Origin of the sequence: Rhizobium sp. L43, assembly GCF_002531725.1 — a bacterium.
In the GTDB taxonomy this organism is placed as follows: Bacteria; Pseudomonadota; Alphaproteobacteria; order Rhizobiales; family Rhizobiaceae; genus Rhizobium.
In genome coordinates, this window is the sequence record NZ_NWSQ01000017.1 from 57,268 (window position 1) to 114,938 (window position 57,671).

The 57,671-nt window shown below is 56.8% G+C and carries 43 protein-coding genes and 4 pseudogenes (2 of these 47 only partly in view); 22 read left to right on the forward strand and 25 right to left on the reverse strand.

Annotated features, from left to right (window positions below; translation table 11 throughout):
• The 3 genes in view from CO667_RS22210 to ugpC are tightly spaced (each overlapping or abutting the next) and all read left to right on the forward strand, a layout consistent with a single transcriptional unit that may run on beyond the window.
• On the forward strand, positions 1-185 hold the 3' end of the coding sequence (locus tag CO667_RS22210; protein ID WP_097620412.1) for an SIS domain-containing protein. 838 nt of this gene lie to the left of the window's left edge; only the last 185 of its 1,023 coding nucleotides appear in the window; its start codon lies beyond the left edge, outside the window; its stop codon occupies positions 183-185.
• The gene (locus tag CO667_RS22215; RefSeq protein ID WP_097620413.1) at positions 186-1,115 is read left to right on the forward strand and encodes a PfkB family carbohydrate kinase; all 930 of its coding nucleotides are present in this window, start codon (positions 186-188) and stop codon (positions 1,113-1,115) included.
• Complete coding sequence (gene ugpC, locus CO667_RS22220; RefSeq protein ID WP_097620414.1) at positions 1,112-2,185, forward strand: sn-glycerol-3-phosphate ABC transporter ATP-binding protein UgpC; 1,074 nt, start codon at positions 1,112-1,114, stop codon at positions 2,183-2,185. Before CO667_RS22215 ends, ugpC begins: the two co-directional genes overlap by 4 nt.
• Positions 2,186-2,206: 21 nt before the next feature.
• Here the strand turns inward: ugpC and CO667_RS22225 are convergent, their stop codons facing one another.
• The 5 genes from CO667_RS22225 to CO667_RS22245 form a co-directional block, all read right to left on the reverse strand.
• Complete coding sequence (locus CO667_RS22225; RefSeq protein ID WP_097620415.1) at positions 2,207-3,034, reverse strand: glycoside hydrolase family 16 protein; 828 nt, start codon at positions 3,032-3,034, stop codon at positions 2,207-2,209.
• 50 nt (positions 3,035-3,084) lie between these two features.
• Entirely contained in the window at positions 3,085-4,566 is a 1,482-nt protein-coding gene (locus tag CO667_RS22230) for a lipopolysaccharide biosynthesis protein (RefSeq protein ID WP_097620416.1), read from the reverse strand.
• A gap of 80 nt (positions 4,567-4,646) precedes the next feature.
• Positions 4,647-5,891, reverse strand: coding sequence for a glycosyltransferase family 4 protein (locus CO667_RS22235; protein WP_097620417.1), 1,245 nt, complete (start codon positions 5,889-5,891; stop codon positions 4,647-4,649).
• Positions 5,888-7,234 (reverse strand): glycosyltransferase family 4 protein, encoded by a 1,347-nt coding sequence (locus CO667_RS22240; protein ID WP_097620418.1) that lies wholly within the window; start codon positions 7,232-7,234, stop codon positions 5,888-5,890. The genes CO667_RS22235 and CO667_RS22240 overlap by 4 nt, the downstream gene beginning before the upstream one ends.
• The gene (locus CO667_RS22245; protein WP_097620419.1) at positions 7,234-7,971 is read right to left on the reverse strand and encodes a Crp/Fnr family transcriptional regulator; all 738 of its coding nucleotides are present in this window, start codon (positions 7,969-7,971) and stop codon (positions 7,234-7,236) included. Before CO667_RS22245 ends, CO667_RS22240 begins: the two co-directional genes overlap by 1 nt.
• Positions 7,972-8,446: 475 nt before the next feature.
• Between CO667_RS22245 and CO667_RS22250 the strand changes: the two genes are divergently transcribed.
• From CO667_RS22250 to CO667_RS22270, 5 genes are all read left to right on the forward strand, one after another.
• Positions 8,447-9,148, forward strand: a complete 702-nt coding sequence (locus tag CO667_RS22250; RefSeq protein ID WP_097620420.1) for a sugar transferase — start codon at positions 8,447-8,449, stop codon at positions 9,146-9,148.
• A 134-nt stretch (positions 9,149-9,282) separates the two neighbouring features.
• A complete protein-coding gene (locus tag CO667_RS22255) occupies positions 9,283-11,040 on the forward strand; it encodes a tyrosine-protein kinase domain-containing protein (RefSeq protein WP_097620421.1) in 1,758 nt (585 codons plus the stop codon).
• The gene (locus CO667_RS22260) at positions 11,037-12,059 is read left to right on the forward strand and encodes a glycosyltransferase (RefSeq protein ID WP_179874194.1); all 1,023 of its coding nucleotides are present in this window, start codon (positions 11,037-11,039) and stop codon (positions 12,057-12,059) included. The genes CO667_RS22255 and CO667_RS22260 overlap by 4 nt, the downstream gene beginning before the upstream one ends.
• Positions 12,060-12,063: 4 nt before the next feature.
• Positions 12,064-13,443, forward strand: coding sequence for a polysaccharide biosynthesis/export family protein (locus CO667_RS22265; RefSeq protein WP_097620423.1), 1,380 nt, complete (start codon positions 12,064-12,066; stop codon positions 13,441-13,443).
• A 74-nt stretch (positions 13,444-13,517) separates the two neighbouring features.
• Positions 13,518-14,987 (forward strand): hypothetical protein, encoded by a 1,470-nt coding sequence (locus CO667_RS22270; protein ID WP_097620424.1) that lies wholly within the window; start codon positions 13,518-13,520, stop codon positions 14,985-14,987.
• A gap of 146 nt (positions 14,988-15,133) precedes the next feature.
• On the opposite strand, the gene CO667_RS22275 is transcribed toward CO667_RS22270, so the two are convergent.
• Positions 15,134-15,433, reverse strand: coding sequence for a hypothetical protein (locus CO667_RS22275; RefSeq protein WP_097620425.1), 300 nt, complete (start codon positions 15,431-15,433; stop codon positions 15,134-15,136).
• Positions 15,434-15,737: 304 nt separating this feature from the next.
• Here CO667_RS22275 and CO667_RS22280 point away from each other — a divergent pair, with 304 nt between their 5' ends.
• Positions 15,738-16,652 carry a glycosyltransferase gene (locus tag CO667_RS22280; protein ID WP_097620426.1) on the forward strand — a complete coding sequence of 305 codons (915 nt, stop codon included), beginning with the start codon at positions 15,738-15,740 and terminating at the stop codon, positions 16,650-16,652.
• Between the two features lie 132 nt (positions 16,653-16,784).
• Complete coding sequence (locus CO667_RS22285; RefSeq protein WP_097620427.1) at positions 16,785-17,807, forward strand: glycosyltransferase family 2 protein; 1,023 nt, start codon at positions 16,785-16,787, stop codon at positions 17,805-17,807.
• 74 nt (positions 17,808-17,881) lie between these two features.
• Here CO667_RS22285 and CO667_RS22290 read toward each other — a convergent pair whose 3' ends face one another.
• Entirely contained in the window at positions 17,882-18,634 is a 753-nt protein-coding gene (locus CO667_RS22290) for a Crp/Fnr family transcriptional regulator (RefSeq protein ID WP_097620428.1), read from the reverse strand.
• 453 nt (positions 18,635-19,087) lie between these two features.
• Here CO667_RS22290 and CO667_RS22295 point away from each other — a divergent pair, with 453 nt between their 5' ends.
• Positions 19,088-19,744 (forward strand): sugar transferase, encoded by a 657-nt coding sequence (locus CO667_RS22295; RefSeq protein WP_097620429.1) that lies wholly within the window; start codon positions 19,088-19,090, stop codon positions 19,742-19,744.
• A gap of 65 nt (positions 19,745-19,809) precedes the next feature.
• On the opposite strand, the gene CO667_RS22300 is transcribed toward CO667_RS22295, so the two are convergent.
• Together CO667_RS22300 and CO667_RS22305 are read right to left on the reverse strand one after the other, a co-directional pair.
• Positions 19,810-20,109: a hypothetical protein gene (locus tag CO667_RS22300; RefSeq protein WP_097620430.1), complete on the reverse strand. Its 300-nt coding sequence runs from the start codon at positions 20,107-20,109 to the stop codon at positions 19,810-19,812.
• A gap of 562 nt (positions 20,110-20,671) precedes the next feature.
• Positions 20,672-21,781 (reverse strand): acyltransferase, encoded by a 1,110-nt coding sequence (locus CO667_RS22305; RefSeq protein ID WP_097620515.1) that lies wholly within the window; start codon positions 21,779-21,781, stop codon positions 20,672-20,674.
• A gap of 255 nt (positions 21,782-22,036) precedes the next feature.
• Here CO667_RS22305 and CO667_RS22310 point away from each other — a divergent pair, with 255 nt between their 5' ends.
• From CO667_RS22310 to CO667_RS22320, 3 genes are all read left to right on the forward strand, one after another.
• Positions 22,037-24,355, forward strand: a complete 2,319-nt coding sequence (locus CO667_RS22310) for a membrane-bound PQQ-dependent dehydrogenase, glucose/quinate/shikimate family (RefSeq protein ID WP_097620431.1) — start codon at positions 22,037-22,039, stop codon at positions 24,353-24,355.
• A 100-nt stretch (positions 24,356-24,455) separates the two neighbouring features.
• Complete coding sequence (locus CO667_RS22315) at positions 24,456-26,252, forward strand: adenylate/guanylate cyclase domain-containing protein (RefSeq protein ID WP_097620432.1); 1,797 nt, start codon at positions 24,456-24,458, stop codon at positions 26,250-26,252.
• A 118-nt stretch (positions 26,253-26,370) separates the two neighbouring features.
• Positions 26,371-28,542 carry a tetratricopeptide repeat protein gene (locus CO667_RS22320; protein ID WP_179874196.1) on the forward strand — a complete coding sequence of 724 codons (2,172 nt, stop codon included), beginning with the start codon at positions 26,371-26,373 and terminating at the stop codon, positions 28,540-28,542.
• A gap of 102 nt (positions 28,543-28,644) precedes the next feature.
• Here CO667_RS22320 and CO667_RS22325 read toward each other — a convergent pair whose 3' ends face one another.
• The 5 genes from CO667_RS22325 to CO667_RS22345 form a co-directional block, all read right to left on the reverse strand.
• Complete coding sequence (locus CO667_RS22325) at positions 28,645-29,151, reverse strand: YHS domain-containing (seleno)protein (RefSeq protein ID WP_097620434.1); 507 nt, start codon at positions 29,149-29,151, stop codon at positions 28,645-28,647.
• A 13-nt stretch (positions 29,152-29,164) separates the two neighbouring features.
• Complete coding sequence (locus CO667_RS22330; RefSeq protein ID WP_097620436.1) at positions 29,165-29,758, reverse strand: ankyrin repeat domain-containing protein; 594 nt, start codon at positions 29,756-29,758, stop codon at positions 29,165-29,167.
• A gap of 139 nt (positions 29,759-29,897) precedes the next feature.
• On the reverse strand, positions 29,898-30,680 hold the full coding sequence (locus CO667_RS22335) for a FadR/GntR family transcriptional regulator (protein ID WP_097620438.1): 783 nt from the start codon (positions 30,678-30,680) through the stop codon (positions 29,898-29,900).
• Between the two features lie 196 nt (positions 30,681-30,876).
• A complete protein-coding gene (locus tag CO667_RS22340) occupies positions 30,877-31,863 on the reverse strand; it encodes a substrate-binding domain-containing protein (RefSeq protein WP_097620440.1) in 987 nt (328 codons plus the stop codon).
• A 48-nt stretch (positions 31,864-31,911) separates the two neighbouring features.
• The gene (locus CO667_RS22345; RefSeq protein ID WP_097620442.1) at positions 31,912-32,892 is read right to left on the reverse strand and encodes an NAD(P)-dependent oxidoreductase; all 981 of its coding nucleotides are present in this window, start codon (positions 32,890-32,892) and stop codon (positions 31,912-31,914) included.
• A 244-nt stretch (positions 32,893-33,136) separates the two neighbouring features.
• Between CO667_RS22345 and CO667_RS22350 the strand changes: the two genes are divergently transcribed.
• Positions 33,137-33,877, forward strand: a complete 741-nt coding sequence (locus CO667_RS22350) for an ATP-binding cassette domain-containing protein (protein WP_097620444.1) — start codon at positions 33,137-33,139, stop codon at positions 33,875-33,877.
• A 37-nt stretch (positions 33,878-33,914) separates the two neighbouring features.
• Positions 33,915-34,913, forward strand: coding sequence for an ABC transporter permease (locus CO667_RS22355; RefSeq protein ID WP_097620446.1), 999 nt, complete (start codon positions 33,915-33,917; stop codon positions 34,911-34,913).
• Between the two features lie 99 nt (positions 34,914-35,012).
• On the opposite strand, the gene CO667_RS22360 is transcribed toward CO667_RS22355, so the two are convergent.
• Entirely contained in the window at positions 35,013-36,035 is a 1,023-nt protein-coding gene (locus CO667_RS22360) for a DUF808 domain-containing protein (RefSeq protein ID WP_097620448.1), read from the reverse strand.
• A gap of 752 nt (positions 36,036-36,787) precedes the next feature.
• Complete coding sequence (locus tag CO667_RS22365) at positions 36,788-37,096, reverse strand: sensor histidine kinase (protein ID WP_179874197.1); 309 nt, start codon at positions 37,094-37,096, stop codon at positions 36,788-36,790.
• 1,108 nt (positions 37,097-38,204) lie between these two features.
• Between CO667_RS22365 and tnpB the strand changes: the two genes are divergently transcribed.
• The gene (tnpB, locus tag CO667_RS22370; protein WP_280953237.1) at positions 38,205-38,420 is read left to right on the forward strand and encodes an IS66 family insertion sequence element accessory protein TnpB; all 216 of its coding nucleotides are present in this window, start codon (positions 38,205-38,207) and stop codon (positions 38,418-38,420) included.
• A 234-nt stretch (positions 38,421-38,654) separates the two neighbouring features.
• A pseudogene (locus tag CO667_RS22375) lies at positions 38,655-38,882 on the forward strand (IS66 family transposase zinc-finger binding domain-containing protein); the annotation flags it as partial.
• A gap of 1,518 nt (positions 38,883-40,400) precedes the next feature.
• Here the strand turns inward: CO667_RS22375 and CO667_RS22385 are convergent.
• Both CO667_RS22385 and CO667_RS22390 read right to left on the reverse strand, forming a co-directional pair.
• Positions 40,401-40,808 (reverse strand): hypothetical protein, encoded by a 408-nt coding sequence (locus tag CO667_RS22385; protein WP_097620452.1) that lies wholly within the window; start codon positions 40,806-40,808, stop codon positions 40,401-40,403.
• A gap of 706 nt (positions 40,809-41,514) precedes the next feature.
• A complete protein-coding gene (locus tag CO667_RS22390) occupies positions 41,515-42,243 on the reverse strand; it encodes a sugar transferase (RefSeq protein ID WP_097620454.1) in 729 nt (242 codons plus the stop codon).
• A 395-nt stretch (positions 42,244-42,638) separates the two neighbouring features.
• Here CO667_RS22390 and CO667_RS36380 point away from each other — a divergent pair.
• Positions 42,639-42,803 (forward strand): annotated as a pseudogene (locus tag CO667_RS36380) (IS66 family insertion sequence element accessory protein TnpB); the annotation flags it as partial.
• A 115-nt stretch (positions 42,804-42,918) separates the two neighbouring features.
• Positions 42,919-43,172, forward strand: a pseudogene (locus tag CO667_RS22400) (transposase domain-containing protein); the annotation flags it as partial.
• A 110-nt stretch (positions 43,173-43,282) separates the two neighbouring features.
• Here the strand turns inward: CO667_RS22400 and CO667_RS22410 are convergent.
• From CO667_RS22410 to CO667_RS22425, 4 genes are all read right to left on the reverse strand, one after another.
• Positions 43,283-45,532 carry a polysaccharide biosynthesis tyrosine autokinase gene (locus CO667_RS22410; RefSeq protein WP_245433218.1) on the reverse strand — a complete coding sequence of 750 codons (2,250 nt, stop codon included), beginning with the start codon at positions 45,530-45,532 and terminating at the stop codon, positions 43,283-43,285.
• A gap of 298 nt (positions 45,533-45,830) precedes the next feature.
• Complete coding sequence (locus CO667_RS22415) at positions 45,831-46,952, reverse strand: glycosyltransferase family 4 protein (RefSeq protein WP_097620458.1); 1,122 nt, start codon at positions 46,950-46,952, stop codon at positions 45,831-45,833.
• A 24-nt stretch (positions 46,953-46,976) separates the two neighbouring features.
• Complete coding sequence (locus tag CO667_RS22420) at positions 46,977-48,155, reverse strand: glycosyltransferase (protein ID WP_097620459.1); 1,179 nt, start codon at positions 48,153-48,155, stop codon at positions 46,977-46,979.
• A gap of 163 nt (positions 48,156-48,318) precedes the next feature.
• Complete coding sequence (locus CO667_RS22425) at positions 48,319-49,335, reverse strand: NAD-dependent epimerase/dehydratase family protein (RefSeq protein ID WP_097620460.1); 1,017 nt, start codon at positions 49,333-49,335, stop codon at positions 48,319-48,321.
• 205 nt (positions 49,336-49,540) lie between these two features.
• Here CO667_RS22425 and CO667_RS22430 point away from each other — a divergent pair, with 205 nt between their 5' ends.
• Both CO667_RS22430 and CO667_RS35950 read left to right on the forward strand, forming a co-directional pair.
• Positions 49,541-51,130, forward strand: a complete 1,590-nt coding sequence (locus tag CO667_RS22430; RefSeq protein ID WP_143540736.1) for an O-antigen ligase family protein — start codon at positions 49,541-49,543, stop codon at positions 51,128-51,130.
• Between the two features lie 591 nt (positions 51,131-51,721).
• A pseudogene (locus tag CO667_RS35950) lies at positions 51,722-51,873 on the forward strand (transposase); the annotation flags it as partial.
• A gap of 571 nt (positions 51,874-52,444) precedes the next feature.
• Here the strand turns inward: CO667_RS35950 and CO667_RS22440 are convergent.
• The 3 genes from CO667_RS22440 to CO667_RS22455 form a co-directional block, all read right to left on the reverse strand.
• Positions 52,445-53,623, reverse strand: coding sequence for a glycosyltransferase family 4 protein (locus CO667_RS22440; RefSeq protein WP_097620463.1), 1,179 nt, complete (start codon positions 53,621-53,623; stop codon positions 52,445-52,447).
• Positions 53,624-55,187: 1,564 nt separating this feature from the next.
• Positions 55,188-56,261: a calcium-binding protein gene (locus CO667_RS22450; RefSeq protein ID WP_097620466.1), complete on the reverse strand. Its 1,074-nt coding sequence runs from the start codon at positions 56,259-56,261 to the stop codon at positions 55,188-55,190.
• 443 nt (positions 56,262-56,704) lie between these two features.
• Positions 56,705-57,671, reverse strand: partial view of a mannose-1-phosphate guanylyltransferase/mannose-6-phosphate isomerase gene (locus CO667_RS22455; protein WP_097620467.1) — the 3' portion only. 458 nt of this gene lie beyond the right edge of the window; the window shows 967 of its 1,425 coding nt (coding positions 459-1,425); the start codon falls outside the window, past its right edge; its stop codon occupies positions 56,705-56,707.

A 57,671-nucleotide genomic window follows, 5' to 3' on the forward strand; every position in this document is an offset into this window, starting at 1 on the left:
TCGACGCCTCGGGCGAAGTGCCGGTCGCCAGCGCGGTGACGATCCACTTTGTCCCGGCAACGGGCCTTGCCGCGATCTTCGCCATGCTGCCGATCGCCCAGCGGCTGATGATCGCCTTTGCCGATGCCCGCGTGGAGAATGCCGGAACGCCGGTTCGATCCACCAAGATCACCCGGAGCGAATGAATGCGGCCGCTTGCAGTCATCGGCAACGTCAATGTCGACCTGATCCTTGGACCGGCCGCCCCCTGGCCGAAAGCCGGGACGGAAATCATCGTCGACCATGACGAGTTGCGCGTCGGCGGGGCCGCCGGCAACAGCGCGCTCGCCTGGCAAGCGCTCGGTGTCGAATTCGAGATCGCCGCCAATATCGGCAGTGATCAGTTCGGCCGGTGGCTGAGTGAAGCCTTCGGCCACCGTTCCGACAAGTGGCCGGTACGTCCTGAGAAAACGACGCTCTCCGTCGGCATCACCCATCCGGACGGCGAGCGCACCTTCTTCACGACGAGAGGCCACCTGCCGCGCTTCAGCCTGGCAGACGTCTTTGCCGTCATCGAGGGCGCACGACTGCAGGGCGGCTACGCGCTTCTCTGCGGCTCGTTCCTGACCAACGATCTGACAGAAGAATACGGCAAGTTCTTTGACTGGGCCGACAGCCATGGCATCACCGTCGCGCTCGATACCGGCTGGCCGCTCGACGGCTGGACGGACGAGAATTGCGCAGCGACACGCGCGTGGCTCTCCCGCAGCGGTGTCGCGCTGCTGAATGAGGTCGAATCGACGACACTTGCCGGCATCGCCGATCCGATCGAGGCCGCGCGTCACATCAGGTCGCATATGCCGGCGGGTGCGATCGTCGTCGTCAAACGCGGCCCGGACGGCGCTCTCGCGATCGGGCCGGACGGCAGCTTGGTTTCGGTGGCAGCACCCGTTGTCGAGGTCGTCGATACGATCGGCGCCGGCGATGTCTTCAACGCCGTCTTTCTCGCCGCGCTCGCAAGCGGTGAGCCGCTGGTTTCCTGCCTGAAGGCTGGAACCGAGGTTGCCTCGCGCGCCATCTCCACGCTTCCCCGCACCTATGGCGGCCCCACATCTCTTCAGGAGCCCGTGCGATGAGCGCGCTCGAAATTCAAAACATCCGCAAGACCTATGGCGACGTCGAGACGCTGAAAGGCATCGACATCTCGTTGGAAAGCGGCGAATTCCTGGTGCTGCTCGGTTCCTCCGGCTGCGGCAAGTCCACGCTGCTGAACATCATCGCCGGCCTTGCCGAGGCAACCAGCGGCGACGTCAGTATCGGCGGGCGTTCCGTGCTCGGCGTTCATCCGAAGGACCGCGATATCGCCATGGTCTTCCAGTCCTACGCGCTCTATCCCAATCTGACGGTGCACAGAAACATCGGGTTCGGCCTGGAAATGCGTAAAGTTCCGGCACCGGAGCGCGACAAGGCCGTGCGTGATGCGGCAAAACTTCTGCAGATCGAAAACCTCCTCGACCGCAAGCCGAGCCAGCTCTCCGGCGGCCAGCGCCAGCGTGTCGCGATCGGCCGCGCGCTGGTACGCAAGCCGGAGGTGTTCCTCTTCGACGAACCGCTCTCCAATCTCGACGCCAAGCTGCGGATGGAGATGCGCACCGAGATCAAGCGGCTGCACCAGATGCTGAAGACCACCGTCGTCTATGTCACCCACGACCAGATCGAGGCGATGACGCTGGCAAGCCGCATCGCCGTCATGCGCGACGGCCGCATCGAGCAGCTCGGCACGCCGGAGGAGATCTACAACCATCCGGCAACGCTTTATGTCGCGACCTTCGTCGGCGCGCCGCCGATGAACCTGCTGAAGGCGACGGTGCGTGACGGCCGCCTGGCGCTTTCGGGCTCCGATGCCAGCCTGCCCCTGCCCGCCCGTTTTCACGAGGCCGCCGGCCATGGCCGCGACTTCATCCTCGGCATCCGTCCCGAGGCGCTTCGCACCGATGGCGCCGGTCCGTCGATCGAGGCAACCCTGGAGGTCGCGGAGCTGACCGGCCCGGAACTCGTCGTCACCGCCCTTGCCCGCAATCAGCGGCTGACGGCCTGCCTGCCGCCGCGCACGCCGATCCGCGACGGTGAGAAACTCACCCTTTTCTTCGACGAGGAGGAGATGCACCTCTTCGATCCGAAGACTGGTCTCAGCTACCTTCGTTAGCGATGCCGATCCGCCATCTGTTCAATTCGCCGCGTCGACGGGCTTCCGTTTGTAAACGTGAATATAGTCGACGAGCAGGATCGAAGGGTTCGGCGTTTCATCGATCGGCCAACCCGAGCCGAGCGCCAGATTCACCAGCGGATAAAACGGCATGTGGAACTCCTTCGGCGTGTCGAAGCTCCAAATGAACTGACGGTCGAAGTAGAAGCTCGTCTTGTCAGCCTGAATATCGACGCCGTAGGTGTGATAGTCGCTGTTCAAAATTCCGTCCTGGACCTTGTTCCAATAGCCGCCGGTGGAGTTCTGGCCACCCTGGCTCTGACGCCAGATATGGAAGCCCATGCTGAATTCGTAGGGCGCGCGTCCATAATATTCCAGGACGTCGATTTCGGCGGTGTATTTCGTCCGGTCGAGCCCGATGAGCCAGAATGCCGGCCACACGCCCTTGCCCGGCGGCAGCTTCATTCTGGCTTCGAAGTAGCCGAACTGCTGCGAGAACCCTTCGCCTTTCGGGTTCACCGACGACAGCAGACCCGAGCGCCATGTGCCATCGGCCTCTTTGCGCGCCTCGATCTTCAGAATTCCCTGATCTGTCGTAAACGGAAAGCCGGGGACCGGATCGGTGAAACGGGCATCACCGAAGTCGCCGTTCCAGGGCGTATGGGCGATCCAGCGGGAGCTTTTCTCTCCCCAGGCCGAAACGTCGAGACTGTCGAAACTCTCCTCGAACGTCAGCTGGTATGCATTGATATTGAGCGGTTCCTGGGCCACACTCGGTCGGCCCGGCAACGCCCCCAGACCGAGAACGACGAGCAAACCCAGAGCCTTAGAAGATATTCCGTATCGCATTCCGCTCCTCCGAAAACGCCAAACCAATCGTTGGACTGCACTTGTCTCGATCATGAAGTGAGAACCCCGTTTCGTCGCGGCATGAGCCTTTGGACGATAATGGTCTCGATGCCGTCAGCTCTTCCCAGAATCTGCCACACGAGCAGCGCGAAAGCCCAGAAGATCGCCGCTGCCGCCCCGCCGCAAAGCGCCAGGCCGACGACAAGGTTGAGGCCGACAGGTATGGCGGCGAGCATCGGCTCCACCCAGAGCAGGAAAGCGATCATCGGTACGCTCGCGGCCAGCGGCCGGCAAAACGAATTCAGCTGTGCGGCAAAACTCGCGCCGATCAGCCGCCGCGTGATGACCAGCGATGCGCCATAGGCGACGAGAACTGCCACGATCCGCGCGCCGAGCGCGCCCGCCACCTGAAAATAGGCGATGCCAAGGACGGTGACCGGAGCCCTGACCGCGAACTCGACAAACATCCTGAGAGCGACATAACGGGTATTGTTCATCACCATGGCCAATGGCGGCATCATGTTCGTGGGAAGGCCGAGCAGGCTGACAAGGCACAGCCATTGCAGGATCGGCGCGGACGATGCCCATTTCTCGCCGACGAGGATCCGCACGGTCGGCTCGGCAAGAAGAGCAAGCGCAATGAGAATCGGCGCCGCCACGAAGGTGATCGCATTCGTCGCCTTGAGATAGGCGGCAACCAGGTTGCGGCGGTCTTCGACAGTGGAGAATGCCGCCATCAGCGGACGCAGCAAGGGGCCGACGAAGGTCTGATATGGAATACCGGCGATATTGTCGGCGACGCTGAAGGCGCCAAAGGTCGACAGGCCGGTAAAACGCGGCAGCAGCAGCCGGTCCAGCTGCCAATTGATCGAGTTCAGCACCTGCGACACGGTATTCCAGCTGATCATGTCCTGAAAATGCTTCCATTCGGAAAGGCTGAATGTCGGCCGCATCGGCGCAAAGACGTAGGACGTGATCATCGCCGCGGTCGGGCCGGCGACCGCTCCGATCGCCAGCCCCCAATAGCTGCCTGTTGCCACAGCTACCCCTACCCCGAACAGCAATGTCGATCCCTTGGCGATGAGATCGAGCGCGAATTCACGTTTAAAATCGAACCGCTGCATGAAAAGAACCATGCGCGGACTGATCGTGCTGCGCATGGCAGGCGCGATCGAGAGAACGGCGACAAGGGCGAAAAGCCGGGAATCGTCGTAGATCAGCGCCATCGGCCAGGAGATGATCATCATCAGCAGGCTGATGGCGAGCCCCCTCAGCAGGCTGAGGGTGAAGGCCGTGGCAAACATCTCGTTCGAAGGCGACGGCTGGCGCATCAGGGCCTGCGTCAACGGCAGGTCCAGGATCGCCTCGACGATGACCAGCACCGAGGTCGCGATGGCGACCAGGCCGAAATCCGCCGGGCTCAACAGCCTTGCCAGCACGAGCAGGCTGACGAAATCGAGCATCCGCGCCAGGAACTTTCCGCTGATGGTCCAGATGCTCGCCGTCGCCGTCCTCTCAGATACGCTTGACATGATTTATTTATCTATTCCTCGTCGAGGGTTTGAGATGGCTTCGGTCGCGGCGGCGGGGCAGAGAACTCCGCTCCTTCCCGTCAACCCGCCCGTCTTCTGAAGACGTCTGCGGATCGGTCGCCGTGGCTGGACAATTGTTGCTCGATGAGGCCGGAGAGACGATCGCGGAATACGGCGGAGGAGAATTTCAGCGAGTGCGCGCGGATTGCATGCGGATCGATATCGTCCTCGACCTCCTCGAATGCTGCCATCGTTTCCAAAAGAGCTTCCGTCGTCTGCTCGGCGAAGCGAAAGCCGACCTGCGGCGAGGACACGGTTTCCCTGGCGCCGCCGGCGTCGAAAGCCAGGACCGGCCGCCCGGATGCCATGGCTTCCACCGGCAGGATGCCGAAATCCTCCGTGCCTGGAAACAACAGGGCGCGGCATCGCGACAGGTGGTCGCGCAGCACGTTGAAAGGCTGATGACCGAGAAACTCGACGGTCGGTCCGGCGATCGATTTCAGATAGGGTAGTTGTTCGCCCTCGCCGATCACGACCAGCTTCCGCCCGGCCTCGGTGCAGGCGCGCACCGCAATATCCGGCCGCTTGTAGGTGGTCAGCTGTCCTGCATAGAGGTAGAATTCGCCTTTGCCCTTCCCCAGCGCAAAATCGTCGGTGGCAACGGGCGGATGGATGACGATGGATTCCCGGTCGTAGAAGCGGCGAATGCGGCTTGCGACATAATCGGAGTTGGCAACGAACACATCGACGCGCGAGGCGGTCGTCACGTCCCAGGCGCGCAGCATCGGCGCGGTGATCGACATCAGCGTGCGACCCACCCAGGGAAGGCCGTGGCGATAGACATGGAACTGATCCCAGATATAGCGCATCGGCGAATGGCAGTAGCAGACATGGAGAGCGTCGGCCCGCGTGATGATGCCCTTGGCAGGCCCGGATTCGCTCGACAGCACCAGATCGTAATCCTGCAGGTCGAATTGCTCGAGCGCGAAGGGCATCAGCGGCAGCATCTTGGTGTAATGCCGCTGCGCACCGGGGATCTTCTGCAGGAAGGAGGTGCGGATGTTCCGCGTCTTCAGAAAATCGCTGATGCGATCCGGGTTGCAGACCAGGGTGAAGATATCGGCCTGCGGAAACATGCGGCACAGTTCTTCGACGACCTTCTCGCCGCCGCGCATCGAAACGAGCCAATAATGCACGATAGCGACGCGAAGCTGCTTGGCGTCGCCTGCGCTTCCGGCCGCGGCGACGCGTCTTTTCGCCACCACAGGCGCATCGCCGAGAAAGGCTCGCGCGTCGGGAAGAGAGGTTGTTGCTTTAAGGGTCAACTGAATACTCCTTGTCTCGTCGCACCGTCTGTCAGTTCGGCAACCAAATTCGTCGAAATCAGGCTGTGATATTCGGCAAGAAGCGCGTCGCGCCATTCCTCGTGTGCCGAGGCGAGATCCGGCGACTTCAGGAAAGCCCGCTCGCTCATGGCGCGGATCTCTTGCCTCGACATCCGGCTAAATCGTGCCAAAGTCTCGGCGAAGGCGCTTTCGTCGGCCGTATCGCAGGCAAGCGCCATGCCGGCTCTTTCCATTTCCTCGGCGAGAAAGGCGCTGCGCGACATGATGACCGGCAGACCGCTTCTCGCCGCTTCGATAGCGACGAGGCCGAACGGCTCGGGATAGCGCGAGGGCATCAACAGCGCCCGCGCCTGGCGGATGGTCGGGCCGATCTCCGCATGCGACTGCCAGCCGAGGGCCCTGACGTGATCTCCCGACGCTCTGACCAGCGGCATCAGCGGCCCATCGCCGATCACGCAGAGCCTGGCGCCGGCTCTGCGCACGGCAGCTATGGCGTCCTCCACGCCCTTCTCTTCGTCCAGCCGCCCGATGAAGACGAACTCGTCATTGGCCTCCGCCTCGATGCGTTTGATCGAGAGGGGCGCGACGGGATTGCGGATCGTCGTCAGCCGTTCGGGCCGATAACCGGCGCCGACGAGAAAGCTCGCCATCTTCTCGTGCAGCAGGATTATCCGGCCGAAATCGGCCTGATCCTTCAAGAGCCGGAGGATATTGGAGCCGCGGGCGACCCGCCACAATTTGTGCGAATAACTTCTCTTGTCGCAGGCCGTCGCAATGCAGCTTCCGCCGAGCGGCCGGCGCAGGCAGATCTCCTGCGCCTGGTAGTCGAAGAAGGCGCCGTTGGGGCAGGCCGTGAAGAAATCATGCGCGTGAACCACGCATCGTCCGGCGACCGGCGCCAGCGCTCTGAAAATCGCGGGAGACAGGATCTGGTGCCAGCCATGCACGTGGTAGACGGTGTTGGCGGTATCCTTCGCAGCAATCCAGTTCGCGACCATGCGGACGGCGGCGCCGTTGTGAATGCCGGTGACAAAAGCCTTCGCACGCTCGGCGCTCAGCAGGTCACGGCTGTTCAGTCCGACCATCGAGACCCCGAGCGCGACAAGCTCCGCATTGGCGGCGTCGTCCCCGCAAATATAGGTCACGGGGATGTCGAGCCCGCGGAAAAGCTTGGCAGACAGCACCGCCAGGCCTGTCGCACCGCCTCTCGCCACCGAATAGTCGTCGATGATGACCACGCGATCGATCTTTGTCGTGCCGGGGCCGGGCAAGCGGCCGGCGTTTGCGGTGGATCGCATGGCTTGGGAAAGCGACGGGCGCATCACTTCACCGAAACCGCGCCGTTGGCACAGGCTTCCAGCGCCTTGCGGTTGAGAATGCGGATCTTGCCCTGCCCTCCGTCGATGATCTTGCCTTCCCGCAGGCGCCGCAGGCATTGATTGACCTTCTCGCGCGACGCCGGCAGCGTTGCGGCCAGATCATTTTGCGAGATGATCAGCTCGTCCCCGCTGTTTGCCGCGTCTTTTCCATAAACAGCAGACAGCCGCAGCAGCGTGCTGGCCAGCCTCGACTGCAGGCTCGACGCCGCATTCGCAATGATCCGGAGCTCAAGCTCCGAAATACGCGCCAGCGCCCTGGAGAAGACCTTTTCGCGAAAGCAGGGATCGCTGGCATACATGTCGCGCAGCAGGCGCCCCTCGAAGAAATGCAACTCGCAATTGGAGGCAGCCCGGTATTCGAGGCTCAATGTCTGCCTGCGCAGAACCTCGAGCTCGCCGATCAGACCTGATTTCGGGATGATCTCGACGATGAATTCTCTGCCGTCGGGCAGCATCGTGCTGGCGCTGACCACCCCCGCATGCACGCGAGCGAACATATCGATCAGGACGCCGGCTCCGGCGATGACCTCGCCGCGCCGGAAGCGCCGGACGCTCGACCGGCAGGAAAGGAATTCATCGTCGAGCACTATGCGGCTGCCGAGATGAATGCCGCCGCTAGCCGAAACCGCCGCCTTGCCGATGCCGACCCTGCGATCTGATGCGTGTGTCACCCCATCCATGCGCATAACTCCGAGTACTCGAATGACCATAGGCAATGCTGCACTGCATCATTTATATTGGCTCAATATGCAAGTCAAATAACATCGCTGATATATACGATAAAACAAAGTCTACATTTGATTTAAAAAGAAAAAAATACATCAAATCCCGGATTCAAAAACTCAAATACACCAAAGAACGGTCAATCTGATTGAAGAAATGTGCTTATAAAGCGGCACTATGCATTAAAATAATGCAATATCTGAATTGATGATATCAAAGATATAAATGAATCTCAGTTGAATAATCACCTCTAACTAGTTTATGTCGCGATTTAGAATGATAATAAGTTAATCCAGACCCAGTCAAAATTCTCTTCTGCTGTTTTAGTAGCATAAAGAATTTATTAAGGATTATGACCTTGGTAACAGACAACCAGAGTGCGGCGCAGCAAAGTTTGAGCGGTTCTTAATCGGAAAGTTTTGGAGACCCCCGATGGCATGGGAAGCACATAGTTTCGAGGCATGGTCACGTGCCGGGCAGTCTGCGAAAGGCGGCGACCTCCATGCCTCCCAGCCTCGTGCCGCGGGCAGATCGTCCAAGCGCGCGCTCGATTTCCTGATGGCGATCACCGCCCTGATCCTGCTTTCCCCGCTTCTGCTGCTCGTCGCGATGATCGTGAAGTTCGCCGACCGCGGCCCGATCTTCTATTCCCATACGCGCATCGGTTTCGGCGGCGTGCCGTTCGGATGCCTCAAGTTTCGCACGATGAAGACCGATGCGAGCGCTCAGCTTGCCGAATTGCTGCAAAACAATCCGGCGGCGCGCAGCGAATGGGAAGCGACGCGCAAGCTGAAGGATGATCCGAGGATCACGGCCGTCGGCGAGATCCTGAGGCGATCGAGCATTGACGAGCTTCCCCAGTTGTTCAATGTCGTACGTGGCGAAATGAGCCTGGTCGGCCCCCGGCCGGTCACCGCCGAGGAATTGCCGCGCTACGGCGAGCATATGTGGGCCTACATGGCCGTCCGTCCCGGACTGACCGGTCACTGGCAGACCAGCGGGCGCAACGATGTCAGCTACGAGCATCGGGTTTCCCTCGACGTTCACTACATCAACAACTGGTCGCTCGGCCGGGACTTCGTCATCATCGCCAAGACCATTCCCGCTCTGTTTACCCAGCGTGGCTCCTACTGAGCATTGAAGGGGAGAGCTGCCGATCATGCCCGACATCGGAAGACACGTTACTCCCCCGTCCCTTCCAAGCTGCAAGTACCTGATCACCCGGTACCTGGTTACTCCGTGATATCGCCATTTTGGATTAGGACAACATGACCTCAAGCACGATCTTCAGTGGTGTTTCTCCGCTATCTCTGCCTGCCGCAACCACTGGCGGGAATTCACCGCTGACATTGCGGGATATGTTCTTCTTTCTCAGGATGCGCTGGCTGTGGATCGTGGCGACGACGATCGCCTTCCTCGCAGTGGCAGGGAGCTACCTGCTGACCGCCGACCCGACTTTCGTTGCCAGCACGCAGCTCGTGATCTTCCCCCAGGTGAGCGGCTCCGAAGCACAGAGGGCTTTCGCGGAAGACGCATTCATAGAGGGGCAGCTGGAAATTGCCAGATCCAGCGATGTCGTCGGCGGAACGGTAAGGGCGCTTAGCCTCGATACCGACCCTGACTTTGTCGATCAGACGCCTTCGCTGCAGGACAGGGCGAAGAACTGGCTGATGGGGATGTCTTCGGAACCGGATGTACCTCAGGAAACGGCAGCCGCAGCAACGCATGAAAGACGACCGCAGACGGAGCAGGAGCGGATCTACGACCGGGCGATCGCGACGCTGGCGAACATGGTGGGAATACGCCGGATCGGCAGTTCGACGATCATCGAGATATCGGCTTCGGCGTCAACCCCTCAGAAGGCCGTCGACATCGCCGACATGCTCGCCAAGCAATATATCCAGAAGAATATCTCGATGAAGGCCAACGCCTCGCGGCAATACAGCGAATGGCTGGAGAAATTCGTCAGTGAGCAACAGCGTGGACTGGCCGAAGCTGCCAGCGCCCTGGCCAGCTTCACCAGCAATCCGCGCGATCAGTTCAAGCTTGCCGAGTTGCAGAGCGCGACGGATGCTCGCCGCACCCTCTATGAAAATACCTTGAACCAGCTGACCGAAGCCAGACAGCGCATCACCTACCCGGTATCCGACGCCACGATCGTCTCGCGGGCCACGCTGCCTCTTTCCAAGGCCAGACCACGCAGCGCGCTTGTGTTGGCCTTTGCGGTGGCGGTTGGTCTCGGCGCCGGCCTGGCGCTCGCCATGATAAGGCATGCTGGCGATCGCCGGATCGTCCGCCCCCATCAGATCACGGAAGCCGCTGGCTTGTCCCTGGTCACTTTGCTGGAGACATCGAAGCAGACCCGGAATGGACACCCCCGGCATTTCCTCGCCGCCGGCACGGGCAGCAACACCGCAGCCGCCTATCCCGCTATTCCAGGCATGGCGGAACTAAGCGCAACCGTCGTCGGCCTTCGACGCAAGCGCCGGGTCGTCATTGGGGTCGTCGCCGTCAATCCCGGCGGCGGGGCATCGACCATCGCATGCGAACTTGCCGTGCTGTCGTCGATCTCCGGGGCTCAGACGCTGCTGATCGATGCGGCCGCGCAGAAATCCTCGCTCAGCAAATCGATCGCACCCGATAGTTCCACGGGCCTCGTTGATGTTCTCGACAATGGCGAACTGATCCGGGCGGCGGCATTGCCCCTCACCCCGACGCTGAAATTCCTTCCCCTCGGCAAGGTCGAAGCGGTGACGCCGGCCGTTCGCCTGAGTTCACGCCGCACACAGTTGAGCTTCGCCGACCTGAAAAAGGAGTTCGACGCCATATTCGTCGACATTTCCGCATTCTCCGCTTCGCCGGATGCCAATGCGATTGCGCCGGAGCTGGACGGAGTCCTCGTCGTCACCTCACACGGGCGCAGCTCGATCGACGACACCATGCGCGTCATCGACACCCTGCGCAATGTCGGCGCCGAGATCCTCGGCGTGATCATCAACCACGCACCGAAGAGAATGCAGTCATGACCTCGACTTCGGCAGCAGCAACCAGGCAGGACGGTTCGGTCAGGCCGACGTCTGTTCCTTGCGGCCCTGAAGCCGCGCGCGCGCGCGGGCGCCGCCCATTGCGAATTGCCGTGGGGATAGCTTCGGCAGGCCGCCCCTCGATATTGCGGGAAACGGTCGATTATCTCCTGAGCCTGCCGGATCAGGCGGAGCGGCTGATCGTCTGCGTGCCCGTGATCGACGATGCTGCCGGGCTCGCCGACCGCCCCGACGTGGACGTCATCGTCGGCAGCCGTGGCCTGACCTCCCAGCGCAACAGGATCATCGAGGCCGCTGCGGCCGATACGGATATTCTGATCTTCCTGGACGACGACTTCATCCCCGCCTCGACCTTCCTGTCGCGGATTGCCGCCGTCTTTGCGGCAAAGCCCGACGTGGCGATCGCCACCGGCGAAGTCCTGGCCGACGGCGTCCTCGACGGCGGCCTCAGCATGTCAAAGGCCTTGCAGGTTCTCGAAACCGCCGGCGAAGGCGCCGAAAAGGTGACAGAGGTCTATAATGCTTACGGATGCAACATGGCGGTTCGCCTTGCATCCGTTCTCGAGCACGGCCTGACTTTTGACGAGCAGCTGCCGCTCTATGGCTGGCTCGAGGATGTCGATTTCAGCCGGTCCATCGCCCGCTACGGCAGGTCGGTGCGTATCGAAGGCGCCCGCGGCGTGCATCTCGGCGTCAGATCCGGGCGCCAGCCCGGTCGAAGACTCGGTTATTCGCAGGTTGCCAATCCCGTCTATCTGATCCGGAAAGGCACGATGTCGAAAGGCCGTGCTATCGCACAGATCGGCCGCAACATCCTGGCGAACGCGTCGGGCCTGTTGTTCAAAGACCGCCTGGTCGACCGTTGGGGCCGTTTGAACGGCAATGTGCTGGCGCTGTCCGATCTTCTGATTGGCCACGCCTCTCCGTCCCGCATTCTCGAATTCGGCAATCCGTCGCCGCGCGAGATGCCTTCGCCGTCGATCGCAACGAAACGGAGATAGATCAATGCAGCCTACATCCTGGTCCGATCGCCTCGTCTCCGCGGCACTCGCTTTGCTGGCATTCTGCTGCCTGACCGGCTGGAGCGTCGCCCATGCGCAAACATTTACCCTCGTAGCGGAAGACAAGGTAAGACTGCGCGTCGTCGAATGGCGCTCGTCGGATTCCCGCTATGCCAGCTGGGAAGCGCTCGACGGCGTCTATACCATCGACGATACCGGCGACCTGTCGATCCCGATCGCAGGCCATGTACAGGCAACCGGAAAGACGACCGAAGAGCTCGCCGATGCCATCGCCGGCGCACTGGCCGAAAAGGCCAACCTTCCCGGCAAGCCATATATCGCCCTGGAAATTGCCGAGCATGCACCGATCTTCGTGACCGGAACCGTGCAAACTCCCGGGCGCTATGCTTTTGAACCCAATATGACCGTCATGAAGGCCGTCAGCATCGCCGGCGGCTTCCTGCGGGAACGCGAGGACAATACCTATTTCGAGCGCGACCGGATCCAGGCTGCCGGCGCCTACCGAACGGCCGTTCTCAACCGGCGCGATCTCTTGATGCGGCAGGCGCGGCTGCGCGCGGAGATCGCCGGCGAGCAGAGTTTCGAGATCCCTGCCGAACTCTTGGGAACGGCCGATGTGGACAGGCTGAAGGCACAGGAATTGAACCTGATGCGGCTGCGGCGTGTCGATATCGACAGCCAGATCGAAGCGGCAAACGACCTCACCCGTCTCTATGGCCAGCAGGTCGAGTCGCTTGCGGCCAAGATCAGCTCGCAAAAACGGCAGATCGACCTTGCCCAGAAGGAACTTGATAACGTCAACAACCTGATGAGCAAGGGCCTGATAAGCAATTCCCGTCAGGTTTCGGTCGACCGCTGGGTGGCGGATGCACAAGGCACCCTGATCGATCTCGAAGTCGCACTGACTACGGCCCGTCAGGGCCTCAGCGAAGCCGACCGTTCGAAGATCAACATCGTCAACAGGCAGAACAGCGAAAACCAGGAATTGCTCAACCAGGTCAATCTCGCAATCGGCAGGGCGGCGATCGATATCCAGGTGGCCCAGCTTCTGGGCGAACAGGCCGGCTACGACGCCCAACTGGCCCAGATCAATACCGACGCGCCGGGTCTCGGCAGAGCGCAGAAGAACTACAGAATCGTGCGTCGTAATGACGACGGGACCTCTCGCACCATCGCGGCGGACGAGCAAACCGCATTGCTGCCGCACGATCTCGTCGAGGTCGGCTTGGACACGAATGTTCAGGCGCCATCTCCGCCGCCGCAGACCGCACCGCAGAAACAGAGCTCGACAGACCCATCGTCCGTTGTGGCCGGGGATAATCGGCCGGCCGCCGGCTGGATATCGCCGACAGGATCGAATTAGGAGGCGGCTGTGATTATCGACGACATCGGCGGCTTTCGCCTCGGCCGCTCACTCTCCGGAACGGGATCTGAAGCATGTCGATAGAACCGATCGGTTTCATCGTTCTGTTGCTCGGCGTGCTCAGCGTGGTCAACGGCGCGCGCTTTGCTATTACGATCCTCTGCCTGTCGACGCTGCTGGGAGCCGCGGCGGCTCTGCAATTGCCGGCGCTCGGCGGCAGCAGCATCCAGCCAAGCCATCTTCTGGTACTCTTTCTCGTTGTCGCAGCGCTGCTGCGCCCGGCTCAAACGCAGGCCGCCCTGGCCAGCCTCGCCTATCCGGGTCCCGGCTTCTGGTTTGCCGCCTACATCCTGTTTTCCGTAGCATCGTCTTTCTTCCTGCCCCGCATCTTTGCCGGCGCGACCCTCGTCTACTCCTCGGCACGAGACGCCTCGGGCATGATGTCGACAGTGGCCGCTCCGCTGTCGCCGGGTTCGTCCAATCTCAGCCAATCCGTCTATCTACTCGGCGACCTCGCCTGCTTTGCCGTCGTCTCGGGGCTTGCGAGACTCGGATATGCCCGTTTCATCGCACAGCAGTTGATCGTCGCGTCGATCGTCTGTTTTGTCCTGGCGTTGATTGATATCGGAACCTTCCTGACCGGTCAGTCCTACCTGCTCGATGTCATCAGGAATGCGAATTATACCATGCATACGGCCGAAACGATCAGCGGCTTCAAGCGCATCGTCGGCGCCTTTCCGGAAGCGAGCATGTACGGCGCCGTCGCACTGGCTTATTTTTCCTTCACGCTCATGCTGTGGCTGGAGCGTGTTGAAAGCCGCATGGCGGGACTTGCAACGCTTTTCATCGGCCCGACGATCGTCCTCTGCACGTCGACGACTGCCTATATTGCCGGCATGTTCGTTGTCTGCATGTTCGTGCTGTTCTGCCTGAAACGACTGATCGGCGGCCCGGCCACGACCCCGCATGTTACACTGCTGGTGATCACGCTGTTCCTGATCCCTTGCGGCATCGTTGCCCTGAGCCTTGTCCCCGATGCGTGGGATTCCATCGTCGGCCTGGTGAACACCACGCTCTCGGACAAGCTGCAATCGCAATCCGGCGAAGAACGCACCGCCTGGAATACGCTGGCATTGATCGCATTCGTCGATACCGCCACCTTCGGCGCCGGGCTCGGCACGGTTCGCGCCTCGAGTTTTATCGCTGCATTGCTTTCCAATGTCGGATTAACAGGCACTCTTCTCTTCGCCACCTTCCTGTACAGCCTTGTAAGAGCGTCCGGCCGGCACATATCAGGCAATCGGCAGACGCACGCAGTCGGAAACGCCGCGGTCATGGCATCGATCGGCCAGGTCGCCTCGGCGGCGATATCGGGAAGCGGCACCGATCTCGGCCTTCTGTTCAGCACCACGGCGGGCCTGGCGGCCGGGTGCCTGGCGGTAACCAATATCTCACCGCGACGCGCAACCCGATGGCTTGTCAACCGGCCCCCGCTGGAGACATCGACCTCTCTGATGAGAGCGCCGATGGTGTCGACACGATGATGCCCGCGCTCGAACTCCGCCCCGGCGCGGATTGGTCTGATCACAGCATCGGCGTGTCCGCGCTGGGCCGGAGCCGGCCGGCCGCGTCGTATCTTTCAAGGATCGCGGCTGGAAACAGCCCGTCTGCCGAGGACTCTAGGTCAATATCAGCCTTGCTGGCGCTCGCTGGTGGTCGCGACACTGTCTGCGACGGAATTATTTTGCCGCAGCCTGGCACTGCGGCGCAAAAGCCCCGACACGAACACACCTGCCAGATAGCCGATTTCCATGAGCACGAGGATGGCGAAACCGGAGAGGATCGCCGCGATCACGGAAGACCCATTGGCAAAAGCCACACTGCCGAAGCCGATTGCCACGAGGAATGCAAAAATTGCGAAAGCCCAGGCACGGATGGAGGCCCCGGCGGCGATCGAAATTGCGACTGCCACGACTGTGGTGATCAACATGGCAATCCCCCTTCCCTCTGCATTCCGACAAGGATCCCGGCACCGATGGTCGTACCGCGAAACAAGATGTCGAAACACAGCCTGGTGACAGGCAAGGCACTCTTCATGGTGAATATCTCAACAATGAACACACATAAGCCGCCGACGGCCAGATCCGATTCAGCCACGCCCGGACTGGACGCGGCTATATATACCGAACGGGGCCTTCATATGACAGACCCATCGGCTCAATTCACAATCGTCCCCTCGACGGGAACGACAATGCCGGCTCATTCGTATTGCGCACAATCGGAAGGATGATGACATGAACAATCAGTGCGTCGTCTACGTCACGGATGTCGAGTATTCATTTCCGACTATTCTCTCCGCACTTCAGGCTCGCAAATTCGCAAGCCCCGCAACCGATGTCTGCGTCCTCATGTCGGAACATCTCGATAATTTCGAAGAGCTGAAAGCCCTGCTTGCAACGAGCGGGGTCGACTTGATCGATGCGACGGAAGCGCTGCAGGACTCGCTCGGCAAGCTCGACGGATCGCATTTCCAGGGACGCATCAGCGTCAGCACCATGGCCAAGCTGGTCCTTTGCGAGATCCTGCCTGTCAACTATACTCAGATCATCTACCTCGATGGGGATACGCAGATCGTCAGCGATCTCGGGAGGCTGGAAAATGCCACTGTGCCCGAGGGCAGGTTTTTCGCGGCGCGCGATTACACCGCGATCCACGACTTCCTCGACACTGGAAAGAGCAGCTACTATTTCAACGCAGGGGTCCTAAAATTCCATCGCAACGGCTGGATCGGGCAGGAGGCGCTTGAGCTTTTTGCTAAAAACCCCGAGGCCTGCGAGGGCAAACATGATCAGGGCGCATTGAATTATGTCTGCGGTTCATCGCTCATCCTCGTTTCGAACCGCTGGAACTTTCCCAAACAGTTCCTTCATCTGGTGAACATGTCCTCCTTGTCGATTGTCCATTATATGGCGCATCCGAAGCCGTGGCATGGCACTTTCTTTCCTTGGACCGATAGGGAAAGCCAAGTCTACGTCGACCTGCGCAAAGCACATCCGATTTACAGCGCGCTGTATCGCGGAATAAGCTTCGACCGTAAGATGCTCTATAAATACCGATCGATACGAGCCCGCATCGAACACGCAATTGAGAAAGACGGACCCCATCCACGGGTCCAGAGCTTGCTGGTCGGCGGCGACTACGCCGTATAATGGTGTGTTGTTGGTCAGACCTGAGGATTGTCCGCGTGAGCGATGTCGGGATTGCCGGTCGAGCCGTGATTGCCGGCGGACGCGCAACTATTCATCCATTCATCCCAGAATGGATAATGTTCAGGACAGAATATGAGTTATAGCGCCTCCGCCGCCAGTATCTCGCATTACCTAAAAGCCCGCCTGCGCCGGGGGCTCAAGGCTCGGCAGGTTCGCTACGACGCGCTGCGCGACGGGCTCAAGCAGGCGCGTCACGTCGTCATCTGCGTCATCCGCGACGAGGGGCACCGGCTGGCATTCTTCCTGCAGTATTATCGCGATCTCGGCTTCGAGCACTTCATCTGCATCGACAACGGCTCGACCGATGGCACGGTGGAATTGCTGTCCAGCTTCGATGATGTCTCCCTTCTTTCGGCTCACGGCTCCTACAAGGCGGCGAGATTCGGAAACGACTGGATCAACGAAGTCATCAACCGGCACTGCCGGGAGAAATGGGTCCTCTATGTCGATGCAGACGAGTTTCTGGTCTATCCGCATTGCGACACACGGCCGATCGATCAGTTGACCGCCTATATCGATTCCACCGGCGGCCATTCGCTGCGCTCTGTCATGATCGACATGTACAGCCCGCATCCCGTTCTTGAAAACATATGCGAGCCCGGCCGCAATCCGCTTGAGGTCTGCAATCTCTTCGACCGATCCGGCTATGTCGCGCATTTCGACAAACGCAACTGGACGATATGGATCAAGGGCGGCGTTCGCGGGCGCGTTTATTTCCACGACCGGCTCTGGGACGGCCCCGCGCTCAACAAGATCCCGCTCGTCTATATCAAGGGTGAACGTCTTTTTCTCAAGTCATCACACCAGGTCTGGCCGCTCTCTCTCAATCTGGGCGACATGCACGGAGCGCTCGGAGTGTCCGGCGCACTTCTGCATTTCAAGTTCCTGTCGACCTTCGTGCACAAGGTTGCCGACGCGGCGCACCGATCCCAGCACACGGAGGAATATACCGTATATTCCTCGAGCAAGGACATGGACGACTTCGTCTATGACGATACGGGCACTTACAGAAGCTGGAAGGACCTCTCCGATCACGGGCTCATCCAGGGTGAAGGGTGGAAATACTGGAGGAATGCGTCGGAGAGCGAGGTCTGACGCTTGCAACCGCTTGGGTTAAGGGGATTGTCAGAATTTTCCGCTGTTCCCTCATTTATTTTGCGGAGCAAAACTCAGGCGAGGGACGTCTCACCCTCGGCATAGGCTTCAAGCGCTTTCCGATTGAGAATACGGATTTTGCCTTGCGTCCCGTCGACCACTTTGCTCTCGCGCAGGCGCCGCAGGCACTGGTTGACCTTTTCACGCGAGGCCGGCAGCGTCGCGGCCAGGTCATGTTGCGAGATGATCAGTTCATCGCCGTTGTTCTGCGCATCCGTTCGGTACAAGGCAGAAAGACGCAGTAACGTCCGTGCCAATCTCTGCCGCAAATTCGATCCGGCGTTGGAAATGATCCTCAGCTCGAGTTCGGAAACACGCGCCAGCGCCTTCGACAGGACCTTCACCTGGAATTGCGGATCGTTCGCACACAGGTCCCGCAGCAACCGGCCGTCGAAATAATGAAGTTCGCAGTCCGACGAGGCCCGATATTCCAGGCTGAGAGATTGCTTGCGCAGCACCTCCAATTCGCCGATCAAGCCGCCTTTCGGAATGATCTCCACGATAAACTCCCGTCCATCGGCAAGCGGGGTGCTTGCATTGATCATTCCGCGATGGACGCGGGCGAACATATCGATGAGGACACCAGCGCCGGCAATAACCTCACCGCGGCGAAATTTTCGAACACTCGTGCGGCAAAACGGAAACTCGTGATCCAAATCCGCCCGGCGGCCGTATTCATTATCTGCAGGTCCACAAGTAACCGCTTCGCCCGTTTGCGGAGCGCTTCCTCTAGTCCTGCCGCCTCGGATGTCAATCATCCCGTCCATTACGAGTAACTCCACGCAGACTAATTGGGTTTATTGCTGCCGGAAACATTCGTAGTGGGTTAAATTAGAAAGTCAAATAATAATAATATAAAAATTTCGTGTTAAAACTATACATAAATATGACAAACACTCATATTTGAATATCTTAAAATTGCTATTGAATTCTATTGGAATGAAATTTCAGAAGCTATGTGACACTTTTTATACAATTAACGGCAATTGCTTGCCGATAGAATAAATCAAGAAACATCGAGGATAAATGACAAACAAAAATAGATGTAATTAATATTTAAGATGTACCGTCCGTAAATAAATAACTGTTTTAAGTATTCACAAGACTTTCTTTGGGATATAAATAAATTATTCACGATTATGACCTCGGTCACAGACATCAAACTTGGATTAAAACAAGCTTTGGCTGTGATTTCTGGGATTTGTCTAACGGAGACGCGGATGGCGGGAAAAAATCAGCGCATCAACGTAACCCAACCTCGGCGGGACTTTGCCGGAGCCCGGCAGGACAGGCATCCTTTCAACTCGTCGCAATCCCATACGATCAGCAGAATTCTGAAGCGTGCGCTGGATATCCTCATTGCGGCAAGTCTCTTATTGCTTCTGTCGCCGCTCCTTTTATCGGTGGCCGTCATTGTCCCGTTAAGTGACGGGGGGGCTGTTTTCAATTCCCGTCGTCGGATCGGCTATAAGGGAAAAGAGTTTGATTGCCTCAAATTTCGGACAGTGAGATCCGCCGCCGCGGTGACCGGGCAGGTGACGGTGATCGGCGATATATTGGAGCGGTCAAGCCTTGAGAAGCTTCCGCAATTGATCAACGTGTTGCTTGGCCACATGAGCCTCGTCGGGCCCCAGGCGATTACCAAAGAAGAGCTACCGCGTTACGGTGAACATGCCGATGCCTATTTGTCCGTCCGTCCAGGCCTGACTGGTCACTGGCAGAGCAGCGGGTGCAAGGGCGTCAGCTATCAAAATAGAGTTTCCCTCGATGTCGACTATCTCGCGAAATGGACGCTCGCGCGGGATTTCGTCATCATCGCAAAAACAGTGTTCGCCCTGCTTTCCCGGCATGCCCTGCTGCCCAGGCAAGACCCATGACGTTCTGACACCAGGCATAGCGAGATAACCCTCGCCAAAGTTCTATCCAGGCGCCAGCCATTGCTTTACCCGTGAGGACGCTTGCCGGTCACATGCGGGCGCCGGGCGATGGAATTCCTCTTCCGGCGTTTTTGCATATGCGCCCACAATGAGAAGGCGAATAGCCCCGCCAGATAACATATTTCCATCAATGCCAGCAGTTCGAGGCAAGAAACGCTCGCCTCCGCGAAGGGAGAGCCGTTCAGCAGGATCACGACACCCCAGGCGGCGACCAGCAGAAATGCGAATGTTGCAAAGGCCCAGGCGCGAATTGTCGCTCCGGCGACGACGGAGACTGCAACCACGATGAGGGTGCTGTTCAGCATTAATCTGCTCCTCTCTTCACACCTCCTTCAAGCCGCCGTCAGCCCTGAAGGCATGACCAAACCTGAAGTCGAAACGAGGTCCGATTAAAGTATTTTATCGGTTACCGTTAAAATATTGCTAAGACCGCCCTAACAAGTCGAACGAACCCACGCTGTAGAATATTCGACTATTCATTCAGCAAGGGCGCTCTACGTCAAAAACCAAGAAATTCGCAGCTATCGCGGCCGGGAAGAGTTCGGCATTTGGGGGATTAATACAGCAACCAGTGATGCAAGCGCGGCATTCACCAGTCGAACTCAAATATTCGTTCTTTGCGGAAAAGATGAGGCTGCATATAGGTTTAGGATGAGCGCATATGCGCTCGCCACGCCCCAGACCGCGCTTGCCAGCCAAGCACGCGACCTCGACCGTGTCGGCAATTTGGCGGCTGCCTGCTCGAAATTCGGCATGACGACGGGGCCGGCTGTTCACCCGCGATGATCGCCACACATAAAAAGCAGGGTTCGCGGCGATGGCGAACCCTGCTGATCCTCAAGCTGTACTGGGCCCCGAACCGGAAGCCTATTTCGAAACCGCCCCGGCCAATTGTCGTTTCGTGCCGCGTTGGAGGCTGAGGTTTTCAAGCCAGGTGACTTGTTTTCGCAATTTCAGCGCCGGCTTTTCGATGAAGCTCCACGAGAAGGCAGCAAAGCAAGTGGCAACGATGCTGCAGACAATGCCATTCAACAGCCAGTTATGCGCCCACGGCCCGAGCGCCACGAACGCCTGTTGGATGGGATAGCCATAGAGGAAGACGCCGTAGGAGTAGTCGGCCCCCCTGAGAACGCTAAGCTTGCGGGGTGAGGTCAGACCGAGGAAGACCGTGGCATATCCCATGGCCGGAATGGCAATGAAGTCCCCGAAGGAGGTGAACCAGTAGGCCCACAGGATCACGGCCACCGACGCGAGGAAAAGTCTTACATCCCACAGCACCTTGTCTTTGTAGAGATAAAAGGTCACGCCCACGAGAAACGCACAAATAAGCAGATTGCCCGACGCGGTGGTGGGCATCGTCGCCCAATCACTTTCATGTTTCCAATACCTTGCGATACCGAAAGCGATGATCAAAGCCGGCGTTGCGATAAGGGCGATCACCCGCCGCCTGACCACGCCGAGCAGAAAGAGCACGGCGATCACGGCATAGCACTCAAGCTCGAAGGGCACCGTCCAGAGCTGCCCGTTGACCATCGCGGCATCAGGATTATCCAGGAATACCCCGGGAAGATTGAAGTGAATGTGCCCGGTGACGTTCAGCAGGTAGGTAAAGAACTGAGGATCGGTGAAGTAGTCACGCAGGTCATACTCCGTATAGATCGCTCCGAGTATAAAGGCTGCCAGCAATACCTCCACCGCAAGCGCGGGGTAGATCCGGATAAATCGGTTCCCGAGAAAGGAGATCAATGTCTTCGATCGTTCAAGACTGCCAGCCACCAGGAAGCCGCTCAGGACAAAGAACATGGGCAGCACTGACTTGATGACAGGACGGAAGGATGACTCCCAGAGAAAAAGGTCATCGCCGTAGGTGACGCGGGCCGTATGGATCCAAAGCACTGAAAAGGCTAACAGTAATCGCATGTAGTCGAATCCTGTCGGTCGCCCGTTTGCTAGATCAAGCTTTTCGCCGAGAAACATCTGTGCCCCTTTCAGAAGTATTGACGCAGTTTGGAATGGCGCTCTGTTGTCACAGAGCGGCTGCGACACCATTGCCGGATCGGCACCGCGTGTCAGTGACCACAGGTACATCAGGAAGAAATTGAACGAGAGAGCACGCCTCTCCCGAAGACGAGATAGCTGACCGTCAAGCCAATGGCCCTGTGCTTCCCGAGGCGCCATGCGACGGTCGGAATGGGATCCAGGCAATCGGGCAGCGGATTGGATGAGGAAACTATGAAATTTCTGGCCACCCTGTTCTATATTGTTCTCGCGCTTATCGGATCAGGGCTGATCGGCGGCGGCGCCTGGCTGCTCAGCCTCGGCGGCTCGCCCTACTACGCGATCGTCGGGCTTGCCTATCTGGTGGCCGCACTCCTGCTGTGGCGCCGGAAGACGTCTGGCAGCCTCATCGTCCTGGCTGTTGTCGTCCTCACCCTTCCCTGGGCGCTATGGGAGTCGGGTCTCAATTTTTGGGCACTTTTTGCACGTTTGATGTCCCCCGTCGCGCTGGCGGGCTTTGCACTTCTGTTCGCGCCGTCGCTTTCACCAACCGCCGACCGGAAGCTCTTCTATGGCGGCGCCTTGGTGAGTGCACTCGTCTTTGCCGCGGGTTTCGGTCTCAGCTTCGTACCGCATGGGATCATCCATCCCTCCGCCGACATCCCCGCCTACAAGATCGCCAAGGGCGACAACGCACCCTCCGACTGGACATCATATGGGCGCAGCACGGCAGGCGATCGCTATTCCCCATTCGACCAGATCGACCGGGGCAATGTTGCCAAGCTCGATCTCGCCTGGACATATCGCACCGGGAAAAGTGACGGCGCCGACCAGAACACGCCTCTGCAGATCGGCGATACGGTCTACACCTGCACACCGACAGATGTGATCGCAGCACTTGATGCGGATACCGGCAAACCCCGCTGGACTTTCGACCCCAAGGCATCAGCGCCCTATTGGCAGCGTTGCCGCGGCCTCGGTTATTACAAGCTGCCGCAGGAGGCCCAATCCGCCGATGGCCTTTGCAACGAACGCCTGGTGCAGACAACGATCGATGCCCGGCTCCTGGAGATCGACAGCAAGACCGGCGCGCCCTGCAAGGGCTTCGGCGACGATGGCACCGTGCTGCTTTCCCAGGGTATGGGTGAAGTCAAATCAGGCTATTATTTCCAGACGTCGGCGCCGCTGATCGCCCGCAATCTGATCGTCGTCGGAGGCTGGGTCATGGACAATCAGGAGGTTGGCGAACCCTCGGGCGTCATCCGCGCGTTCAATGTCGTCACCGGCGCGCTCGAATGGGCATGGGACCTCGGCAATCCCGAGATCACCAAACTTCCGCCAGAGGGCCAGACCTATACGCGGGCCACGCCCAATATGTGGACGACGGCCGCATTCGACGACAGGCTTGGCCTGATCTATGCACCGCTCGGCAATACCACCCCAGATTATTACGGCGTCAATCGCCCTGCTTTCGCCGACCAATACAATGCCACATTGGTAGCGCTCGATGTCACGACGGGACGGGAGAAATGGAAGTTCCAGACCGTGCATCACGACATCTGGGACTATGACCTCCCGGCTCAACCGGTGCTGGTCGACCTGACTGATGCCAATGGCGCCACCGTGCCTGCTCTGCTGCAGACCACCAAACGCGGGCAGCTTTTCCTGCTCAACCGTCAGACCGGCGCACCGCTTGCCGAGGTTCAGGAAAAGCCGGTGCCGCAGCACGGCGGCGCGCCGGAGGAGAAGCTGTCTCCGACACAGCCCTATTCCGTCGGCATGCCGACAGTCGGTGCGGAGCGCGTGACGGAACAGACGGCCTGGGGCCTGACGATGTTCGATCAGCTGGCCTGCCGCATCGCCTTTCGGAAGATGCGCTACGACGGCGATTTCACCCCGATCGGCACGCAATATGCAATCCAGCAGCCGGGAAATCTGGGTGGCCTCAACTGGGGCAGCGTATCGGTCGATTTGCCCAACAACCGCGTCTTCATGAATGATATTCGCGTGCCCAGCCTCTTCGCGCTCATTCCGCGCCAGGACTACGTCGATTTTGCCCTCACGACGACGGCACACGGCCCCTCCGCCCCGCAGCGTGGTACGCCTTACGGCATGGCGACTGAGATGTGGACCTCGAGACTGCGCGTACCCTGCACGCAACCGCCCTTCGGCACGATTACTGCCGTGGATCTGACCACCCGTAAGATCGCCTGGCAGGTCCCGGCCGGGACCGCCGAGGAGCTCGGGCCGTTCAAGATCAAAACCAAACTGCCGATGCCGATGGGCCTGCCGAGTTACGCCGGCACGTCGGCGACCGCCGGCGGCGTCGTCTTCTTCGCCGGCTTCCAGGACTATTATATCCGCGCCTATGATGCCGAGAACGGTACCGAGCTCTGGAAATATCCCCTGCCGGTCGGCGCGAGCGCGACGCCCATGACCTATGTCTCGCCGAAAACAGGCAAGCAATATGTCCTGATATCGGTTGGCGGCGCACCATATTCGCCCGACGCCGGCGACTACGTCTTTGCCTTCTCTCTGAAAAACGGGGATTAGCCTGGCCACCGGTCCGCTCCTCGGCCAAGACCATCGGATTTGGCGACGCTGCCGGTCACACTGTGCTATTTTGGTCCGACGAGTAACTGAGGTTACGGGCGTGACGCGAAAACTGGCGGCGATCCTGGTCGCGGATGTGGTCGGCTACAGCCGCCTCGCCGGTGCGGACGAGGATCGCATCCTGGCGCGGCTGAGAACATTGCGCAGCGACCTGGTCGATCCGACCATCGCCGTGCACAACGGCCGCGTCGTCAAGCGCACCGGAGACGGAAGCCTCATCGAGTTCCGCAGCGTCGTCGATGCCGTGCGCTGCGCGATCGAGGTGCAAACCGCCATGGTCGAGCGCAATATCGGCGTGTCTCCCGAGCATCGAATCGAGTTCCGGGTCGGGATCCATCTGGGTGATGTGGTCGAGGAGAATGACGGCGATCTGATGGGCGACGGCGTCAATATCGCCGCGCGGTTGGAGGCCGTCGCCAAGCCCGGCGCCATTTGTCTCTCCGAAGATGCCTACCGCCAGGTGAGAGCACGGCTTGATCTCGCCGTGACCGATCTCGGCCCAATCCAGCTCAAGAATATTGCTGAGCCGATGCAGGCCTATTTGCTTCAGGTCGGAACCGCCCCGCAGCCGGCCCCGGCACGGCAGCCGGGAGAGCCGCCCGCGGCGAAACCACCTCCGGCAGCGGCCGTTCCTGACAAGCCCTCGATCGCCGTCCTGGCGTTCAACAATATGAGCGGCGACGCCGAGCAGGAATATTTCTCCGACGGCATCAGCGAGGACATCATCACCGACCTCTCGAAGCTCTCCGAATTGCACGTGATCGCCCGCAACTCGTCCTTCGTCTACAAGAATGTGACAGCCTCCGTGCCTGAGATGGCCAAGGCGCTCGGCGTCCGCTATGTGCTGGAAGGCAGCGTGCGCAAGGCCGGCAACCGCGTGCGTGTCACCGCCCAACTGATCGACGCCAGCAATGGCGGACATATCTGGGCCAGCCGTTTCGATCGCGAGCTCACCGATATTTTTGCGGTTCAGGACGAACTGACCCAGGAGATCGTAACAGCCCTCAAGCTGAACCTCGCGCATGGCGACCAGGACCGCTTGGCAAAGGGGCGCCCAGTCGATGTCGGCGCTTACGAGTTGTTATTGCGTGGCCGTGAGCAGGCGTCGGCCCATACCCGAACCGGCAATAGAGCCGCCCGCAGCCTGGCGGCAGACGCTATCGCCATCGATCCGGACTATGCGGCAGCCCAGGCACTCATTTCCTTCACCCATGTGCTCGACTACGTCAACGCCTGGAGCACCGACCCGGAGGCCTCGCTGCAGATCGGGCTCAACCTCGCGCAGCAGACGGTGGAAATGGCCGAAGAACAGCCCAATAGCCACTTCGCACTGGGCATGGCTTGCATGTGGAACCGCGAACTGGATCGGGCGCGGGCGGAAGTGCTGCGGGGCCTCGCGCTGTCGCCCAACTCCGCCGCGCTCCTGATGCTGATGGCCCATATCCAGATATTCTCCGGCGATCCCGAAGGCGCCTTGGAAACACTCGATGCATCAATTCGGCTTGACCCGCACCATCCGGAAATTCTTTTCCAATTTCTCGCCGATGCGCGCTTTTCTCTCGGTGAATATGAGCAAGCGATCGTCGCGATCGAGCAGCGGCTCCAACAAAACGCCCAATCGGAAACCGCCTATGCCCTGCTTGCATCATGCTACGGTCACCTCGGCCGGTCGGAGGAGGGCCGACGGGCATGGGAGAAGGCGCTCCAGATCAACCCCGATTTCTCCGTCGAGCGCCGCCGCCGCATCCTTCCGTTCCGCAACCCCGAGGATTTTGACCGGCGCGTTGAGGGACTCCGCAAGACGGGCCTGGTGGTCCCGGATCTCGGCCAATGCTGAGGAAAACTGCGGCTCGGCCCATTTCCAACATGATGCCACTTCGGGCAACTGTAATGGCAACGGCACGGCACCTGCTGTAAGATAACGGTCAGGGATCGGACACCCGGAAAGAGCTGGCATGGAGCGCCGTCTTGCAGCAGTGCTGATTGCGGATGTCGTCGGTTACAGCCGTCTGAGCGAGATCGACGAAGAGGGAACGCGTATCCGCTTCCACACCGACCTCCACGAACTCTTCGAACCGAAGATCGCCACCCATCACGGCCGGCTGATCAAGACCATGGGCGACGGAATTCTGGTCGAGTTCCACAGTGTGGTGGATGCCTTGCGCTGCGCCGTCAAAATCCAGCAACAGAAGGCGGAACGCAATGCGGCCCTGCGGCCCGAGCAGCGGATGCTGTTCCGCATCGGCGTCAATCTCGGCGATGTCATCGTCGAAGGAGAAGACATTCACGGAGACGGCGTCAACATAGCCGCACGCCTGGAGAGCCTTGCCCAGCCCGGCGGCATTTGCATATCCGGCACCGCCTTCGATCATACGGTACACAAGGCTGATGTCGGCTTCTCCTCTCTCGGTGAGCAGCAACTGAAGAACATAGCCGATCCGGTTCGCGTCTATCGTGTTCTTTTAGACCCCGCTGAGGCAGGCAAGGTCGTCGTCTCCCATCGGCCCCGTCGCAGGGCGATCATCCTGGCGACGCTTGCAGCGCTGCTGATCGCGACCGCTGCGATTGTCTTCGCATGGCAGTGGCCGTTCGTGCTGCAACGTCCATCCGTCGCGGTGCTTCCTTTCACCAATCTGAGCAACGACCCGAGCCAGGATTATTTCACCGATGGCATGACCGACAGCCTCATTGCCGATCTGACCATGCTTTCGGACATTGACGTCATCGGCCATAACTCGGTGTTTGCCTATAAAGGCAAGCCTCTGGTTTTGGCCGACATCGGACGCGATCTCGGCGTCCGTTTTATCGTCGAGGGCAGCGTGCAACGGATAGGCGACCAAATCCGCGTTAATGCGCAACTGACCGATGCCGCCACAGGCGACCACCTGTGGGCCAACCGGTTTAACCGCGGCGCGGCGGATGTGATGGCCGTGCAGAACGAATTGAGCCGGCAGATCGCCGCAGCGCTCGGCCTGAAACTCACTCGATCCGAGGCGGAGCGGATTACCCGTCCGCCGACTGCAAATCTGGAAGCATACGACTACTACCTTCGGGCCGAGCAGGCGACGCGAACGGGCCGCCGTTCGCGGCTGCTGGAGGCACTGGCGCTGTTTGACAAAGCGGAAGCGCTCGACCCCGGTTTTGCAGAGGCCTTCGCGGCCGACGCGCACGCGACCGCCTATGTCTGGCGAAGCGCATATGACGACGTTCTCCAGAGCGCGCTGGCACGAAAAAGGGCCTACGAGAAGGCAAGCCGCGCGCTGGCGCTCGACCCGGTTCTTTCATCGCCATACGCCGTTCTTGCCGTCATGCAGGTGGTGGACCGCCGCTACGAGCAGGCGGTCACCTCGGCGCAGCAGGCAGTGTCGCTCGGGTCTACCGATGCCGAGGCGCATATGGCCCTGGCCTATGTTCAATTGTACTCAGGTAATCATGCCGAAGCCGCCGCGGCCGTCGAGACGGCGCTCAGGCACGATCCGAACCTCTCCGCCATCAACCGATACACAGCCGGCCTGGTCTTCTATTTGCAGCGCGACTACACGAAGGCCATCGACAATTTCCAACGTGCGCGAGACGGTTCGCCGGGAAATGGCGATTTCGTCACCCCACTCGCTATGGCCTATGTCCGCGCCGGTCGCCTCGACGACGCCCGTGCGACCGTCGCCGAGGGACTTCGCTTTCTGGCTGGGCGCGATTCCCTGGCGGGCTGGCGCATCAGCAACGCCCACTTCCGCAACGAGCAGGATTTGACCTCTATCATCGATGCTCTGCGCAAGGCCGGTCTGCCGGAATGGCCGTTCGGTTTCAAGGGCTACGAGCAGGACCGGCTGCAAGGCGACGAAATCGCAAGCGCTGTCATGGGTAATCTTCTGCGGGGCAAAACCGAGCCCTTAGGAAGCCCTGCACTCATGCAAATCGAACGCAACGGCAAGGCGGCATTCCGCTCGGCGACGCAGATGATCACCGGGACGGTTTTCGTCAATGACGACATGCTCTGCGAGCAGAGCGAGAATGCATTTGGACGAGCCGATTGCGGCCCGGTCTACAGACGTGCAAACGCGCCCGATGAAACCAGCTATGCCTATGTGAACTCCACCAAAGTCTTCTATTTCTCGCCCGTCAAATAGCCGCGTTCCACCTGCGTTAGAGCAATTCCAGGAAAAGTGCGAAGCGGTTTTCCCAGGCGAAGCGCGAAGCGCTTTTGCCGGGAATTGCGTGAAAACAAAGCTCTAGTGATATTGATCCCGCTCGAGATCGGCTACGACCTTCGGCCAGTTGCTGTCGGCTTTCGGCGCTGCTTCGGCCACATGAGCGGCAAACTCCTCTGCCGATCCCTTGTCGTAGACCAGGTAGAGTTTGCCATCGATGATCTTGAATGCTTCCGGATCGACATTGATCGTGACCGACCCGAGCGCCACCTCGCCCGCACAGTACCCACCATACTGGGGCGCATATTTGATCGGCTCGCTGATGAACATTTCGCGGTGTTTGGCATTGGCAAACAGCCACGGCGTCCCCAGCCATTCGTGAGAGAACTCCTTAGAGCCTTTCACCGCTTTGCCTTCGGTGAAATAGGCGACGGGGTCGTATCCCATGATTGCAACGCCGCCGAAGTACCCGGTATTGACGGAGTCGTCGGCGAAAGCGCGCGATCCGCCGATAGCGGATAAAGTCAGAAGGAACACCGCCATAGAGCGACCAATTCCTCGCCCACCGTTTCTGGTTCCTGAATACATCTGCGCCTCCTGTTCAATCGTGGATTTCGATGCACTTGGCGTAACCTTCCTCGCCGAGCCGGCTGGCCGGAGGGCACGACGCGCCATGCCGCTTGAACAGCCGCACGATGTCCATGTTGCCCTTCCAGACCGCACGCGTGATCGGCGTATAGCCGTGAACCTCCGCATGACCGACGTCAGCCCCCTCGGCGAGAAGAAACGCGGCGAGAGCGACGTGGTTTTCCTCGCCGGCCACCATCAGCGGCGTCACACCCGCCTTATTGGCCGCGTCGTCGAGCGTCGCGCCATGGTGGAGCAGCAGCTTGCTGATCTCCAAGCTGCCGGAAAAAGCCGCGGCATGAAGCGGCGTAAAGCCGCCCGAATTGCGAGCCATGACGTCGGCACCTTTGCCGATCAGCAATTCGACGATGGCCAATTGGTTTCCGAGCGCGGCGTTGATGAGAGGCGTTGCCTGGTCGCGTGTCCGGCTGTCGACATCGGCACCCCCAGCCAGCGCCTCTTCGACGGCGGCGGAGTTTCCGGTTGCAATGGCATCGAACAAGGGACTCCCCGCAGCGGCTATCGTCGCTGTGAAAATCAACGCCACCGATACAAGCAGCCCGCGCATGGCTCATGTCCCCCCGAAGAAGGTAGCCCAAGAAAATAGCACAAGCCGGGCGTTTTGGGTAGGCGCCAAGGACCGTAAGAGCTTGGCCTCCTTTGCATCAAATTGCTGGCAACACTTCAGCCGGACAGGATGCAAACTCCTATCGCGACCACCGCGCTATGATCTGGTCGGTATTTGCCAAGGCCTTGCGGACCGCGTTGCGCGCCATGGCCGGTCGCTGCAATCGGATGCTTTTCTCAATATTTTCATGAAGTTTCAGTGCGTATCGCAAATTATCTTCCTCTCGCGTGACATGGGCGAAGAGGTGGTTCAGCGCCGACTCGATCAAGACCCCGAGCGGCACCAGCAGATCATTTCCGGAGGCGCGTAAGATCGCGATGTGAAATCGCGCATCGGATTCCGTTCGCTGCTGGAGCGACGTCGCCTGATCCATGTCATGCAGGGCCTGACTGATCGCGTTCATTTGTTCCTCAGTTCGGCGCTCCGCAGCCAGTGCCGTGGCCTCCGGCTCGATCATATGCCTGAGTTCCTGTACGGCCCTCAGAAAGGCTTCCCGATCGGGAGATGCGGCATACCAGCCAAGGACATCTCGATCCAGCAGGTTCCAACGTTCCTTGGGTTCGACCCAACTGCCGATTTTCGGGCGGGAAGAAAGCAGGCCCTTGGCCATCAGCATCTTGATGGCTTCGCGCACTGCCGATCGGCTGACTTCGAAGACCTCAGACCATTTTGCCTCGTTCGGCAGGATCGTGCCCGGCGGGTAGTCGCCGCGCACAATTCGCAGCCCTATCTCGCCGGCCAGAGACACATGAACACTCGCCCCGGCCATGCGGGGAGAATTTGGGCGCCTTGTGGTGGCCGAGCGGTCAACCGTCACCGTCTCGACCGGAGCCGTCGGCCTTCCCGATTTCTTGTCAGGCATTTACGTCTACTGCCTCAGCATTCTTTCGACTGTCTGCGCGTATTATCAAAACAATCGTAATAACGAGGAAGTCGCCTGCGATTGACCCCGCCAAGAAGCGCGGAATCCAGAGCGCGTCAAGCCCTGCGGATCTTCCGATCCGCCTCATGCGGACGGTCGGCGGCACCCATGAACCGGGCGCCGCCAAACCGCGAACCTACTTTTGAATGCAGGTATCGACCGTATCCTTGGTGCACTCATCGAGCCCGGTGAAGACCGGATCTTCTACCGGCTTGCCGGCAATCAGATCCATCATCACCGAGGGCGCCTTGTAGCCCATCTCGAACGGCCGTTGGCCGACGAGCGCCGTCACGAGGCCCTCTTTCGCAATGGCAACCTCGTCGCCGATCGTGTCGGCGGCGCCAATGACAAAATCATTGCTGGCGATCTTGTCGGCCATCGGCTTGAACAGGTCGCGATAGGGTTGCGGCGCACCGAACAATGGCCAGCCACCCATAATGCCGAATGCGTCCAGGTCGGGATTGGCGGCCAGGATATCGGTCATTGCCTGAACACCCTGGGCACCATTGTCATTGGTGAACACCGGGCAGCCGGCGACCTCGGTCCAGCCGCCCTCGCCTTTCAGAGCGGTCAGGCCTTTCTGGCCGGTGAGCGTATCGCGCATACCTTGCGCGCGGCGCAGAATATTATCCGCTCCCGGATTGCCTTCGATCGTGCAGATCTTGCCGCCCTTCGGCTTGGCCTTCTTGATATATTCGCCGATGCGTGCGCCCATCAGATAGTTGTCGGTGCCGAGATAGGTCTTGCGCAACGCGGCATCCTCGGCGGCAAGATCGGCATCGAGCGTCATCACCGGAACCGTCGGATTGGCGGTCTTCAGGGTCTGGGCGATGAGCTTTGCATTCGACGGCGAAATTGCGATGGCGGCCGTGTCTGCCTTGCCCAGCATATCCTGGACGATCTGCGCTTCGCCGGCTTCATCGGATGTCGATGCCGGACCGGTGTAGAAGCACTCGTATTCGGCCGTGGGATTCTCCTTGTTCCATTTCTGGCAACCCTGATTGATGGCTTCGAAGAACGGATTGTCGAGGCCTTTGACGACGATGACCAGTTGCTTCTTGGCCAGGGCCTGCCCGGCGGTCAGTGCTAGAACTGCAGCTGTCAGTAATAATGCCTTCCTCATAGTTTCCTCCCTTGAAACAGACGGACACGACATGCCCGCCACACGAAATCAACCCGGATACCAGACGATGCGAGGCTCCTCCTTCGAACGCTCATATTGCCATGCCGAGTCGATAAGCATTTCGAGATCGTAGTCTGGCCGCCAACCCAGCAGGTACTTCGCCTTGCTGTTATCCATCCAATTGGAATGGAAGCGGCTGGGTATGTCGGTGCAGCCCAGATTACGCGTGCGCTGGAGATAGGCGGCGACTTCGCCATAGTCGACGGGGCGATCCATGCAGATATTGAAAAGTTGCCGCTCCGCCCGCGGGTTGTCGATCGCCGCCAATATGGCCGATACGAGGTCGTCGACATGCACGAAATTGCGTTTCAGCGGACGTCCATCGGCATCGAGCAGCCGCGGCACCGTCCCCATGGCCGCATAGCGCCGCGCCGCCTCTTCCGGAACGAGCGTCTTCCAGTCCGGGCCGCCAAAGACGTCGTCTCCAAAAGACAGCGAATACCTGAAATCGTCCTTTTCCATGATCCAGGGCGCGCGCAGACAACAGCCATTGAGGCCATATTGAATGCCGAACTGCTCCAGCATCACCTCTTCCAGAACCTTGGAGAGCGCATAGCTTCCGGGATAAGCACAATGGGGGGCTTTCTCGGTGATCGGGCCGTCGTGGCGATAGTGGAAATGCCCGATGCCCGCATCGCCGCCGATCAGGATGAACTGGCGTGCCGTGACGTTCGTACGGAATTCCTCAAGCAGCCAAAAGAGACCTTTGACCGTGACATCCATGATATCTTCAGGCGTCTCTTTGCATGTGGCGAGATGCACGACATGCGTAACGTTTTTGAGCGCCGCTGCTACGACATTGCGATCGGCGATCGAACCGCGGATGACCTCGACACGGCTGGTCTCATCGCACACACGGTTGTGACAAAGCGCGCGGATGCGGGCTTTGGAAAAGCTCGGATCGTCAAGCAGCCCAGCTATGAAGCGCCGCCCGACCTTGCCCGTCGCACCGGTCACAAGGATCAGCATGCTCTATCTCCCCGGTGAAAGCTAATATCCAGGCGCCAGTCTCGTCAAATGATATTTGTCTGACAAAACAGATTTTTGCGACAATAACGCCGACACCTCGGACAATGAGTTGACGCTGTCGCTGGGTTTTGCGTAAATGCTCCTGATCGCTTTTCCTGGGAGGACATTGGAAGAGCGAACTCGCTGGAGCCTCGCGTCGAGACACGCGACGGAGAGCCTGTAGTTTTGGGAGGCCAGAAGGCTGGTGGCGGTTCTTGAGCTGACCAATATTTCCAAACATTTCGGCGCCATCCAGGCCGTCAACGATATTTCGTTTTCACTTGAAGCAGGGCAGGTTGTCGGCCTGATGGGCGACAACGGCGCCGGTAAGTCCACATTGGTCAAGATGATCGCCGGCAACTTTCGCCCGAGCCACGGAACCATGCGCCTCGACGGCGCCGAGCTCGTGCTTCATCGGCCGAAGGAGGCACGTCAGCATGGCATCGAGATCGTTCATCAGGATCTGGCGCTCTGCAACAATCTGACGGCGGCAGCCAACGTCTTCCTCGGGCGAGAATTGCGCCGTGGCATATGGCCTCTTCGCGTCCTTGACTATAAGGCCATGTACAAACGCGCCGGCGAGATATTTCGCGAACTGAAATCCGAGACGCGGCCCCGCGATCTCGTCAAGCAAATGTCAGGTGGCCAGCGGCAAGCGGTAGCGATCGGCCGCACGATGCTGTCGGAAGCGAAAATTGTGTTGATGGACGAGCCGACAGCAGCCATTTCAGTGCGCCAAGTGGCCGAGGTTCTCAATCTCATCCGCCAATTGCGTGACCGGGGCATTGTCGTTGTCCTGATCAGCCACCGCATGCCCGATGTCTTTTCGGTCGCCGACCGCGTGATCGTCATGCGGCGGGGCCGAAAAGTGGCCGACAAGCAGATTGCGGCAAGTTCGCCGGAGGAAGTGACGGGATTGATCACCGGCGCCATCGAACAGGTGTGATCGATGCTATCCGTTGCAACAGGAAAGAAGGTCGACGATGGCAATGACACTTGACCAGACGATCGGACAGAAGCAACGGGGCTGGCTGGCATCGGTCTTCAGCGGCCAGACATTCTGGGTGCTGATTGCGGTCATTCTCGCCTGCATTTTTCTGTCGCTAGCAACGGATTCCTTCGCGACCGCGAAGAATATCTATAACATCACCCGCAACGTCACTTTCGTCGCCATTATCGCACTCGGCATGACGCTTGTTATCATCACCGGCGGCATCGATTTGTCCGTCGGCTCGGTGCTTTGCCTGTGCAGCATGGTGCTGGCGGTCGTCATGCACGCGGGATACAGCATTGAAGTCGGCATCGCCGCCTCGATCGGGACTGCTCTTCTGGTGGGAGCTTTCAACGGCGTATTGATCGCCTATCTCGGTTTCCCCCCTTTCGTCGTCACCCTTGGCATGTTGTCTATTGCGCGCAGCCTTGCGATGGTTGCATCCAACAACACCGTCGTTTTCCAGTTTGGTCCCGACCACGACAAGCTGCTGGCGCTGGGTGGCGGCGCCTGGGTTTTCGGCATCGCCAATCCAGTGCTTTACATGGTCGTGCTGGCACTCATCACCGGTTTCGTGCTGCGCTGGACCAAGTTCGGTCGCTATGTCTTTGCCATCGGCGGCAATGAGCACGCCGCGACACTGACGGGCGTTCCGGTGCCGAGGATCAAGGTCATCGTCTATATGATTTCTGCCCTGTCCGCGGGGGTTGCCGGCGTCATTCAAACCGGCTGGCTCGGCGCTGTCACCACAAATATCGGCGCCGGAATGGAACTTCAGGTCATTGCCGCCGCGGTTATCGGCGGCGCCAATCTTGCCGGCGGCGTCGGCACCGCCTTTGGAGCCTTGGTCGGCGCCGCACTTATCGAGGTTATCCGCAACAGTCTTGGCCTGCTCGGCATCAACGCCTTCTGGCAAGGATGCTTTATCGGTGGGGCAATCGTGCTCGCCGTGCTTTTTGACCGACTACGCAACTTGCGACAGGGCGAGTAGGCGAATCCGGCCTCTTGTGAGTGAGCCGGCACGTGCAATGGAGACATCGTGCGCCGGCGAGCCAACAGATTTATCGCAACTTGCCGATGGCCGGGGCCTTCATTTTTTCCCGTCCGCCAACACCCCTTTCCGCCGGCGGCGCGGCAGGCGCGATTTGAGGTACCGCCACATCGGCGAAATAGCGTAGCCTACGACCGGAATTGTGATCAAGCCGACGACAATACCGATGATGCCCGCGCCTGCGGCCTCGACGATCCAGCGCAACACGGACGCCAGAACGGGAATTGCATGTGCGGCCATCTCCCCGGCTTCATGGATCAGATGCGCAAGGCCGCTTGCTCCATAGGCTTCCAGGCCGTGAACGATGATGCCGCCGCCGACCCAAATCATCGCAGCCGTTCCGACAACGCCGAGCACCTTCAGAAAATAAGGCATGCCGGTGACAAGCCCTCGTCCGACCGCGCGCAAGAACGGACCCATCGGAAGCGCCGTCTGCGTCCGCGCCATCATCAGACCCAGATCATCGGCCTTCACGATCAACCCTACGCCACCATAGACCATGACCGTTATGCCCAGTCCAACGACGGCAAGGATGAAGGCCTGCGTGAATATATTGCCTGACGGCAGCGCACCGAGCGTAATTGCCATGATTTCCGCCGAGAGGATGAAATCCGTCTTGATCGCACCGGCGACCTTCTGGTCTTCGAGCGATTGCGCATCGAGGCTTGTCGTCTCGAGTGCCGTTTCATGGGCGTGGGCTGCATGCGGCAGCACCAGCGCGTAGACTTTTTCCACGCCCTCGTAGCAGAGAAAAAGCCCGCCGATCATCAGCAGCGGTGTGATCGCCTGCGGCGCGACAAGGCTCAGGATAAGTGCTGCGGGAAGCAGGATCAGAAGCTTGTTCTTCAGCGAACCGAGCGCGATCTTGCCGATGATCGGCAATTCGCGTGCTGCCGAAAATCCCGTGACGTAGCGGGGTGTGACCGCCGCATCATCGATGACGACGCCTGCGGCTTTCGCGCCGGCCTTGGCTGCCTGGCCGGCAATATCGTCAAGCGAGGCCGCAGCCACCTTGGCCAGCGCGGCGATATCATCAAGAAGGGCGATCAGGCCAACACTCATTCGAGCCTCCGTTGGGAAGACAGACTTAATACAGCGAAAAATGGGAAAACCCGTTATCCCACGACCTCGAGGCGAGACGTGGCATTCTCCGCCGGGAAGATGCCACGCACAGATCGCAACGGCAATGCAGTTATTCGGCCGGCATCGGAGGATATACCCGCAGCTCCTCTTTCGGTGAAACCAGTGAGAGAACGCTCTACCGGTTGACGGCGCTCTTCGTCGATACGCGGATCAGGATTTCCGCGCGCTCGACAGAACCGACAAGCGCTAGAGCGTGCCGCATTCGGCAACGCCGGCATCCGGCCCAAGGGCCAGCGCCTGCAGTTATGATAGGAGCATCGATCTGACGTCCAGCAACGCAAAAAGCCCGCAGGAGGCGGGCATTTGTGTAGCTGATCTTTGAAGGCATTTGGTTTCGTTGGCAGGATTTGTGGTTTTCTGTCCCGGCGCGTCGGCTTCGCCTTCTTGCGCGCCCCTGAAGAGGCGTTAACTCCTCGACCCATTACCAAAAAAAAGCCCGCTTTGCAGCGGGCCTTTTTGTTTGGTTGCGGGGGCCTGATCACACAGTGACTTGTAAATTGGTAGATATTCGAGGGTGTCTGAGCCGTAACAACTATTTATGGAAAATAAGAAGGACTGGCAGACTCGACCGCGCTTCGCGAGCTTCTTACGAAGAGGCGCGATTACGACCCTGGTTCCCATGGAGCCCGCGCTCGTCTCCAGCCGGGCATCCAATTGTTTGACAGGGGCCTTCACGATCGTGTTTCCGAGTCCTGGACTCGTAGCCGGTTCCGCTTTACCGACCCGTTATCTGACACCGTCAACTGCCAATCAGCGGCATCGACCTCGGATGTGACAAGAACCTGGGCATCGGTATGCGTCACGGGAAAGGCATGTTTTATCGCATTGACGAGGAGTTCGGTGACGGTTAGGCCAAGGTTAACGGCGATACTCGAATCCACCACCGCTTGATCTGTCATCACTTTTACCGCGATCTGTTCCTGCCCTCCAATCATTGATGCGTCAAGGCTCTCGCACAGCTTGTTAAGGTACGAGCCCATCTCGGCCTTGTCGACGGCTGCTGACGAGTTTAAGTACTGCTGCACCGCCGCGACACACGCTGTCGAGCTTCCTCCAGAGGGTACCGCGTCTCTTCGTAGCTCACCCACTGGGTCGTGTCGTGCGCGTCACGGCGAACTCGCAAGCAAGATCCCGGCCGGATTCCTCCAAGTCCTCAATCCGTTCAAGGATTTTAATCAGTTCCCCAGACAACACTGCCGTTCAGGCGAGCCAGTATCAGGCCCGAGCGCGCGGTCGACTATTACCCAGGTATCATCTGGTTCTTCGGGCGCCGAATCGCAGTTCTTCAGACATCCGTTTCTTCCTCTGTCTCAGGAGCTTTATAGCTCAAATCGGTATTCTCATGCCCCTGCCAAATTTTATTGTTTAGTAACCGGATACTGTCAGAGTGTGTTCTAGCCATCGCGACCTTAGCGAGCAGCAGTTGTGTTGGCGAGGTCCGACGCCCTGTTCGCACAGGGCGTCGGACCGATTTACCACCGTTCAGATTGCGGGCCGCAAACGTTGAAGGATGATTTGGCGCGTAGGATAGCACGGAGCTCCTTGCAATGTGGCCTCGGCAGTGGCAACGGCTTCGGACCATTTCACTTTGGCTTGCGGCGCCGAGCCTAAAGGGGCAGTTCTTTGACGTCCTAGCAGGCTGTCCCGAATGCAAGCGGCGATCAGCACCGGCTCTTGTGGAATATCGGCAATGCGCCGGCATATGCTGGCCGGATCGAACTGCGACAGGTCTTGTCCATCCACCAGAACGGCTCCGGTCGCCGGCGGTACAGGGCACAAATGACCTTGGCGAGGGTGGATTTACCACACCGAACGACCCTATGATCACCGTCGGTCACCAGACTTCGATCTCACAGCTCAATGCCTGGAGAGCGAACCGTTCGGCCTCATAGCCGAACCACACGTCTCGACCTTGATGGCCGCCCGCTGCGAAAAGCTCGAGCGTACCAAGGGTTTGGAAGATCTAACATTCGACGAATGACAATCGCAGCCGTCCTCCAGACTCTAAAGGCCTCATCGTGATTGGCTCCTCCGGCGCGATAGTCATGATCGCCACCAAGCCGGTCGACTTCCGCAAGGGCGCGGAAGTTGGCCGCTTTGGTGAAGGTTGAAATGGGAGCTGATCCGTTCCCCGGCACGATCTACTTGTTCCGGGCCAAGCGAACCGACCGCATCAACCTGATCTTCTGGGATGGCGGCGGCGTCTGCTTGGTCGCCAACCGGCTTGAGGATGGAGAGTTCGATTGGCCCCGGATGCAAGATGGCGGCGATGCATCTGAAATCCAGTTCTCTCCGCTGTTTTAGGGATTGCAATGGAAACGCGTGCATGCGCCGAGCAAAACGCGCGCCCGTTCGGGCAGGATAGCGTCCGCGACCAATTGAATCAGCCGCATCCGACATCTCGTTCCAAGCGGCAAAATATGCTGGTTCTTGTCCCTATGATATTGGCTCGGCCTGGAACAAGCTCAATAAGTCGAGGCAGATGGGCTTGAAGCGAAGGAAGAGGTGTCGGCCGGTCTGCGCCGGGATCGCATTGCTAAAAGGCGAACGAACCGAGGTTCGTTTCCAGCCCATCTGCCTCGCATTGAGATGGTCGTTAATATCGATGACCATGCCTGCCCAGGCTGTCGTCATAATCTGCATCGGACAGGCGAAGACGTCAGCGAAAAACTCGACATCGTTCCAGCCCAATTCCGGGTGCTGGTTGTTCGCCGACCGAATTACGACTGCCGGGCCTGCGAAGATGTCGTCGTTCAAGCTCCGGCTGAAGGCGCGGGTTTTGGAGACCCACTCGGGTGGACGCCGACAGCAGGCGCAAAGATAGGGTACTTAAGAGTCGTGAATGCTTGAATGATGATCGTTGCCTCAAAAGCCGATCATGGCTCAGTATTTTCACGTTTTGTGGTGACTGTAAGCACTTTTAAACGCTAAAAAGTTCTGCTATCGCGCTAGTGGATCGTGCGATGATGCACCCCTCACAGCGAGAAACTACTCTCCATCACTTGCGCGATCCACACTCTACCACCCACGCATCTTGCCTTCACCTCTCATTAGACTTTCGTTCATTGGCGATTAGACGTTTGATCCTAGACTTTGATGGAGCGTCACTCTCTCCGGATTGGACGGCTGCATTTATGAGACAAATTCTCCATGGCAGCACCGCAACGACAGAGGCAATACAAAACAATTAAGAGAGCCTTCGAAACTCTGCGGTATCAATCAGAGACGGCTCCAAATGAAAGAAACGAACATCCGTCGCCGATCTTTCGACTGATCTGAAAGGACCGAAGTCGACCATTCCTCAAGTGACGCGCTCGTTGCTGCACCAGTGCCAGCAACGCAACGAGCTTACACGTCGATTTCGCCCATGTGCAGCCCGCCAATGGCAAGCTCTACCTCTTCACCCCCATCGACTGAACGTGTAGGTTCGTCTGACCACAGTACATGTCGGCGGCAATCTGGTCAGGCCGTTCCTTAAATTATGCATACCGTGCTGACGGACAATAGCATGCAGTTCGTCAATCGCGCCTGCGATCGATACGCATTGCATCACATCTTCAACAACTGCGACGAGAACAGCTCGAGTATCGGCTGGCTCAGGTGAAACCTTCCTCGACAAAGTTCAGTTCGAGTGGATGAGGTTGCTCGCTCAAGGAGGCTACCGTCAAGCGCTCCCATGACGATGACCCTTGCGAACGCATCTTAGAGACTTCATCGAAGCCTAGTCTAGCATTTCGGCCGCCGTCTCAAGACGCTCAAAGCGCCTTACCCCATACGAATTCATCTGCTGGAGAGGGGACCCGAGCATTTTCCCAATTCGGTCTCCGGCGATCTGGGAAGCCCGCCGTTCTGAAAGACCCATCACAGCGTTCGCATTTCGCTTTTCAGTTGTAGTGCAGTTTCTGAAATTCTATACCCGTGCCTAAGATCGGCTGCTTTCGCGCCGGCCTTCTGCTTCTTCATTCGTCCGTCCTCGAGCCGGAAAGCTCAATTCCATTGGTCAAGAGTTTTGGGGCAGCTTACAATGGGCCAGCCTCTAATCCATTCTGGAGGAAGCTCTCCGTGGCAGGTCAGGCTGTTCTTCGTTCGAATTGGGAGCCACTATGTTCGGCTGGGCCCGCAGGTTAATCTCGTCGATGCAAGACGAACACATTAATTCATCACCATCGATCTTCTTGCCGCTACCACAACGCATGCATACGTGCCCATATTTCTTTTTGCCAAACAGCATCGATCCGACTCTTTCTCAATAATTCTAATACTTTATCGACAAGCGAAAATAGTTCAACTCGCAAGATATTGCGATAATTCTTGCAATTTTAATCGAGTTTTATGGCCTCTCCAGGCGCTCCGAATTCCTTGCCGCAGCGGCAACCCGTGTCGAAAAGGTATCAGTACGCTCGACTTGTTGCGGTACGCTCCCTTGATTCTGTGGATCGTTTCACGGATGTGGAAATCGACATTGTGAAATCGGTACGATTCCTGCGGTGCTTCAGGGACTCCTTCCCCTTCGTCAGCAGGTACCGGAACGTCTTCACCGAACTCGTACCGACCTATCAATGCGAGACCGTGCTGATATAACCTCTGGCCTTTCGTTCCCGAAAGAATTGGGTACACCGCGGCGGCGCTCACCACCTTGGGATTGATCTGCAACTCAGCGTGCGTTGTGATGGAGTTGGCAATGGCGGGCATCGGACTCGCGGCGACAGCCGGCCGGAGGAAATAAATAAATCTCAAAATTGTCCCCAGAAATACCTACAACCATCATTGGCCCAGCGGACTGTTTGATGGCGCCCCCTACGAGCGGACAGTAATGGCAAGATTCGCGGGAGAGTCGAGCCCGGATCCAGACTTTTTCTGGGATTATTAATGGGAGATAAGACTTTATAAACCGAGAAAATACGTCTTGGCTGGAGCGTCCGTATTTTCACTGAAAGCGCATCCCGCGCTTGTGAAGTAGTTTGTGTTAATCGTATCAAAAAGGTATCCAATTCGTCGCCAGAGTGCTTTGCCTTATGTCGGGTTATTCGCATCCAGTGTTTGATCTTGGCGGAGGCTTGCTTGATAGGATTGAAGCTCAATGAGTACTCGGCAGAACTGCATCTGGCGCCAGCCCTCTTTGATGACGTCATGAATTCCAGACCAACGGACCACCGGACATTAACGCCAATACCCCTCCCTTGCTCGTTGCCGCCGCGACGGGATATTCTCGAGAATTCCACGTAAAACGGCACGCGGTTTTGAATGGCAACACAGAACCACATCTCAGGCCGTGGTGCCCATACTGTATTTCGATCGCAGAAGTATCTGCATGCGTAGTTGATCTTCTCAGAAGGTCTGTTCACGTAGGTGGGTTTCTGTCAAAGTAACAACAGGTGTCCGCATGCCTGATTTCTTCTTAGAAGCCGACACCATCTCCGCGAAGTTCACATGCAATAGTGCCAAATACTATACGAATATCCAGCCAGAGGTTGAAGTTTTCGATGTAGTATAGATCCGCATTGATGCGGGCTCGTGCCTTTGCAACCCGGTCGGTTGGTCCCCGTAGGCCGCGCATCTGAGCAAGACCCGTCAGGCCGGGGCGCATAACGTGGCGTCTATGATAGGCAGGAACGAGTTCTTCATAAAGGATTCCACCAGCAAGCATACCGATCGCATGGCACCTCGGTCCGACAAGCGACATATCGCCTCGCAATACATTGTAAAGCTGCGGCAACTCGTCCAAATTTGTTTTGCGAAGTATAGCGCCGAGACGAGTAATTCTGGGGTCGTTTTTTATTGTTTGCTGGGTACCGGTCACGTCACAAAGTTCTGAGCGCATCGAACGAAATTTGTAGACCTTGATTTTCTTCCCACCTTTGCCCCACCGAACCTGAGAAAAAAGCGATGATCCACGGCTCTCAAGCCTGATAAGGAAGGCGATCGTGAGCAAGAACGGCGCGAGGATGAGCAGAGCACTGGCCGAAGCTATGACATCGAACAGACGCTTTAGTATGAAGTTATACGCCTCGGGTCGAGGTGTAACGGCTGCGCCATATCGAGATTGCCAATCAGCAGTGGCATCCTGTACGATCATATTAGCTGGAAAGATATTACTTACACTATCTTCTGTCGTCGCCGTCGACATCGCACTCTGCTCTTAATTGATATTCGGTATGGAAATTTCTTTACTTCGACAAACGCGCGCCGTCATCAAATAAATTAACAAATGGTTAACTGCTAACACTATTTTTGGGTGCATGTCGCGCCCAGGATCACGCCAGCATGATGGATTCCTGCATTATTGGGGACAATTTGAAGTTCACCGATAGCCTGCGGCCGATAATCGCCGCGAGTACAAAGCTAGTGCAGATCCGTAATCAATGAATCGATTGCGAGATGACGTAACGCGGCGAAGCTGATTCAACATCCACAGCGACGACGTGAATGATGACACGAGCGGTCCGCGATCATCTTCCGTTGCGCGTTTGACCGCCGAAGGCTGTTTGCTCCGATTTGCTGATTGGCTTTAAGCGCATGTATATGTCATGCGCTATTTCCGCTATTGAGATCTTGTCCGCCGATGATTTTGGTCGCCGGCGGAAGGTTCGGATCGTTTAGGAAAGCCTACAAGGTTTTCGGCAGGGGTCGGCGACGGCACGGCGATATGGATTGTCGCGGCTATTGTTGACCCGTTGGCGTCGGAATACCGAAGTCGCCTTCTGAGCGATTCCGCGTCAACGGGCTTTGACCTGCCACTGCGAATTTCCTCCAGGATGGATTAGAGTCCGGCCCGCCGGGGCTCTAGTCGCCGCTGGATGAAAGTTCAGTGGCAGGTCAACCCCTGCGCGGTATCGCTCTGAGAAGAAAGGCGTGGCTATTCGCCGGTTCCCTGCGCGGCGGCGAGCGTGCCGCCTTCATGTATTCCCTGATCGTCACGGCAAAGATGAACGATATCGATCTCAGGCCTGGCTGCCGGGCGTGCTCGCACGCATGCCCAGTATTCCCGTATCACGGCTGCCGGAACTGTTGCCGTGGAACTGGACCGCCGGAAGCGCCCGGCAGATGGCGGCCTGATTGCGCGCCCGACGCATGTCTATACGATCGACTACGTCGCCATGCTAATCGGAGAGAACGTCGAACTCATCCAGGAGATCGCGTCCTTCCATAGAGAATCCGCTGTCCGCTCATCCCTCCTGATAATAGGATGAATAGCGATTGTGGTAATATTCGCCCGAGCCATAAGAGCGGTAAAGCTTCAGCCTTTCCGTATCGACCTTGTTGAGGATGACGCCAATGCATTTGCGGAGTAGCTCTGGATGCGTTGAGAAGGTCGAACGGACGACACGTCGCGATGTCCGACCCCATTCAACAACCGCCAGTGATGCATCGAGATGCGGACCAATTGCGCGCGCATCAACAACAGGTCCAAGTGGCGGGAGGTCTAAAACAATATAATCAAAATGAGTTCTAAGCTCTTCCAAAAGATCCACCATTTGAGGTGAAGATAGGAGATCGGAAGAATGCGGGACCCGCCCCCTAACCACCGCAGGCAGGAAGGCAAGCTTCGTCTTGGTGTCGAGAAGCAGCACATTCTGCATTGACTTGTCCTCCAGAATTACCTCCAAAAGACCTTGTTCGGCATGAGGCCCAATGGCGCGCGTTGCACCAGGGTTGCGCAAGTCAGCGTCGATCAGCAGGGTTCTTGCGCCCTGCGTTGCGAGAAGCTGGGCAAAATTGATCGCAACCGTCGATTTTCCTTCTCCCGGAAGACAGGATACGACGCCGACAACCTTACTAGCCCGACCGGTGATCTCCGTATCAAGACCGATCTTCGCACCGCGCAGTGTTTCAGCGAAGACTGACAACGGGTATTCTGTAACATAGCGTGTCGTCAGGTTTCCGGTTTGCAATGCCCGCGGAGAACTAAGCGGTACGTCGCCGGCATCGACATTTTTCGTTTTTACTAGTGGTATATAGCCAACGCATTCAAGGGAAAGGGCGTCTCGGATCTGTTCTCCTGTGCGGAAGAAGCGATCACGAAACTCCCTGTATGCTCCAATAGAACCACCAAAACCAGCACCGAGAATTATGGAAAAAAAGACAACAAGCGACTTTATCGGCGAGCTCGGCTTCATCGGAACACGCGGCGTAGCTATGATTCGGGAGTTGGTGATAGGGAATGATTGCTGCTGGGTTGCTTCTTGGAAGCGCGTCAGAAAGGTCTGATATAGATTCTTGTATGTATCTGCAGTTCGCTCCAGCTCGCGCAGCTGAACTTGCGTCTCGCCTGCTGCGCTGGATACATTCGTTGCCTCGACAACGCTATCCGCTAGTCTCGTTTCACGCTCTTGAGCAACCACCAGCTCACTTTGATAACTTTGTGCAATTCTATTAAGTTCCTCAAACATCTGGCGTTTGTATTCGGCCATTTCATTGCGGAGCCGTACGGCCTGCACATGATTAGGTCCGAGACGCGTTGATATCTCGGCTTCGGTCTTGGAAGCCTCCAGGTATTTTTTGCGAAGTTCGTTTGAAACGGAACTCGCGAGGACATCGGCTACGATCGAATCCGTCTGCCCGGAGTCGATGATCGACTTAACCTGATTGTATTGTGCTTGAACTTGCGCCGTGGCGGCTCGGGCGGTGATGAGTGCGCTGTTCAATTCAGAAAGCTGTTGGTCGCTGAGCAACGAATTACCATTGCTGCCGGCGACCTGTATCAGCCCATGCTCTGTGCGAAATTTTTGAACCGCGAGATCAGAATCGAGAGCCTTCTGACGAAGCTCTTCGATCCGTTTCTGGAGCCAATCACCGGCGCGTTGCATCGCCTCATATTTCGAATCTAACTTCTCACGAATGTATGCATTCGCAATTTCGTTTGCGATTTGAGCGGCAAGGTCCGCTGATTCGGACGTATAACTAATCGACAACACGTAGGACCTACCTATGCGGTCCACTGACATATTCTTGAGTAGCCTATCTGCGGCAATTTCGCGTTTTAAACCGTCTTCCAACTTTTCCGAGTTTGGGAACCAGTAACCGAAGCTCAGAAAAGAACTAATGGTCCCCAAAAAGGACTGCGTGGGGGCCATAAAGATGCCCTTATCTAAAAGCTTCAGTTTATCGATGACCGCAAAGGTAATGGTATCCGATTTGAAGATCTCGGCCTCACTAAGGACAGTTGCATCGTCAGCGACAGGGGTATTCATATTCGAGAGCTGGTTTACGAGCTCGTTATTGCTTCTATCTACAAGAATGCTTGCCTTCGCCGTATATCTCGGTACGGCAGTGAATGCGTAAACAAAACCCAAGACTGCAAATGTGACCATGCAGAGCGCGACGACGCTCCATTGCCGCCGGATGATGGCGAAAAGCTGTTCAACTTTGAATAGTACACCGTGGTCTGCATCGTCCCAATAGCTGTCAGCCTGAATAGGCTGCTTGTCTGGCGATAGCAATGTGACCTCCGTAACAGGCGCTAAGAGCATTTTAATATTTTGACAGTCTTATTAAATGAGGCTTAATTTGGGTTTAACGAAATAAACCGGCGGAGAGTCAGACCACCATCTCCTCCAACGCCATATGTGCGATAGAGCCAAAAGCGATTTGCTCAAGGGAGATTGATCAGCGAGAAATACCGATCGACCTTGCATCAAAGCCAAATCTCAGTAAAGATCAACATCCGCATCAATTCCAACTGGTAGCGACGTTTTCGACACAAATGCCAAGTGCCTAGCTTTTAAGCGCGCAGACAAGTTTTTCAACGTGCCGTCGCCAAGTAAAGTAATCTACTACACTCTGGCAATTTTGCCGCAAGATGCCAAGCTTCATCGCATCATTGAACAGATGCATCATTGCATCCGCGAGAGCTTTTGAATTTCGCGGCAAAACAAGCATGCCGCTCCTTCCATCAACAACCACCTCTGGGATGGCATCGGTAAAAGTTGCTATGGAAGGCAATCCCGCCGCTGCGGCTTCGAGCAATACCAAACCGAATCCTTCGACAGTCAAGGGGTCCGGAACTGCCGCATGAACAAAAACGTCGGCGGCGGCGTAATAGTCCAGAAGCGTCTCTAACGCTACCGGACCTGTGTATTTCACGGAGCAATCTGCAGCGTTGATCTTGTTCTTGATTAGCTCCGCATACCGCAAATCAACGGAGCGCCCTACTACGTGGAATTCCATTTGTTGCTTCATGCTATCTGGAAGAAGGCAGGCCGCGTCGATTGAGTACTCCACACCCTTTCTCGGCTCCAGCCGCCCAACAGACAAAAATACAAATTTGTTGGAGTCGATATTCAATCGCTTCCTGCTTGCCTGCTTATCGCGCTTTTCGGAATATTTTTCTCGATTCACACCAAGCGGGTTTGCTAAAATTTTGGTGGCATTCAAGCCCCCATGTCGTGACACAGCCAAACTTTTTGTGAACTCTGAGTTAGCGTTAAGAAGCTCCAATTCCACAAGTGGATTCAACCATTTCGGCAAAAACCCCAGCATCTTTCCCCTAATCTCCGTACCATGCAGAACCATGGCCCGCTTGCCCCAACGCTTTCCAAGCATAGACAAGAGAAGCCCAGAACGGTGGTCTGCGGCGATTAGAGCATCAAATGACTCACGTCGAAGGGCTCGGCGCAGCCTAAGAAAAGCAACCGGAAGAGAACTAATTTTGAAAGTTCCTTGGGACAACATGTGAACTGGAAAACGCTCGGTGTAAGATTGCGCTCCCTGATTACCCAGCAAAAATACCGTTACGCCATGGCCTTGATTCAGTAGCTCATTAGCCACTTCCCACGCATAGGTAGCAATCCCTCCTGGATATGGAGGAAACTCAGCTGTTATAATACAAAACTTCAAGAAACACCTCTCGACACCAAAAATTTAATTCACAAGCATTTTCTTCACGTATTCGTAGAACTTCTTTCGCCGTTCCTGAACGTGATCTACTACATACTCTTGGCATCGCTCGATGTTTATCCGGCTCATCTGACTGAGCGTTTCCCTATCACCGATGATTTTGGCGAGCTTATCCGCCCACGCAGACGCCAAATTGGGTCTGACCAGAAATTCTTCTGATAACAACTCGCGACTACCCGGCAAATCCGATGACAGACACGGAAGACCTCGGGCCATTGCTTCAATCAAGACCCTGGGTAGTCCCTCCTGGCGGGACGGAAGGACAAACAAATCGCATTCGTCGAGCACATCCATAACCGCTTGACCGGCATCTAATCGCCCTAAGAATTTGACCCGATTTGCTAAACCAAGGCGCTCCGCGAGACGTTCAAATTCTAGCCTATTTTCTCCGTCGCCGACCAGCCACAACTCGACGTCCAAATCATCTAACAACGCCACGGCATTGAGAATGATATCTTGTCCCTTGAGATGCTTCTGCATCATTGCGACATTTACCACGCGAAGAGGTGCGGATGACGGAGTGAACTGCCGTGGAGACGCCACAACCTTATCTCGCCCTAAATCCAAGGTAGTATAATTTGTTTCGTAGCCCGCCCTCGATGCAGGATAGGCTCTTTGGAGAGCCTCCCTCGTTACGTATGACGCCGCAGAGGCGTGAGCACACTGCTTTCTCATCAGCCAAGTCCAAATCGGACCGTAAAAGCTACGAAGCCGCCCTCGATACGCGCCCTCAGAGAACTGGGCAGCTGCATCTGCCATCGCTTCAACACAGTATCGCTGACCTTTAAGCATCATGACAATCCAAGCGATGCTGGGAAAGATGCCAGGAACGCGCAACAATACGGGACTGTTTTTTGGAATTGACCAGAAGGACTGAATTATTTTTGGAAACCAGTAAATCAGTTCAGCGATGCCGTGTACGGACGGTAACGCCGCCACTTCAACGCCCGGCCCCTCTATTTCTTTGCCATTGACGTCGACCACATTGTGTACACGGCAATGAATAACGGTCTCTTCGAAAACTGAAGTGTAGCGCTTAGAAAAAATTTCGTAGTGATTTCGATTGGATACAGCTTTCCCGTCACGAAAGTTGAAATCCCCATCCATCACTACATGTAGTTTTTGCTTCTGCTCGAGTTTCATTTACCGGGATTCCATATGTTGAAATCTAAGAATTGCTAAGTGACTTTCACGATAGCAGACGTTGTTTTCTTGGGATCATTCGAACCGCCCACACCTATTGTCGACCATTCAAGTTAGCGGCCTTCTGGCGTGGTAGGCCAAGTTTCTTTATGCATTACTAGCGTTATGCGCTCTTATCGGTGAGGTAGTCCACGTACCAGTCAATAAATTGGCCAACGCCGTGATTGAGGCCTGACTCAGGCTTGTAGTTAACCAGTGTCTCAAGAAGCATCGGCGATGCAAAGGTTGTGTTCACATCTCCAGGCTGCATGTCGGTGAAGTTTATTTTTGCTTTGACGCCCAATTTTCTTTCAATTGTGCTGATGAAATCCATCAGATCAATTGGTGCTCCTCCCCCTATGTTGACGATCCGGAACGGAGCGACTGGTGAAAGCGAGTCAACATTATTGGGCATGGGTTGTCCAATCGGCGCGGGAATCACTTCCACAAGACGAATTACAGCTTCAACGAGATCGTCGATATATGTAAAATCGCGAGACATTTTGCCATGGCCATAAACGTCGATAGGCAAATCCTCAAGCATGTTTTTTACAAACCTGAATAGCGCCATATCGGGCCTGCCCCACGGGCCGTAGACCGTAAAAAATCGGAAGCAGGTTGTGGGGACAGCGTTCAGATGAGCGTTGCTATGAGCCATCAACTCCATCGATTTTTTCGTTGCGGCATAAATCGTAAGTGGATTGTCTGCTTTGTCGTTTTCGCTAAACGGGACTTCCGGATTGTTCCCATAGATTGAGGACGTTGACGCCATGAGCAGATGAGCCGGCCTCACTCGATTGGTGGCCTCGATTATGTTGAATGATCCCTTAACGTTTGATTCTACATAAGAGCGCGGGTTTTCTAAGCTATATCGAACGCCAGCCTGCGCAGCAAAATGCATCACCACGTCTGGCTTCGCATTTTCACATGTTTCCATCACTAGTGGCGCATCTTCGAGCATTCCGTGAACGAATTCAAACCCATCAAGTTTATTCAAGATGCTCAGGCGGTCCTTTTTCAGTCTGACGTCATAGTACGGTGTGATCCCGTCGTAACCGCAGACAACATGGCCTGTCTGAAGCAAACGCTTTGCCACATGAAATCCAATAAAGCCGGCCACACCTGTTATAAAAAATCGCATCGATTTCGCCATGTTGTTTTGGGTTAAGCTGATACAGCGTGTTAGCGTTTATTGTACTTCGGTGAATGATTTGTAACGATCCGACGTCCACGCCACCTCTTCGGAAGGACTTGTGCGTTAGTTAAAGCGATTGCGGATATGACATAATGAGGATAAAGCCATCAAGGCCTTGGTCCCGCTGTCCTTCGCCATGGAAGTAATCAGCGTGACGTCCGTTGGAAACACCATCAGTTCCCACATTGGCAAGAAATTTACGAAGAAAAGCTATATGCGCTGTCAGTCGGGCAATGGCGGTTCGAGCGAAAATATAGCAAAGGTCTATTCGTTGCGTAAAGCAAATATAATTATCATGCTCTTCTCGTTAACGTTGTTTCTCTTTCCTTTCAATGGCGGCCTAATTGTATTGCCTCCGCTGGGGGAAGCAAGAGCTGAGCCGTACTTCATTATTTCTCTAATTTTGTTTCCGCTGACCGCCTTCTATGTGCTTTCCGGGCGATTTAAACACGAGGTGTATTTTTTCGGATTTATCTTTGTCGGATTAATGTTTATAGTTTTGACCTCTGGAATCGCGTCAGTAAATGAAATCGTTGACTCTGCGTATAAGGGCGAAACAGGCCCAGCCCGATTTGCGAGTGGCTTAGCGGTTCCGCTTTTCGGCTGCTATTATGCAGTTACGTTGGCGTGCGTTGCCAAATTTAATTTAAAAGGTTTTATTCTGAAACCCCTTATACTAGGGGCATACGTGGTTGCTGCCTTCGGGGTTATTGAGGCTTTTTCATGGTTGAACGGTGGGTTTCGAGACCTTTTCGTTACCGCGACGAGTCCTCTCTTTTCCGCGATGAGGCGCGGTGAAACTGTAATGTGGCGAATTCAAAGTGTTACATATGAAGCTTCAAATTTCGGTTTCTACGTGAGCCTCCTGATTCCGCTTATTTTGCATGCAAGGCGCACGACAGCGCGCCCTAAACAGGTTATGTTAAACTTCACGCTTGCAGCTTTGCTACTAGAAAGCTTCTTTTCTGGCAGGACATCCTTCCTAGCCGGCATGTTGGGCCTACTCTCCTTTTATACTTGGCTTCATATTGTGAGGGGCGGCCCTTATGTGCGTCTCGGGGGGATCATTTTTGCTTGGCTCGTGCCGTTCATGGTCGCATTTGTGCCCATTGCATATAATCTGCTGTTTGAGGACGCCATTATCGCTGACCTGTGGAACACAGACAGCATTAGCAACGTCTCACGTTACAGCGGAATATTTGTACAAATTAAGCTAATGCTTTCTAATCCAATTCTAGGGGTCGGTTTGAACCAGTACGGCTTTTACGCCGCAAAACTTTTGCCGGATTGGGCTTATGTGTGGGAAACGCAAGCTTGGCTATATGACCCGGCGGCATCATTCTTCCCATCTTTTTCCCTTTACACCAGAATAGGTGCCGAGACTGGTATAACTGGATTACTCTTGTGGTGCACCATGCTCGGTTTCTTGCAATCTCAGGTGACGAAACGAGGAATCCGAGTTAGCATGGGCGGTGGTGAGCCTACCCTGGCGGCAGCTATTTTAGCAGGCATGATGGGTCTATTGTTCATCTTGTGGACTGTCGCGAGTTTCAAAATCTTTAATATCTGGTTTCTCATTGGAATCAGCGTGTCATACATTGTCAATTGGGGGCGCTTTGAGAATCCCGGCGGTCGGCAGGTGCCCTCTCACGAAGAACGGAAAGACGGCTCCGCACATTCAAACTCATACGCAAAATTGGGGCTTCTGCCGATAGGGAAAGCTCGCCAGCGGTTCAAGTAAAGATGAAGCGAGCGCAGCAGACGAAATCGTGCCCACGAGCAGAGACAAGGCTTGTGGCTGTTTTTCTTCCGCTCATAATCGGTGGAGTTGGTCTGCGTACTGCCGTGGAACTGGCCTCATGCCGGCAGCGCCCGATAGATAGTGGCCTGATGGCGCGCCCAACGCATGTCTACACACATCGAATATGTCGCCACGCTGATTGGCCAGAATCCTCGAACTGATTCAGGAAATCGCCAGCGACTTCGACAACATCGATTGCGGCGAGATGTTCCATGACTAGGATGGAAGCGAAGAGGGTATCACCACTTTGAGCGACCGAGGCATCGTGAGTTTGAAAGAAATTCTGCGCCGACGTGCACAAGTGGAACGGCGGTGTTCGCCAATCCCTAGTCGATTCCCAATGTGATCCTGCAATGATCGAGCACATCATGGCAGCTCAGCGGAAGTGTTGACAATTTGGCCTTCGCCGGCTTGATACCTCGAGGCCGTTGATCAGGGCGCCAATACAGGAACGCAGCGCATTGGCTGCCGAGCCGATCCGGTCAACAGGCGGGAGCGGCCCAGATCAATGCCTTGGCGGCTTATGATCCCTCAGACGGACCGGTCCATGTTGTGATCGACAGGACCGGCGTCAAAGTCTATGGTGCAGACCGTGACTGAAGGAGAAGCACGGCGCCAGCCTACGTCGCAATTGGCGCAACCTCCACCTGGCCGTGAATGCCAATGGCAGCGAGATCATCGCTCCATACGATGCCCGACCAGGACAGGAGCCATGCCTCGCAAGCCACAGCGCTGCTGGTCATATCGATGGTCCGATCGGACAGTTAATTGCGCGCCTGAGACGGAAAGAACCCACGAAGCGGCCGTAAATCACAGCACCAATACTGTGATTGCAATCGGCCGCGCACTGCCATTGGGCAATCCAAGTCCATCATCGGACAGCGACTGAGAATCCGGTCGATTCATACTAAGCAGTCGGAAGTCGCCATCGGCATGTGTCGTCCTCAACAGCATACGCGCTCGCGCACGCCCGAGCTTGGTCCGACGCCGCGCAAGCGCAACATAGTCATCAGAGATCCGCCCAGACATCGGATAGACGCCAACGCCGACTCGCGTCAATTCCCCGATAAAAAGCCCCTAAACTCTCCCATGCCTCCTAGCGTTGAAAACAACGCCAAGTCGGCTTCCAAAGGTTCCGACTCCACCTTCCAATCGAAGGCTCGAACCAGACCAAATAGAGACATCCACCGCCATTTCCTTCGTTGCCAGCATGCGGACGACAATTCTGATTCTTCAGCAAAAGCAGATGTAGTATTAGGATTCCAACATCGGAGAACTAATTTCGCGAAAGGATGGGTTGGAAAATAAGATCGCGTCCGATCCAATTTGCGTAACCACACTGTTGTAGACTTCATCAAGTTCAGAGTTCAGACGCTCGGCGGTGAAATGAGCAAGATACTTATCGCGACCCGCGGCCCCCATCTTCATCAGATCGTCCTTACGAAGGCTTGAGATGGTTTTTGCCAGACACTGAGCAGTGAGGTCTTCTAAGACAAACCCCGTTAGTCCTGTTTCAACCAACGTAGGGAGCGCCCCTCGGTCGCTAACGATCAGCGCGCGCCGCTCCCGCATAGCTTCTATTGCAACCAGCCCAAATCCCTCCCAGCGCGAAGGCATTACGACACAATCACATTTCCGCATCAAGTCAGGAACATCCCGTCGATCAATCGCCCCTAAAAATACAACGTTGCTCAAAGCTTCAACATGGTCGTGACGAGACTTTGAAATTACGGGCGCACCGGCGACGAAAAGTCTAAATCCGTCGCGCGGCAGCAACATCATAGCATCGAGAAGTATGTCCAATCCCTTTTGGGGATCATGTCGCCCAACAAAAAGAAGTTTTATTTCCGAATCAGGCGGAGAAAGCGCACCATCATCGGTACGGCTGCCATCATGTTCTCCATCGAATGTATCAGACACACCATTTACTACTAGAATTTGCTTTCTCGCCTCTATCTTGGCCGCCGAAGCAACTTTCAGCTCGTGCTTGGATATATTTATTATTATGTCTGAGTAACGGCTTAGCCACCGCTCCACGGCAGAAAAGACCTTATTTTTAAACCACCCCTCTCGACTAAAAGACCATCCGTGCGCGCAATATACAATACGGGACGGCAGAGGGGAGAAAGCTTGCCCGACACGGTAAAGGAAGCCCGCAAATGTCGAATGGAGGTGCACAATATCTGGCCGCTCTTCACGTACAATCTTCCGAACATGGAACGCAAGTTTGAGTAGATGAAGAGCCTTCCTGGATGAAAAATCAAAGCTTCTAATATTTTCGGTTGGAACGTTGCTAAAGTTGCCTATGTCAATTTTTGGAACCAAAAATACGACGTTATCGGAGCCATATTGCTGGATCTGATAAGCTGCTATTTCGTCAAAATACGAAGAAATTCCTCCGGCGGCGCTCTGCGCGAAGTGCAAGACCTTCATGTAAGTTCCTAATATAATAAACGTATTCAATACTGGCTTGGGAATGGAAGCTTCACAAGCCGCTGCCGCTCTATATACACAGCCAATTTAAACTTCAACCACAAGAAATGGATCCGATAACAAGTCTTTCCATCTTTCATTTTTAAGGTTAATGGCAGCAATGATCCGCTCACTCGTGAAGGTGGGTTAAATAGAATCCAAATGATACAAGCTGCACAAGCAAGACGACGAAATATGTAGGTATGCCTACATATTGTTCGGCGAACAAGTTCAATAATAGATATATAACTCACTCTTTGAGAGCTATTGCTGTGAGATGGTGGCGGCGATGTCGTCGCCATCGCGGTACAAGCGCCATTAAGTAACCTATTCTCGGGATAGACCGACACAGTTAATATTTAAATGGCGATACTAATATTTGGAAAAACGGATTCGCAACGTACCTATGGCCGTCGGATTCGGCAAAATAGACGTGACTGCCGAGGCGTCACCAGAGACAGCTTCGACACCATACGTAGCCGCCCCCTCGTACACCTCGTCATCACCCGTGCCGAGTTGTTACTGCCACAACAGCGATGTCATTTCCGGTATCAACCTAGAGGTTCATCGCCTCGATGACCGTCGACCTCATCGTTTCATCGCCGGTCTTGAGTATTGAAGGCGGCGTCGCCATAAGTGAATTCAGCCTTACTTGGATCCCAAAACGGCTGAATTTTATCGCAGCGATCAGTGCCATCGATCGAGTTAAGGCAATCCAGTACGCGCCCGTGGACTGTCCGCACATTGCTGATAGTGTTCTGTAATTTCTGTTTTCCTGCAGGCGGCGTTGTGAGAAAAGAGCGCTGCTTGGCTCCTTCAGTGGTCCTGGTTTAAGCGACCGGGTGCCTCAATAATGCTCAGCTCGACCATGCCTTCAAGCACACGCTACTCGCCGCCATCACGTCGCCAAGATGAAATTCAGGGTGACGAGTTGGTCGGAGTATGCGTCGGTAGGTTGGCCTGACCGCGTGGCTGACACCGGATGCCGTTTCGTTGTGGCGAGCGGCAAGGCGTAAGACAAAGAGAGGCGGCCATGCCCGTTATTCCGAGCTGTCGAGCGAAGCCGCCTTTACGCGCTTGGCCTTTTGTTCGATGTGCGGCCGCTCCAGAGGAAGGTCTCCTTAGTGGGTGTTGAAATGATGGGCTGGATCTTGCCATCCCCGATGTGTTCGTGGCTGCGGTCGGCAAGCGCCTCCGTGATTCCTGGTATCTAGTGCGCGCCGATGTCCTCGTGTGGGCAGGCGAGCGCGCGTCGCCTCGATGAGGTCGAGGGGGTCGAGGTCCGGCACCGCCGGCGCGCGACACGTTCGATCTTCACCGAATGCCAACCGCCACGCAACCGGTCGAGCCTCATGTCGTGCGGTACTTGGATACCGCCATGACGGCCGGTTCGACGCGCCAACTTCGTCTCGCCTCGGAACCCAACTTAAAAACGGCTGACCTCCAAAAGCAAAACCCGCCGAAAATATCGACGGGTTTGTCAGTAGTCGGAGCCGGCACCTCCGGGGCGCCGGCCGCTTGGTCTTCAGGCGAGAAGGATGTGATCAGCAGCGACGGTGCTGCCGACGACCGTAATTACATCGCCATTTCCATAGGTGATAATTGTATCGCCCGCATTATGATCAATCGTGTAAGAAGCTATGCCATTAAGCACAAGATAATCGGCAGTCTTGGAGACGCCATAGTCCATGATCTGGTCGCTGCCATCGCCAGCGGCAAAGTGAAAATAGTCCACGTACGCTCCAGCGCCACCATAAAGTACGTCATTTCCCTTGCCAGCATGGATTTCGTCAGTGCCGGCGTTACCGTTCAATTGGTCGTCGCCTTCGCCGCCGTATAGGCTGTCGTTACCATTGCCACCAAGGATGGAGTCATTGCCGGCGCCCCCGAAGAGGTGGTCATTTCCTTCTCCGCCACTGATGAAGTCGTTACCACCTTTGCCGTCGATAACGTCATCGCCACCGTTACCATATAGGGCATTGGCGACTTCAGAGCCTTTGATGGTATCTGCGAAGTTCGAGCCCTGAATGCCTTCAATGCTGTACAAAGTGTCGTGCCCATCGCTACCCGCCGCTGTTCCCAGCTCGAGGTCGACATCGGTTGCGCTGCCGAAAAGCGCGTAGTCGTAGCCGTCGCCTCCGTTCAAGTGGTCGTCCCCGGCGCCGCCATTGAGGATATCATTTCCTGTGTCGCCGTAGAGACCGTCATTGCCATCGCCGCCCATGAGGGTGTCGTGACCGGCGCCACCTGCGAGAAAGTCATTGCCACCACGGCCATCAAGATAATCGTTGCCGATTCCGCCCCAAAGCGAGTTGGCCAGATTGTTGCCGAAGAGGAAATCATCGCCGTCACCGGATTTCACACCCTCAATCGAAATCAGGGTGTCATTCCCGTGCGCGCCAGTAGCCGTGCCTGCCGCGAGGTCGACCGTAACAGCTCCATGTCCGCTATAGACTACGAAATCATATCCATCTCCACCGTTGATGATGTCATCACCAGCCAGGCCTTCGATGTTGTCGTTACCCCCCATGCCGAATATTTCATCATTGGCCACGGTGCCAATGAGGAACTCGCCTGTAGACCCACCGATAATCGCCATTTTTTCCACTCCAAATTACAAGGTTAATATTCCGTTACCCGCAATATATAGGTTTTTTTGTTGCGTCAATCGGACACGATTTATAACTGGGAAGTGTCCTTAATGCATATAATTTGAATTATATGGAATCCATACTATTCGGCGAGTTACGCCTCTATCGAGTTCGTTAAAGTTGCTTTCTTAAAAATTGAGATCTTAACGCGACACATCAAAATTCTTGTCGAAGGAGATCGGGTTCGACGATGTGTCGCATTTCTATTTAATTTAGATCGAACTAATGTTTCCTGTAAGGAGGACAGATCTCTATAAGAGGCGCTATTAGCAAATTGATCAAAAGGCACCGCACCTCGGCAAATATGCGAAGTGAGATGGGCACGCCGGAGCACTTGTCGCTCGCCCGAGCCGTGCTACCGATCTTTGAGAATGGTCAATTGCCTTTGCGATTACGTCCGTCCAAACGTATCCTCAAGCCGAATGATGTCGTCTTCCCCGAGGTAGGAACCGGTCTGCACTTCGATCAATTCGAGTAAGATCTTGCCAGGATTGGAGAGGCGGTGGACGTCGCCCTGCGGGATATACACGGACTGATTCTCACGCATCATCTGCACCACGTCGCCAATCTGAACCTCGGCCGTGCCGCGCACGATGATCCAATGCTCGGAACGGTGATGATGTTTCTGCAGCGAAAGCCGCTTGCCCGGCTTGACGAACAGGCGCTTGACTTGGAAGCGCTCGCCCATCAGCACCGACGAATAGCCGCCCCAGGGACGGTAGCTGGTGCGATGTTCTTCCGTCAGCTTCGCCGTCTTCGGGCTCTTCATCAAGTCCTTGACCACCTGGCCGACGTCCTGCGCATCGGAGAGCTTGCCGACATAGACGGCATCCTCGGAGACGACCACGACTGCGCCCTCGACACCATTGACGGCGACATGGGCGCCCTCCGAGAGCACGAAGGAGTTTCTCGAATTGTAGAGATTGACCGGGCCACGCGTGACATTGCCCGCATCATCGGCCGGACTTTCCTTCCACACCGCATCCCAGGCGCCGAGGTCCGACCATTGGATCGGGGATGGCACAACAGAGGCAAGCGCGGTCTTCTCGAAAATCGCATAGTCTATCGAAATGTCCGGCGCCTTTGCGAAATCGGGCTCACCGAGGCGGGTGAAGTCAAGGTCGATATGGGCAGCCTCAACACAGGCTTCGGCTGCTGACAGCACTTCCGGCGCCAGCTCGCGGCACTCACCGATGAGGACGTCAGAGCGGAACAGGAACATGCCGGAATTCCAGTAGAAACCGCCCTTGGCGATCATCCCTTTGGCTTCTTCCTCGTTCGGCTTTTCGACGAAGCGCTTAACCGCAAAGGATCCCGTCTGCTCCTTGGCGCCGGCCTCGATATAGCCGAAACCGGTA

Bases quoted from the DNA above. Each gene is read 5' to 3' on its own strand.
- CO667_RS22440 (WP_097620463.1), bottom strand. From the start codon at position 53,623: ATGAAGGTCTTGCACTTCGCGCAGAGCGCCGCCGGAGGAATTTCTTCG.
- CO667_RS22425 (WP_097620460.1), bottom strand. From the start codon at position 49,335: ATGCGATTTTTTATAACAGGTGTGGCCGGCTTTATTGGATTTCATGTG.
- CO667_RS22355 (WP_097620446.1), top strand. From the start codon at position 33,915: ATGGCAATGACACTTGACCAGACGATCGGACAGAAGCAACGGGGCTGG.
- CO667_RS22295 (WP_097620429.1), top strand. From the start codon at position 19,088: ATGGCGGGAAAAAATCAGCGCATCAACGTAACCCAACCTCGGCGGGAC.
- CO667_RS22290 (WP_097620428.1), bottom strand. From the start codon at position 18,634: ATGGACGGGATGATTGACATCCGAGGCGGCAGGACTAGAGGAAGCGCT.
- CO667_RS22250 (WP_097620420.1), top strand. From the start codon at position 8,447: ATGGCATGGGAAGCACATAGTTTCGAGGCATGGTCACGTGCCGGGCAG.
- CO667_RS22390 (WP_097620454.1), bottom strand. From the start codon at position 42,243: ATGTCGACGGCGACGACAGAAGATAGTGTAAGTAATATCTTTCCAGCT.
- CO667_RS22265 (WP_097620423.1), top strand. From the start codon at position 12,064: ATGCAGCCTACATCCTGGTCCGATCGCCTCGTCTCCGCGGCACTCGCT.
- CO667_RS22285 (WP_097620427.1), top strand. From the start codon at position 16,785: ATGAGTTATAGCGCCTCCGCCGCCAGTATCTCGCATTACCTAAAAGCC.
- CO667_RS22260 (WP_179874194.1), top strand. From the start codon at position 11,037: ATGACCTCGACTTCGGCAGCAGCAACCAGGCAGGACGGTTCGGTCAGG.
- CO667_RS22280 (WP_097620426.1), top strand. From the start codon at position 15,738: ATGAACAATCAGTGCGTCGTCTACGTCACGGATGTCGAGTATTCATTT.
- CO667_RS22255 (WP_097620421.1), top strand. From the start codon at position 9,283: ATGACCTCAAGCACGATCTTCAGTGGTGTTTCTCCGCTATCTCTGCCT.
- CO667_RS22305 (WP_097620515.1), bottom strand. From the start codon at position 21,781: ATGTTTCTCGGCGAAAAGCTTGATCTAGCAAACGGGCGACCGACAGGA.
- CO667_RS22340 (WP_097620440.1), bottom strand. From the start codon at position 31,863: ATGAGGAAGGCATTATTACTGACAGCTGCAGTTCTAGCACTGACCGCC.
- CO667_RS22230 (WP_097620416.1), bottom strand. From the start codon at position 4,566: ATGTCAAGCGTATCTGAGAGGACGGCGACGGCGAGCATCTGGACCATC.
- CO667_RS22225 (WP_097620415.1), bottom strand. From the start codon at position 3,034: ATGCGATACGGAATATCTTCTAAGGCTCTGGGTTTGCTCGTCGTTCTC.
- CO667_RS22310 (WP_097620431.1), top strand. From the start codon at position 22,037: ATGAAATTTCTGGCCACCCTGTTCTATATTGTTCTCGCGCTTATCGGA.
- CO667_RS22300 (WP_097620430.1), bottom strand. From the start codon at position 20,109: ATGCTGAACAGCACCCTCATCGTGGTTGCAGTCTCCGTCGTCGCCGGA.
- ugpC (WP_097620414.1), top strand. From the start codon at position 1,112: ATGAGCGCGCTCGAAATTCAAAACATCCGCAAGACCTATGGCGACGTC.
- CO667_RS22335 (WP_097620438.1), bottom strand. From the start codon at position 30,680: ATGCCTGACAAGAAATCGGGAAGGCCGACGGCTCCGGTCGAGACGGTG.
- CO667_RS22325 (WP_097620434.1), bottom strand. From the start codon at position 29,151: ATGTATTCAGGAACCAGAAACGGTGGGCGAGGAATTGGTCGCTCTATG.
- CO667_RS22270 (WP_097620424.1), top strand. From the start codon at position 13,518: ATGTCGATAGAACCGATCGGTTTCATCGTTCTGTTGCTCGGCGTGCTC.
- CO667_RS22360 (WP_097620448.1), bottom strand. From the start codon at position 36,035: ATGAGTGTTGGCCTGATCGCCCTTCTTGATGATATCGCCGCGCTGGCC.
- CO667_RS22450 (WP_097620466.1), bottom strand. From the start codon at position 56,261: ATGGCGATTATCGGTGGGTCTACAGGCGAGTTCCTCATTGGCACCGTG.
- CO667_RS22420 (WP_097620459.1), bottom strand. From the start codon at position 48,155: ATGAAACTCGAGCAGAAGCAAAAACTACATGTAGTGATGGATGGGGAT.
- CO667_RS22275 (WP_097620425.1), bottom strand. From the start codon at position 15,433: ATGTTGATCACCACAGTCGTGGCAGTCGCAATTTCGATCGCCGCCGGG.
- CO667_RS22320 (WP_179874196.1), top strand. From the start codon at position 26,371: ATGGAGCGCCGTCTTGCAGCAGTGCTGATTGCGGATGTCGTCGGTTAC.
- CO667_RS22245 (WP_097620419.1), bottom strand. From the start codon at position 7,971: ATGGATGGGGTGACACACGCATCAGATCGCAGGGTCGGCATCGGCAAG.
- CO667_RS22330 (WP_097620436.1), bottom strand. From the start codon at position 29,758: ATGCGCGGGCTGCTTGTATCGGTGGCGTTGATTTTCACAGCGACGATA.
- CO667_RS22240 (WP_097620418.1), bottom strand. From the start codon at position 7,234: ATGCGCCCGTCGCTTTCCCAAGCCATGCGATCCACCGCAAACGCCGGC.
- CO667_RS22385 (WP_097620452.1), bottom strand. From the start codon at position 40,808: ATGCCCGCCATTGCCAACTCCATCACAACGCACGCTGAGTTGCAGATC.
- CO667_RS22345 (WP_097620442.1), bottom strand. From the start codon at position 32,892: ATGCTGATCCTTGTGACCGGTGCGACGGGCAAGGTCGGGCGGCGCTTC.
- CO667_RS22365 (WP_179874197.1), bottom strand. From the start codon at position 37,096: ATGGGCTCGTACCTTAACAAGCTGTGCGAGAGCCTTGACGCATCAATG.
- CO667_RS22215 (WP_097620413.1), top strand. From the start codon at position 186: ATGCGGCCGCTTGCAGTCATCGGCAACGTCAATGTCGACCTGATCCTT.